The sequence below is a fragment of the Streptomyces sp. NPDC100445 genome (genome assembly GCF_044759735.1).
Lineage (GTDB): Bacteria > Actinomycetota > Actinomycetes > Streptomycetales > Streptomycetaceae > Streptomyces.
This window is the reverse complement of the sequence record NZ_JBIVZV010000004.1, coordinates 367717-423733: the sequence shown is the minus strand read 5'-3', so window position 1 is coordinate 423733 and position 56017 is coordinate 367717. Positions and strand designations below refer to the sequence as shown.

The 56017-nt window shown below is 74.8% G+C and carries 49 protein-coding genes and 3 pseudogenes (2 of these 52 running past the window's edge); 25 read left to right on the top strand and 27 right to left on the bottom strand.

Annotation, left to right across the window (positions count from 1 at the left end; translation table 11 throughout):
- Positions 1-485, bottom strand: partial view of a hypothetical protein gene (locus ACIQVT_RS13510; RefSeq protein WP_403751591.1) — the 5' portion only. Its footprint begins 94 nt before the window's first position; the window shows 485 of its 579 coding nt (coding positions 1-485); it begins with the start codon at positions 483-485; the stop codon falls past the left edge of the window.
- Between the two features lie 330 nt (positions 486-815).
- On the opposite strand from ACIQVT_RS13510, the gene ACIQVT_RS13505 reads away from it, so the two are divergent.
- Positions 816-2360: a hypothetical protein gene (locus ACIQVT_RS13505; RefSeq protein WP_403751803.1), complete on the top strand. Its 1545-nt coding sequence runs from the start codon at positions 816-818 to the stop codon at positions 2358-2360.
- Between the two features lie 39 nt (positions 2361-2399).
- Here the strand turns inward: ACIQVT_RS13505 and ACIQVT_RS13500 are convergent, their stop codons facing one another.
- The 3 genes from ACIQVT_RS13500 to ACIQVT_RS13490 form a co-directional block, all read right to left on the bottom strand.
- Positions 2400-3473 (bottom strand): class I mannose-6-phosphate isomerase, encoded by a 1074-nt coding sequence (locus ACIQVT_RS13500; RefSeq protein ID WP_403751589.1) that lies wholly within the window; start codon positions 3471-3473, stop codon positions 2400-2402.
- Between the two features lies 1 nt (position 3474).
- Positions 3475-3888, bottom strand: a complete 414-nt coding sequence (locus ACIQVT_RS13495; RefSeq protein ID WP_403751587.1) for an SRPBCC family protein — start codon at positions 3886-3888, stop codon at positions 3475-3477.
- A gap of 143 nt (positions 3889-4031) precedes the next feature.
- Positions 4032-4826, bottom strand: a complete 795-nt coding sequence (locus ACIQVT_RS13490; RefSeq protein ID WP_403751585.1) for a serine hydrolase — start codon at positions 4824-4826, stop codon at positions 4032-4034.
- A gap of 308 nt (positions 4827-5134) precedes the next feature.
- Between ACIQVT_RS13490 and ACIQVT_RS13485 the strand changes: the two genes are divergently transcribed.
- Positions 5135-5737 (top strand): hypothetical protein, encoded by a 603-nt coding sequence (locus tag ACIQVT_RS13485; protein ID WP_403751583.1) that lies wholly within the window; start codon positions 5135-5137, stop codon positions 5735-5737.
- Positions 5738-5788: 51 nt separating this feature from the next.
- Positions 5789-6859 carry a YihY/virulence factor BrkB family protein gene (locus ACIQVT_RS13480; protein ID WP_403751581.1) on the top strand — a complete coding sequence of 357 codons (1071 nt, stop codon included), beginning with the start codon at positions 5789-5791 and terminating at the stop codon, positions 6857-6859.
- Positions 6860-6904: 45 nt separating this feature from the next.
- Here ACIQVT_RS13480 and ACIQVT_RS13475 read toward each other — a convergent pair.
- Positions 6905-7793: pseudogene (locus ACIQVT_RS13475) on the bottom strand (alpha/beta hydrolase).
- A gap of 345 nt (positions 7794-8138) precedes the next feature.
- On the opposite strand from ACIQVT_RS13475, the gene ACIQVT_RS13470 reads away from it, so the two are divergent.
- Positions 8139-9035, top strand: coding sequence for an NAD(P)-dependent oxidoreductase (locus ACIQVT_RS13470; RefSeq protein ID WP_403751580.1), 897 nt, complete (start codon positions 8139-8141; stop codon positions 9033-9035).
- On the opposite strand, the gene ACIQVT_RS13465 is transcribed toward ACIQVT_RS13470, so the two are convergent.
- Positions 8993-9910, bottom strand: a complete 918-nt coding sequence (locus ACIQVT_RS13465) for a MerR family transcriptional regulator (protein ID WP_403751578.1) — start codon at positions 9908-9910, stop codon at positions 8993-8995. The genes ACIQVT_RS13470 and ACIQVT_RS13465 overlap by 43 nt on opposite strands.
- 199 nt (positions 9911-10109) lie before the next feature.
- Between ACIQVT_RS13465 and ACIQVT_RS13460 the strand changes: the two genes are divergently transcribed.
- Positions 10110-11063 (top strand): helix-turn-helix domain-containing protein, encoded by a 954-nt coding sequence (locus tag ACIQVT_RS13460; RefSeq protein ID WP_403751576.1) that lies wholly within the window; start codon positions 10110-10112, stop codon positions 11061-11063.
- A gap of 151 nt (positions 11064-11214) precedes the next feature.
- Positions 11215-12009, top strand: coding sequence for a carbohydrate-binding protein (locus ACIQVT_RS13455; protein ID WP_403751574.1), 795 nt, complete (start codon positions 11215-11217; stop codon positions 12007-12009).
- A 74-nt stretch (positions 12010-12083) separates the two neighbouring features.
- Here the strand turns inward: ACIQVT_RS13455 and ACIQVT_RS13450 are convergent, their stop codons facing one another.
- On the bottom strand, positions 12084-13346 hold the full coding sequence (locus ACIQVT_RS13450; RefSeq protein ID WP_403751572.1) for a helix-turn-helix domain-containing protein: 1263 nt from the start codon (positions 13344-13346) through the stop codon (positions 12084-12086).
- A 64-nt stretch (positions 13347-13410) separates the two neighbouring features.
- Complete coding sequence (locus ACIQVT_RS13445; RefSeq protein WP_403751570.1) at positions 13411-16440, bottom strand: LuxR C-terminal-related transcriptional regulator; 3030 nt, start codon at positions 16438-16440, stop codon at positions 13411-13413.
- A gap of 467 nt (positions 16441-16907) precedes the next feature.
- Here ACIQVT_RS13445 and ACIQVT_RS13440 point away from each other — a divergent pair, with 467 nt between their 5' ends.
- Positions 16908-17684 (top strand): polysaccharide lyase family 7 protein, encoded by a 777-nt coding sequence (locus ACIQVT_RS13440; RefSeq protein WP_403751568.1) that lies wholly within the window; start codon positions 16908-16910, stop codon positions 17682-17684.
- A 56-nt stretch (positions 17685-17740) separates the two neighbouring features.
- On the opposite strand, the gene ACIQVT_RS13435 is transcribed toward ACIQVT_RS13440, so the two are convergent.
- From ACIQVT_RS13435 to ACIQVT_RS13425, 3 genes are all read right to left on the bottom strand, one after another.
- Complete coding sequence (locus tag ACIQVT_RS13435; RefSeq protein ID WP_403751566.1) at positions 17741-18538, bottom strand: beta-glucanase; 798 nt, start codon at positions 18536-18538, stop codon at positions 17741-17743.
- Positions 18539-18705: 167 nt separating this feature from the next.
- Complete coding sequence (locus tag ACIQVT_RS13430; protein WP_403751564.1) at positions 18706-19500, bottom strand: SDR family NAD(P)-dependent oxidoreductase; 795 nt, start codon at positions 19498-19500, stop codon at positions 18706-18708.
- 215 nt (positions 19501-19715) lie between these two features.
- Positions 19716-20321, bottom strand: coding sequence for a DUF4232 domain-containing protein (locus ACIQVT_RS13425; RefSeq protein ID WP_403751562.1), 606 nt, complete (start codon positions 20319-20321; stop codon positions 19716-19718).
- 254 nt (positions 20322-20575) lie between these two features.
- Between ACIQVT_RS13425 and ACIQVT_RS13420 the strand changes: the two genes are divergently transcribed.
- The 3 genes from ACIQVT_RS13420 to ACIQVT_RS13410 all read left to right on the top strand — a co-directional run bounded on the left by ACIQVT_RS13420 (position 20576) and on the right by ACIQVT_RS13410 (position 22033).
- Positions 20576-21085: an SRPBCC family protein gene (locus ACIQVT_RS13420; protein WP_403751560.1), complete on the top strand. Its 510-nt coding sequence runs from the start codon at positions 20576-20578 to the stop codon at positions 21083-21085.
- Between the two features lie 113 nt (positions 21086-21198).
- A complete protein-coding gene (locus ACIQVT_RS13415) occupies positions 21199-21612 on the top strand; it encodes a hypothetical protein (protein ID WP_403751558.1) in 414 nt (137 codons plus the stop codon).
- A gap of 64 nt (positions 21613-21676) precedes the next feature.
- On the top strand, positions 21677-22033 hold the full coding sequence (locus ACIQVT_RS13410) for an ACT domain-containing protein (protein WP_403751556.1): 357 nt from the start codon (positions 21677-21679) through the stop codon (positions 22031-22033).
- A 105-nt stretch (positions 22034-22138) separates the two neighbouring features.
- On the opposite strand, the gene ACIQVT_RS13405 is transcribed toward ACIQVT_RS13410, so the two are convergent.
- Complete coding sequence (locus ACIQVT_RS13405) at positions 22139-22636, bottom strand: SRPBCC family protein (protein WP_403751554.1); 498 nt, start codon at positions 22634-22636, stop codon at positions 22139-22141.
- Between the two features lie 213 nt (positions 22637-22849).
- Here ACIQVT_RS13405 and htpG point away from each other — a divergent pair, with 213 nt between their 5' ends.
- Positions 22850-24760, top strand: coding sequence for a molecular chaperone HtpG (gene htpG, locus ACIQVT_RS13400; RefSeq protein ID WP_403751552.1), 1911 nt, complete (start codon positions 22850-22852; stop codon positions 24758-24760).
- A gap of 58 nt (positions 24761-24818) precedes the next feature.
- Here the strand turns inward: htpG and ACIQVT_RS13395 are convergent, their stop codons facing one another.
- Positions 24819-26336 (bottom strand): MFS transporter, encoded by a 1518-nt coding sequence (locus ACIQVT_RS13395; RefSeq protein ID WP_403751550.1) that lies wholly within the window; start codon positions 26334-26336, stop codon positions 24819-24821.
- Positions 26337-26494: 158 nt separating this feature from the next.
- Complete coding sequence (locus tag ACIQVT_RS13390; RefSeq protein WP_403751801.1) at positions 26495-27598, bottom strand: PP2C family protein-serine/threonine phosphatase; 1104 nt, start codon at positions 27596-27598, stop codon at positions 26495-26497.
- A gap of 308 nt (positions 27599-27906) precedes the next feature.
- On the opposite strand from ACIQVT_RS13390, the gene ACIQVT_RS13385 reads away from it, so the two are divergent.
- Positions 27907-30696, top strand: a complete 2790-nt coding sequence (locus ACIQVT_RS13385; RefSeq protein ID WP_403751548.1) for a SpoIIE family protein phosphatase — start codon at positions 27907-27909, stop codon at positions 30694-30696.
- 30 nt (positions 30697-30726) lie between these two features.
- Here ACIQVT_RS13385 and ACIQVT_RS13380 read toward each other — a convergent pair whose 3' ends face one another.
- Positions 30727-31296, bottom strand: coding sequence for a hypothetical protein (locus ACIQVT_RS13380; protein WP_403751546.1), 570 nt, complete (start codon positions 31294-31296; stop codon positions 30727-30729).
- Positions 31297-31513: 217 nt separating this feature from the next.
- Here ACIQVT_RS13380 and ACIQVT_RS13375 point away from each other — a divergent pair, with 217 nt between their 5' ends.
- Complete coding sequence (locus tag ACIQVT_RS13375) at positions 31514-32266, top strand: hypothetical protein (protein ID WP_403751544.1); 753 nt, start codon at positions 31514-31516, stop codon at positions 32264-32266.
- A gap of 10 nt (positions 32267-32276) precedes the next feature.
- Here ACIQVT_RS13375 and ACIQVT_RS13370 read toward each other — a convergent pair whose 3' ends face one another.
- Positions 32277-33140 carry a helix-turn-helix domain-containing protein gene (locus tag ACIQVT_RS13370; protein WP_403751542.1) on the bottom strand — a complete coding sequence of 288 codons (864 nt, stop codon included), beginning with the start codon at positions 33138-33140 and terminating at the stop codon, positions 32277-32279.
- Positions 33141-33245: 105 nt separating this feature from the next.
- Here ACIQVT_RS13370 and ACIQVT_RS13365 point away from each other — a divergent pair, with 105 nt between their 5' ends.
- A complete protein-coding gene (locus ACIQVT_RS13365) occupies positions 33246-33944 on the top strand; it encodes an SDR family NAD(P)-dependent oxidoreductase (protein ID WP_403751541.1) in 699 nt (232 codons plus the stop codon).
- 64 nt (positions 33945-34008) lie between these two features.
- Here ACIQVT_RS13365 and ACIQVT_RS13360 read toward each other — a convergent pair whose 3' ends face one another.
- The gene (locus tag ACIQVT_RS13360; protein WP_403751799.1) at positions 34009-34200 is read right to left on the bottom strand and encodes a hypothetical protein; all 192 of its coding nucleotides are present in this window, start codon (positions 34198-34200) and stop codon (positions 34009-34011) included.
- 173 nt (positions 34201-34373) lie between these two features.
- On the opposite strand from ACIQVT_RS13360, the gene ACIQVT_RS13355 reads away from it, so the two are divergent.
- The gene (locus tag ACIQVT_RS13355; protein ID WP_403751539.1) at positions 34374-34802 is read left to right on the top strand and encodes a hypothetical protein; all 429 of its coding nucleotides are present in this window, start codon (positions 34374-34376) and stop codon (positions 34800-34802) included.
- Positions 34803-35043: 241 nt separating this feature from the next.
- Here ACIQVT_RS13355 and snpA read toward each other — a convergent pair whose 3' ends face one another.
- The gene (gene snpA / locus ACIQVT_RS13350; protein ID WP_403751537.1) at positions 35044-35730 is read right to left on the bottom strand and encodes a snapalysin; all 687 of its coding nucleotides are present in this window, start codon (positions 35728-35730) and stop codon (positions 35044-35046) included.
- A gap of 181 nt (positions 35731-35911) precedes the next feature.
- On the opposite strand from snpA, the gene ACIQVT_RS13345 reads away from it, so the two are divergent.
- A complete protein-coding gene (locus ACIQVT_RS13345; protein ID WP_403751535.1) occupies positions 35912-36925 on the top strand; it encodes a LysR family transcriptional regulator in 1014 nt (337 codons plus the stop codon).
- A gap of 88 nt (positions 36926-37013) precedes the next feature.
- Here the strand turns inward: ACIQVT_RS13345 and ACIQVT_RS13340 are convergent, their stop codons facing one another.
- Positions 37014-37832 carry a class I SAM-dependent methyltransferase gene (locus ACIQVT_RS13340; RefSeq protein ID WP_403751533.1) on the bottom strand — a complete coding sequence of 273 codons (819 nt, stop codon included), beginning with the start codon at positions 37830-37832 and terminating at the stop codon, positions 37014-37016.
- A 633-nt stretch (positions 37833-38465) separates the two neighbouring features.
- On the opposite strand from ACIQVT_RS13340, the gene ACIQVT_RS13335 reads away from it, so the two are divergent.
- Together ACIQVT_RS13335 and ACIQVT_RS13330 are read left to right on the top strand one after the other, a co-directional pair.
- Positions 38466-39236: a DUF4097 family beta strand repeat-containing protein gene (locus tag ACIQVT_RS13335; RefSeq protein WP_403751531.1), complete on the top strand. Its 771-nt coding sequence runs from the start codon at positions 38466-38468 to the stop codon at positions 39234-39236.
- 139 nt (positions 39237-39375) lie between these two features.
- Complete coding sequence (locus ACIQVT_RS13330; protein WP_403751529.1) at positions 39376-39552, top strand: hypothetical protein; 177 nt, start codon at positions 39376-39378, stop codon at positions 39550-39552.
- Positions 39553-39590: 38 nt separating this feature from the next.
- Here ACIQVT_RS13330 and ACIQVT_RS13325 read toward each other — a convergent pair whose 3' ends face one another.
- The 4 genes from ACIQVT_RS13325 to ACIQVT_RS13310 form a co-directional block, all read right to left on the bottom strand.
- Positions 39591-40124, bottom strand: a complete 534-nt coding sequence (locus ACIQVT_RS13325) for a hypothetical protein (protein WP_403751527.1) — start codon at positions 40122-40124, stop codon at positions 39591-39593.
- Positions 40121-40399 (bottom strand): hypothetical protein, encoded by a 279-nt coding sequence (locus ACIQVT_RS13320; protein WP_403751525.1) that lies wholly within the window; start codon positions 40397-40399, stop codon positions 40121-40123. Before ACIQVT_RS13320 ends, ACIQVT_RS13325 begins: the two co-directional genes overlap by 4 nt.
- A gap of 165 nt (positions 40400-40564) precedes the next feature.
- The gene (locus ACIQVT_RS13315; RefSeq protein ID WP_403751523.1) at positions 40565-41758 is read right to left on the bottom strand and encodes an acyl-CoA dehydrogenase family protein; all 1194 of its coding nucleotides are present in this window, start codon (positions 41756-41758) and stop codon (positions 40565-40567) included.
- 64 nt (positions 41759-41822) lie between these two features.
- Complete coding sequence (locus ACIQVT_RS13310; RefSeq protein ID WP_403751521.1) at positions 41823-42074, bottom strand: hypothetical protein; 252 nt, start codon at positions 42072-42074, stop codon at positions 41823-41825.
- 1174 nt (positions 42075-43248) lie between these two features.
- Here ACIQVT_RS13310 and ACIQVT_RS13305 point away from each other — a divergent pair.
- A complete protein-coding gene (locus tag ACIQVT_RS13305; RefSeq protein WP_403751519.1) occupies positions 43249-43572 on the top strand; it encodes an STAS domain-containing protein in 324 nt (107 codons plus the stop codon).
- On the opposite strand, the gene ACIQVT_RS13300 is transcribed toward ACIQVT_RS13305, so the two are convergent.
- Together ACIQVT_RS13300 and ACIQVT_RS13295 are read right to left on the bottom strand one after the other, a co-directional pair.
- On the bottom strand, positions 43525-43893 hold the full coding sequence (locus tag ACIQVT_RS13300) for an STAS domain-containing protein (RefSeq protein ID WP_403751517.1): 369 nt from the start codon (positions 43891-43893) through the stop codon (positions 43525-43527). The genes ACIQVT_RS13305 and ACIQVT_RS13300 overlap by 48 nt on opposite strands.
- Positions 43893-48044: a SpoIIE family protein phosphatase gene (locus ACIQVT_RS13295; protein ID WP_403751515.1), complete on the bottom strand. Its 4152-nt coding sequence runs from the start codon at positions 48042-48044 to the stop codon at positions 43893-43895. Before ACIQVT_RS13295 ends, ACIQVT_RS13300 begins: the two co-directional genes overlap by 1 nt.
- Positions 48045-48389: 345 nt before the next feature.
- Here ACIQVT_RS13295 and ACIQVT_RS13290 point away from each other — a divergent pair.
- The 5 genes and pseudogenes from ACIQVT_RS13290 to ACIQVT_RS13270 form a co-directional block, all read left to right on the top strand.
- Positions 48390-48728 (top strand): annotated as a pseudogene (locus tag ACIQVT_RS13290) (PP2C family protein-serine/threonine phosphatase); the annotation flags it as partial.
- 154 nt (positions 48729-48882) lie between these two features.
- Positions 48883-48999 (top strand): SpoIIE family protein phosphatase, encoded by a 117-nt coding sequence (locus ACIQVT_RS13285; RefSeq protein ID WP_403751797.1) that lies wholly within the window; start codon positions 48883-48885, stop codon positions 48997-48999.
- A 102-nt stretch (positions 49000-49101) separates the two neighbouring features.
- Positions 49102-49268, top strand: a pseudogene (locus tag ACIQVT_RS13280) (hydrophobic protein).
- 757 nt (positions 49269-50025) lie between these two features.
- A complete protein-coding gene (locus tag ACIQVT_RS13275) occupies positions 50026-50253 on the top strand; it encodes a DUF5133 domain-containing protein (protein ID WP_403751513.1) in 228 nt (75 codons plus the stop codon).
- 22 nt (positions 50254-50275) lie between these two features.
- Entirely contained in the window at positions 50276-50737 is a 462-nt protein-coding gene (locus tag ACIQVT_RS13270) for a DUF6098 family protein (RefSeq protein ID WP_403751511.1), read from the top strand.
- Between the two features lie 81 nt (positions 50738-50818).
- Here ACIQVT_RS13270 and ACIQVT_RS13265 read toward each other — a convergent pair whose 3' ends face one another.
- Both ACIQVT_RS13265 and ACIQVT_RS13260 read right to left on the bottom strand, forming a co-directional pair.
- Positions 50819-52234, bottom strand: coding sequence for an FAD-binding oxidoreductase (locus tag ACIQVT_RS13265; RefSeq protein ID WP_403751509.1), 1416 nt, complete (start codon positions 52232-52234; stop codon positions 50819-50821).
- Positions 52235-52325: 91 nt separating this feature from the next.
- Positions 52326-55565 carry an AfsR/SARP family transcriptional regulator gene (locus ACIQVT_RS13260; protein ID WP_403751507.1) on the bottom strand — a complete coding sequence of 1080 codons (3240 nt, stop codon included), beginning with the start codon at positions 55563-55565 and terminating at the stop codon, positions 52326-52328.
- A 174-nt stretch (positions 55566-55739) separates the two neighbouring features.
- Between ACIQVT_RS13260 and ACIQVT_RS13255 the strand changes: the two genes are divergently transcribed.
- Positions 55740-56017: the beginning of an esterase/lipase family protein gene (locus ACIQVT_RS13255; protein WP_403751505.1), read on the top strand. 463 nt of this gene lie beyond the right edge of the window; 278 of the gene's 741 nt are visible here — the first part of the coding sequence; its start codon is at positions 55740-55742; its stop codon lies beyond the right edge, outside the window.

The following is a 56017-nucleotide window of genomic DNA, read 5'->3' as shown; positions in this document are numbered from 1 at the left end:
TCCTCCTCGATCACACAGGCCGCCTCCCGGCCGGCGCGCCGGGTCAGGCGGTCCAACGCGGTGACGGCCCGCAGGGCGGCGGCCGGCGCGTCCTCGGCCAGCGCGAACAGCCGGTCCTCGACGGCGTTCAGCAACTGGGCCAGCTCGTCCGGCAGCGGTACCGTCTGCCGCTCGACCGTGCGGATGTGCTCGCTCCAGTCCCGGCGTGCCTCCGAGACGTCCAGGTCCTCCAGATCGTCCCGGTCCAGCTCTCCCCACGGCACCGGCACGCTCGGACCGCGCCAGCCGCAGCTGCACGAGGCCCGCACCGCCGCCGCCCTCGGCCGGGGCACGCCGCCGTCGTACGCCCACCACTCGCGGGTCGTGTACGTCTCGCTGCCGTCGCCGATGTCGAAACGGGCGGGTTCCGGCTCGCTGCCGTCGGCCAGGACGGCACCCACGATGCCCTCGTGCGACTCCCCGAACTCCTCCGTCGTCCATCCCACGGCCGTCTCCCTCCCCTCGCCGGGCCACGTCCCGCCCATCATCGGCGACCCCGCACCCCGCCGGGCCGGGGACGGGAAAAAGGGGCCGAAAGGGGGTCGTCGAGCGGATGCCGGACCGGATGAACAGGACATGAGGCAAATAAGGGGGAGGTGGACGCGAGGGGGTTCCCGGGATGGCTGCCGGGCCCGCTCCCGCCCCCGTACACTGCCGATCCGTAGACATGCGGGCGCAGTTGACCGGGGGGAGCCGACATGTCCGAAGGTCCGTACGTTCCGGGTCAGGGGTTCGCGGGAGCACCGCGGCCGCCGATGCCACCGGGCCCGCCGCCCATGCCGCCGGGGCCGCCGCCGGTCCCGGCGCCGCCGTCCACCCCGGCCGGGCCGCCGGACGTCGCGCGGGCCGTCGCGGTGGCCTTGCTCAACCTGAGCGGCCTCGGACTCGGTTACGCACTGCTGCGGCGCCGCTTCGAGACGGCCGCCTGCTGGGTGGCGACCGGCCTGTTCCTGTCCTTCGCGCTCCCGGCGGACGCCGACGGGGTGCCCGGGGCGGCGCTCGCCGGCTACGCCGTCGTCCTGCTGGCGGCGGCCGCCCACGGCGCCTCCGTGGGACTGCGCGCCCCGCTGGTCCGGCCGGGCAGCGCGCCCCTCGCGCTGCTGCTCGGCGTCCTGCTCCTCGCCGTACCGGCCGGCGGAGCCCTCTGGTACCTGGACGCCCATGACGAGGCGGTGGAGCAGCAACTGCTCGGCCGTCTGGAGCGGGCGGACGACATGGTCGCCGCCGGCGGCCGGCAGCCGTTCCGCGCCGCCCGGGCGGACTACCTCACGGCCCTCGACGTCTACCGGGACCTCGCCGCGGACCACCCCGGATCCCGGGCCGCCCACAAGGTCCCCGACAGCCTGCGCACCTACTACACGACCGTCGGCGCCCCCTACGGCCACCGGCAGTACTGCGACGCCGTCGAACCGCTGAAGTACCTGCGCACCGTGCCCGCCACGATGCCGAAGGACCGGCTCGGCCCGCTGGCCCACTGGCCCGACGACCGGCTCGCGACCGCCCTGTACGAGTGCGGCGCACAGGGCCTCGCGGCCGGCGAGGCCGACTGGGTCACCCGGTTCGGCGACCTGCTGAACACCTTCCCGCGCTCGGGGCCGGCGGCCCGGGTGGTGCCCGCCGTCGACTCGGCGGTGCGGACGGCGGAGAAGGCCGTCGGCGGTGACGAACCCTGCGCGGCCGTCGAGCGGCTGCACACGCTGGACACCCGGATCGGCGACCTGTCGCAGTCGGCGGGCGACACGGACGGCGGGCTGGCGAAGGCCGCGGGCCGGGCCGGCCGCAGCGGCGACTCGGGCGGGTACGCCTGCGGCGTCGACCAGTACCGGGACGGCGACTTCGCCGCCGCCCAGAAGACCATGGAGCAGTTCGCCGCCGACCACCGGCACGACCGGAACCGGACGCGCGCGCAGAAGACCGCGATAGCCGCCGAGGTCGCCCAGACGCTCCCCGCGGCCGGCCGCAAGCTGCCCACCACCACCTCCGGCGGCGGCATCTCCGTCACGGTCAAGAACGACAGCCCCGACGACATCACCGTCCTGTACACCGGCCCGGTCACCGGCAGTTTCATCCTCAAGGGCTGCGGGAGCTGCCGGTCCTACACGTTCGCCGACCGGCTGGCCGCCCACTTCAAGCCGTGCAGCCACAGTGGCCGGGACTACCCGCAGCGCACCATCGGCCTTCCCGCCGGCACCACCTACTTCGTGCACAAGCCGCACGGCGGGACGGCGACCCCGGCCTCGGACACCGCCAAACTCAGGCCCGGCTACCTCTACACGGAGTGCGCCTACTCGACCCAGGGACTGGGGTCCTCCGTGAACTGACGGGTCGGCGCCCGGACCCCGCCGCGCCCGGCCCGGGCGTCACAGCCCCTCGCCGAGCGCGGCGATCGCGGCGGGCCCGTACCCGGCCGCCGCCAGCGGGGCGCGGATGTCGGCCTCCAGGTCGGGCAGGAAACCGAACAGCACGTCGGCGGGCCCGTCCACCCGCACCCGGCCGAGCGCGGCCGGCAGCAGCAGCGTCCGCGCCCGGCCGAGCCGGCCGGTCCATCCACCGCAGGTCACGGTCGTCGGGGCGCCGGCGTTGCTGAGCACCTGGGCCGTGGAGAAGGTCCGGCTGATCGGCGCGGTGGTGCCCGCGGTCCAGCGTTCCAGGGCGAAGTACGGCCCCGCGCACAGCACCGTGCGCACCACCGCGTCGTCGACCGTGACACTCAGCCCGGGCCGGAACTCCGGCCGTGGCCCGGGCCGCCACTCGTCGAGCAGCCGCGCGATGTTCGCCTCCCGCTCTCCCTCCTCCAGCGGTGAACCGTCCTCCATCCGCCAGGGCATGGCGTGCTGCTGGATGTCGGAGGTCTGCTCGATCTCGTGGACCAGGGTGTCCGGACCGAAACTGTGCGGGGTACCGCCCGGCACGTAGACGGTCTGCCCGGCGCGCACCGGCAGCCGGCGCATGACCGCGTCGAAGTCCTGGTCGAGGAGCGCCCGGCGCAGCCGCTCCCGGTCGACCCCGGGCCGGACCCCGACCAGGGCGGTGGCGCCGGGCGCGGCGTCCAGCACGTGCCACGCCTCCGTCTTGCCGTTGGGCTCCCCCTCCAGGCGGCGGGCCGTCTCGTCGTCGGCGTGCAGGTGCACCGGCAGCGGACGGGTGCCGTCGATGAACTTGGTGAGGAGCGGGAAGCGCGGGCCGCGCGGGCGGTCGCCCAGCAGGCCGCCGGGGTCCTCGGTCATCAGCTCGCGCAGGGTCCGCCCGGCGAGCGGTCCCTGGGTGACGGTGGCGCCCTCGCCGTCGACGTCGCTGACCTCCCAGGTCTCGGCGACGGGGCCGGGCGGCAGCCCGGTGCGGCCCAGCCGGTCGGCGATGGCCCGGCCGCCGAAGACGTGCTGCTTGACGGGTGTGGTCAGGGTCAGCGGACACCAGTCGGCCGGCCGCGCCACGTCAGCCGGCCGTGTTGTCGACCCGCATCCGGACCTGGTCCTCCAGCCGTCGCAGGCTGCCGTCCAGGGCCTCCTGCACGGCCCGCTCGCCCGGGTCGTGGTCCGCCTCGAAGAAGGACAGGTGGACGGTGACCTCGCTGGCGCCGCTGCCGATGCCCGCCACCTGGAGCCAGCCGGCGTAACTGCCCTGGCCGCGGGTGCCCCACTCCAGGCGCATCTGGTCCCGCTCGGACCGCAGCAGGGCGGGCAGGTCCCGGCCGCTGTCGTCCTCGTGCACGGTGACGGCGGGCGGGGTGTCGACGTCGACATGCAGGCGGTCGGGGAGCCAGGTGTCGAGCTGGGTGACGTCGGCGGCCTGGTCGAAGACGTGCTCGGGCAGCGCGGGCATCGTGCGGGAACGTTCGTACTCGGCCATCGTGTACCGCCCCTCCGGTCGGAATGCCCTACTCCGACCGCGTGCCCCGTTCGTGCCGGCCGAAAAGCCCGGACCGCACAGGCGTGTCACAGGGGACCCGGGAACGCCTCCCACGCCGGTCTCCGTCGGTGGGTGAGCACCGCTCAGGCCACGGCGGCCCGGGCGGTCCGCTCCACCAGGGACACCCCGTCGCCCATCGACGCGCTGCCGTCCGTCAGCACGGCCACCAGGCACCGGTGCCCCGCGACGGTGACCTCGCCGATGCTGTTGACGTCCCACCGGTTCGTGGTGTTGCGCTCCAGCCACCCGTTCTTCAGCACCCGACCGGCACCCGCGGCGCCGGCCGCGGAGACGCCCCAGGACTGCTCCGGCACGACCTGGCCCATCAGCGTGCGGATGTAGGCGCGGGATTCGGCGTCCAGGGCGGCCGGCGCCGGGCCGTCCGGCTCGAACACCTCCCGCAGCAGCCGCACCTGGTCGGTCGCGGTCGTGCGGGTCAGACCCCACTTGGTGCCGGGACCGCCCGTCGTGGCGGTCAGTCCCAGCCGGCTGTTGGCCGCCGCCAGCCCCGGGGCCCGGCCGATCAGCCGCCACAGGGCGTTGGCCGCCGCGTTGTCGCTGCGCCGGATCATCGGCTCGGCCAGCTTCCGCTCCTGCGCGGTGAGCTGCCGCCCCGCGTCCTGGGCCCGGAGCAGCAGGGCGGCGAGGATGTCGACCTTGACGATGCTGGCGGTGTCGTACGCCCTGTCCTCGCCGTGGACCACGGGCGTGCCGCCGGCGCCGTCCAGGTCGAGGACGGCGGCGGTGGCGTGGACGGGCACGGCCGGCGCGGCGGCGGCCGGCGCCGGGTGGATGAGGCCGGTGGACAGGAGGGCCGCCGCCGAGGCCAGGAGGGCGCCGGTGCGGACACGTGCGGTGGGGGAGAGGAGGGACGGCATGGGTCACGAACGTAGCCAGCGCGCGCGTCCGGCGACGTGGCGGCCGTCACCTCCGGCCCGTTTTCCGCCGGATTGTGAGAAGAGCCACCGACGGGCGGCGCGGGCCCCCGGCACGCCGCGAGAGCCCCGCGGGACCCGCGCGCGCCCCCTGGACCGCACGGACCCGTCCGGGCGCCGGAGGGGCCGGGCGGGAGGCCACCGGCGGTCCCGCCCGGCGCGGACGCGCCGCCGTCCCGGTTGGGGTGCACGATGGTGTCGTGAGGTTCGGCGGCCGGGTCCGCGAGACCGCGCGCCAGGAGGCGGTGACAATGACACGGACACCCTCCACGACGGTCACCCAGGTACGGCTGTGGCGGTGGCGGCGCAATCCGCTGCGGCGGCACAGCGATGTCGTCGAGGCCTGGATCGTCCTCGCCACGTGGGTGCTCGCGGTGGCGGCCGGTGTCCTCGGCGGGCTCGTGGCGGCCCAGACCTCGGAGTCGGTGTTCGCGGCGCGGCAGGCCCGGCTGCACACCGTGTCCGCGGTGTTCACCGACGACACCGCCAGGACCCCGGCGGCCGGCACCGGGTACGACGACGGACGCGTGTGGGCGTCGGTGCGCTGGACCGACCCCGACGGATCGGTCCACACCGACCGCACCAAGGTCCTCCCGGGACGCCCCGCCGGGACCCCCGTCACGGTGTGGACGAACCAGGCGGACCGGATCGTGCCCGCGCCCGTCACCGGCGCCGGGGCGGACCTCCAGGCGGCGCTCACCGGCGCCCTCGTCGCCCCGTCGGCCGGAGCGGCGGTCTGGGGCGTGGGCTGGGTCGTCCGGAGCCGTCTCATCCGCCGGCGTATGGCCGAATGGGACGAGGAGTGGAAGCAGATCGGCCCCCGGTGGGGGAACCTCAGCGGAGGCCGGGGCTGACCCTCGCGCGCCCCGGGGCTTGAGGCGCCGTCATGGGGTTACCCGGGGACCATGGCAAAGCTGCATGTCCCCTGGCGGCACGACCCGCGGCCCGGCGACGGCACCCCGGCGGCGCACATCCCGTCGCCCGAGGAGGCCGGCCCCGGCGAGGACGTCGAACGGCGGGCCCCGGACACTCCCGTGAAACTGCCCCGGAGCGCCTGGGCCGCGGTGCTCAAGGGGTCCCTGCGCGAGTTCCGGGACGACGAGCTGACCGACCGGGCCGCGGCGCTCACCTACTACGCCGTCCTCTCGCTGTTCCCGGCGCTCCTCGTGCTGGTCTCGCTGCTGGCCGTGGCCGGAAAGTCCGCCACCGACAAGGTGCTGGCGAACCTGCGCAACCTCGCGCCCGGCCCCGCCCGGGACATCATCACCCAGGCCGTGCGGCAGCTGGGCAACGGCTCCGGCGCCGGCTCGCTGGTGGCCCTGATCGGCATCGTGCTCGCCGTGTGGTCGGCGTCCGGCTACGTGGCCGCCTTCATCCGCGCGGCCAACGCCGTCTACGACATGCCCGAGGGCCGTCCGGCCTGGAAGATCCTCCCGGTCCGGGTCGGCGTCACCGTGGTGCTGATGGTCCTCGCCGTGGCCAGCGCCCTCATCGTGGTCTTCACCGGTGGCCTGGCCCGCCGCGCCGGACAGACGCTCGGCATCGGCGACACGGCGCTGACCGTCTGGACCATCGCCAAGTGGCCGGTGCTGGTCGTCCTCGTCACCGTGATGATCGCCATCCTGTACTGGGCGACCCCCAACGCCAAGGTCAAGGGCTTCAGGTGGCTCACCCCGGGCAGCGCCCTCGCCCTGCTGATCTGGATGGCCGCCTCCGCCGGTTTCGCGTTCTACGTCGCCAACTTCGCGTCGTACAACAAGACCTACGGCACCATGGCGGGCGTCATCGTCTTCCTGGTGTGGCTGTGGCTCACCAATCTGGCGATCCTGCTCGGCCTGGAGTTCGACGCCGAGACCGTGCGGCAGCGGGCCGTCGCGGGCGGCCATCCACCGCAGGCCGAGCCGTACACCCAGCCGCGCGACACCAGGAAGTGGGACGAGGAGGACGTACGCCGCCTCGACGAGTCGGGTTCCTGACCTGCGGACGGCGGCGCCCGGCGCCCGGACCGCCGCCCGCCGGGGTCAGTCCGTGTGCAGCGCGCCGCGCAGGGCCCGCACGGCCAGGTCGATCGCGGCCGCGGCGGCGTGGGTGCCGCGCAGGGCGTCGAGCATGACGAAGTCGTGGATGATGCCCTGGAAGCGCACGGCCGTGACCGGCACGCCGGCCTCGCGCAGCTTGTGGGCGTAACGCCTCGCCCTCGTCGCGGAGCACGTCCGCCTCGCCGGTGATGACCAGGGCCGGGGGCAGGCCGGTCAGCTGCTCGGTGGTGGCGCGCAGCGGGGAGGCGGTGATCAGGGCGCGTTCGGCGGGGTCGGTGGTGTACTGGTCCCGGAACCACTGCATGCCGTCGCGGCGCAGGAAGCAGCCGGTGGCGAACTGGTGGTAGGACGGGGTGTCGAAGGCGGCGTCGGTCACCGGGTGGAAGAGCACCTGCTGGAGCAGGGGGACACCGCCGCGCTCCTTGGCCATCAGCGTCAGCGCGGCGGTCATGTTGCCGCCGACCGAGTCGCCGGCGACCGCGATGCGGGCCGGGTCCAGGCCGTGGCCGGCGCCCTGTGCCACGATCCACCGGGCGACGGTGAAGTTCTGCTCGACGGCGACGGGGTAGCGGGCCTCGGGGGAGAGGTCGTACTCGGGGAAGACGACGGCGGCCCGGGCGCCGACGGCGAGTTCGCGCACCAGCCCCTCGTGGGTGTGGGCGTTGCCGAACACCCAGCCGGCACCGTGGATGTAGAGGACGACCGGGAGGGTGCCGGTGGCGCCGGCGGGCCTGACGACGCGGGTGCGGACGCTGCCCGTCGGGCCGCCGGGAACGGTGATCCACTCCTCGTCGACCGGGGGCTTGTCGACGGCGCCGGACTGGACCTCGTCGACCGCCTTGCGCCCCTCCGCCGGCGGCAGGTCGAACAGCTACGGCGGCTGGGCGGTGGCCGCCGCGAACTCGGCTGCGGCGGATGCCAGTACCGGCTTCACCGGTGCTACGGCATCGGACATCGACGTTCTCCTCGGTTCGGGACTGCCTCGCCACCGTAGGACGGCCGGGCGGGGGAGCTTGTCCGCCGGCGCACCGCCGGTACGCCCGCAGTGCACGGAACCAGCCACCGGCGCATGCGGTGGGTGACCGGGCGCGGGAGCGCGGGTGCGCGGGGCGCGCCGGGGGCACGTGTGCTGGTGAAGGGGGCGCCCGGCGGACCGGACGATCAGATTCCGCACCGCGCGGGCGACCCGCAGGCACACTCTCAGGAAGGCGACGACATGGCCGACGAACTCACCGTGGGCGTCCTGGGCACCGGCATCATGGGCGCCGCGATGGCCCGCAACCTCGTCCGGGCCGGACACACCGTCCGCGTCTGGAACCGCACCCGCGCCAAGGCCGAGCCCCTCGCCGCCGACGGCGCCCGCGTCACCGGGACGCCCGCCGAGGCCGTGGAGGGCGCCGATGTCGTCCTGACCATGCTCCACGACGGCCCGGCCGTCCTGGACGTCCTGCGCGAGGCCGCCCCGGCGCTGCGGCCCGGCACCCTCTGGGCGCAGTCCACCACCGCGGGCATCGACGCCATCGGCGAGCTGGCCGCCTTCGCGCACGAACACGGCCTCGTCCTCTTCGACGCGCCGGTGCTGGGCACCCGCCGGCCCGCCGAGACCGGCAACCTCCTCGTCCTCGCCGCGGGACCGGTCGCACACCGCGACGCCGTCGCCCCGGTCTTCGACGCGGTCGGTTCCCGCACCGTGTGGACCGGCGAGGACGGCGCGGCCGGCAGCGCGACGCGGCTGAAACTGGTCGCCAACAGCTGGGTCATCGCGGCCACCGCCGCGGCCGGCGAGACGATGGCCCTCGCGCGGGCGCTCGGCGTCGACCCGCAAAGCTTCTTCGACGCCATCGACGGCGGCCCGCTCGACATGCCCTACCTGCGCGCCAAGTCCGCGCTCATCCTCGACGACCGACTGACCCCGCCCGACTTCGCGGTGGACACGGCCGCGAAGGACGCCCGGCTCATCGTCGAGGCGGGCGAGCGCAACGGCGTACGCCTCGACGTGGCCGCCGCGAGCGCCGAACGCCTGGAGCGTGCCGGGGCGCAGGGGCACGGCGGGGCGGACATGGCCGCCGCCTACTTCGCCAGCTTCGGCCCCGACGGGCGGCCGTCCGCCTGACCGGACGGAACACCGTGGGCCGGCCCGCGACCGGCCCGGCCGTCGGCGGCCGGCGGGTTGTGGGCGCGTACGGCCGCCGCGAGCGCCGCGTCCTGGTCCCGGCCGCGGGCCTCCAGCCCCGCGACGACCCCCTCGGCGTTCGGTCGCGGCTGGTTCTGGCTCAGCTTGAACTTGGCCTCGATCCGGCTGATGACCAGCTCAACGCCGACGACCGCCCGCAGCCGTCCCTCGACGAACTTCGCCGGGGGGATGCTGGCCCAGCCCGCCGGCAGGTCGGTTCCGGGGCGGCCGGTGAGGGGGTGGACGTAGAGCACCGTCCGGCGGGGGCCGAGCGCGTCGAGCGCGACCTCGCGGCCCGCCGTGGTGGGCAGGGAGATCAGCGGGACGCGGGTGCCGGGCAGGTGGTCCGCGGCGCCGTCGTCCTCGGGGACGGGCAGCTCGGCGGGGAGCGACAGGTAGTCCTCCCCGTCCTTGCCGTTCTCCCCGCCCGTCCCGTCGGGCCCGGGGGGCGCGCCGGGGGCACCCCGGTGGGCGGCCGTGTTCAGCTGCGTGATCAGTGCCGCGCGGCGGGCGGTCAGCGCCTCGATGCGCCCGGTCAGCTCGTCGATGGCGTCGCGGTAGCCGGCCAGCGAGGCCGGGCAGTCGTCGGCGTGGTCCCGGCCGGCCGCCAGGCACTCCAGGAAGGGCCGGGTGCGCTCGACCGGGATGCCCAGCCGGGTCAGGGCCCTGATCTCCCGTACCAGACGCACGTCGTCCTCGCCGTGGTCCCGGTAGCCGTTGGCGAGCCGCCCGGGCACGATCAATCCCAGGGACTCGTAGTACCGCACCGCCTTGACCGTCGCGTCGGCCCGGCGCGCCGGCTCACCGATTCTCATGCCGTTCACCTCGCCCCACGCTGAACCCTGCTCCTCGGGGCAAGGTCAAGCGCGGTCCGGGACGCCGGTACGCGGACGTCCGGTTCTCCGGCCCCCAGCCCGTGGCATCGTCGCACCGACCGAATTGGTCTGTACCTGACCGGTGTAGATGGGGTACCGATGAGTGTCCCGACACCCGCCACGGAGGAGACCACCGCCCATGCGCAGCACCACCGTCCTGCCCGGCGCCCCCAGCCCGCCGCCCCCGGCCGGGGACTTACCCCTGCACCGGCTGGAACTGGCCGGGCCGGGCGCCCTGCCGTTCGCCGCGGGCTCCTTCGAGGCGGTCGGCCCGCTCTCCCGCTGGGACCGGCCGCACCGGCACACCTTCTACGAGATCGTCCACGTGAGCGCCGGTTCCGGCACCCACGTCGTCGATCTCGCCCGGTGGCCGGTACGGCCCCCGCACCTGGCCGTCGTCCTGCCCGGCCAGGTGCACCACTGGGAGGGCGGCCGGGGGCCGGAGGGGACGCTCGTGCTGTTCACCGACGACTTCCTGGTGGACCACCCCGGCGACCGCCGGACCCTGCGCGGACTCGGCCGGCGGTGCTGGTTCGCCCTGGACGCCGAGGAGGACCGCTCCGTCGCACGCCTGATGACCGAACTCGTCACCGAGCACCGCGAGCGGGCCCCGGGACACGAGAGCGTCCTGCGCTCCCTGCTCCACGTGCTCGTCGTACGCGCCGCCCGGCTGCCGGACCGTACCGGCGGCGGCCCCGGGACCGGCACACAGACGGGGGCCGGGGGCAGGCCGGCCGCCGTGGCCGAGGCGTTCACCCGGCTGCTCACCCGTCCCGAGACGGCGGGCCGGTCCGTACGGGAGTGCGCCGACCGGCTGGGCGTGACACCCGGCTATCTCACGCAGGCGGTGCGGACCGCCACCGGCCGCCCGCCCGGACGGCTGCTCATCGAGGCGCGCGCGTACCAGGCCCAACGGCTGCTCGCCCACACCCAGTTGTCGGTGCGGCAGGTCGCCGCCCGCACCGGGTTCGACGACCCCGCCTACTTCAGCCGCTTCTTCCGGCGGGAGACCGGCAGCAGTCCCGGCGACTTCCGGAGAAAACACCACAGCCGCCCTCATCAGTCCCTCGAAGCCCCGCTGACGCGCGCCTAGGTTCAGTGCCGGTCGGACCCCCACAGGAGGAGCAGCCATGCACGCGGAAGGCACGAACGGAACAGGCGCGGACGCGACGGCCGGGACGGGCGCGGACGCCGCAGGCGCGCGTCACCGGGGCCCGGGGGAGGGGGCGAGGTCCCCCCGGCTCGTGGGCCGCAAGACGGTGCTGCGGGCGGCGCTCGCGGCCACCGCGGCGATCCCCGTCGCCCTGATGGGCGGCCCCGCCCTCGCCCGCACCCTGGCCGGGGGAGGAACGGCGCCCGCACTCACCCCGTCGTGCGACGACGGCGACGACCCCACCCCGGAACAGATCGAGGGCCCCTACTTCAAGCCCCGTTCGCCGGAGCGCACCAGCCTCCTGGAACCGGGCATGCCGGGGACGCCGCTCACCGTGACGGGCTACGTGTTCGGCCGGGCCTGCCGCCCGCTGACCGGGGTCCTGCTGGACTTCTGGCAGGCCGACACCAACGGCGCGTACGACAACACCGGGTTCCGGCTGCGCGGGCACCAGTACACCGACTCTCGGGGCTCGTTCGCGCTCACCACGATCGTGCCGGGACTCTACCCGGGCCGCACCCGGCACCTCCACGTCAAGGTGCAGGCGCCCGGCCGGCCCGTGCTGACCACGCAGCTGTACTTCCCGGACGAGCCGCGCAACAGCACCGACACGATCTTCGACGCGCGGCTGCTGATGACCGTCCGGGACGCGGGCGGCGGCCGGCAGGCGGCGTTCGACTTCGTCCTCGACGTCCCGCAGGACCCCGGCCCCACCCCCACCCCCACGCCCACCCCGCCGCCGGGCGGCACCTGGGCGGCGGGCGTCACCTACCGGGCGGGGGACCAGGTCACCTACGCGGGCCGTGCCTACACCTGCCTCCAGCCGCACACGGCCCAGTCCGGCTGGGAGCCCCCGGCGGTACCGGCCCTGTGGCGGTCCGCCTGACCGCCGAGGCAGCCGACGGCGCGGCGGCCGGTGCCGGTCGCCGCGCCACCCCGACCGGACGGGGCCCGGCGGGGTCAGCGGGCCCGAGAGCGCGGCAGGAGCCGGCGCGCGGTGAGGGCCAGGGCGGTCTCGACCAGGTCGGCGGGGCGGGACAGGGACCGGCCGGTCACCTGCTCGTAGCGGCGCAGGCGGTTCAGGACGGTGTTGCGGTGGCAGTACAGCAGGCGGCTCGCCCGCTGCGCGGAACCGTCGCAGGCCAGCCAGGTGGCCACCGTGTCCAGCAGCACCTCCGCGTCGGCCGGCTCCAGCCGCGCGAGCGGCCCGAACGCCCGCTCGACCAGTAAGGACGCCAGATCCGGGCTGGACACCACGAGCGCCTCGGGCAGGTGGGCGGCCAGCCGCACCGTGCCGCCGGTGCCGGGGCACAGCAGCAGCGCGGTGTCCGCCAGCCGGCGGGCGTCGCCGACCGCGGCCAGCCCGTCCACCGCCGGACCGATCCCGACGCGCAGGTCGCACGGCGGTACGGCCGGTACGGCGGCGGGACCGTCCCCGCCCGCGACGATGCCGTAGTCCGTCTGCGGACCCGTGTGCCAGTGCACCCGCGTACGCGGGGGCAGCAGGGTGCGCAGGACGTCGGCGGACCGCGCGCCCGCGACCGCGACGACGGTGTACCGGCCCTGCCCGGGCAGGCCGAGGGCCCGCGCGGTCTCGGGCAGGTCGGCGATGCGGCCGGTGCCGTCGAGCAGGGCCGCGGCCAGCAACCGCACCCGGTCCTCGCGCCGCCGGGCGAGCTGCCGCTCGGTCTGCCGGTAGGCGTCCGCGACGAGCGTGCAGTGCTCGTCGACGAAGTTCCAGACGTCGCCCGCCACGTGCACCAGGAGCCGGACGTCCTCGGGCGCCGTGCGGGAGGTGACGTCGACGAGCTCCTGCCACACCAGGGCACCGCCCAGCCGGTAGGCGTGCAGCACCGCGTCCAGCGGGATCCCCTGCTCGGCGCGCCCGACGCCGATGCGCCAGGAGCAGCGGCGGGCGGTGTCGCGGGTGCCGCGCGGATCGAGCAGGGAGGAGACGCTGTGCCGCAGCGACCGGTGCACCTCCTGCCAGATGCCCGCGTGGTCGTCGTCCAGCGCGGCCCGGTAGGCGGGCTGCCGTTCCCCCAGGGCGGCGACCAGCCGGTCGGTGAGGCCGGGCAGGCCCTCCAGCAGGACGCGGGCGGCGCGGTGCAACACCCGCAGCGACTCGGCGTCCGCCGGCGACCGGGGGCGCGGCGCGCGCGACCGGGGTGCGGGCTGGGGCGCCGGCCGCGACGCGGGCCGTGGCCGTACGGCAGGGTGCATCACGGTTCTCCCGGGGACGGCTGACTCGTGGTGCTCGAAGAATGACATACCGCCCGGTCGGTCCCTAGGGGTGTGCAGCGGGCTTTTCCCCCCGCTCCACCATGCGCGCCAGTTCCATCCGGGACCGCACACCGAGGGCGGCGAAGACGTTGCGCAGGTGGTAGTCGACGGTGCGGGCGCTGACCGACAGGCTGAAGGCGACCTCACGGTTGGTCAGGCCCTCGGCGACACCCCTGGCGATGCGCAGCTGCTGCGGCGTCAGCCGGGCCAGCGCGTCCGGCCGGGCGCCGCCCCGGGGCAGCGCCCCGCCCGGCCCGGCCGCCTCGGCCACTCCGGCGACCCCGGCCACCCCGTTCGCCCGGAGCTCCGCCGCCGCCTGCTGGGCCCAGGGGCGGGCGCCGCACCGCTCGAAGCCGAGCTGGGCCGCCCGCAGCCGGGCACGTGCCTCGCGCAGGCGACGGCGTCTGCGCAGCCACTTGCCGTAGAGCAGTTCCGTGCGCGCCCGTTCGAAGTCACCGGCGGCCTCCTCGTGCCGGCGCAGCGCCTCCCGGTACAGCGGGTCGGCGCTCTCGGGCGGCGCCAGCAGGGCGCGGCAGCGCAGCAGTTGGGCGGGGGCCTGCGGGTCGGCGCCGCACGCCGCCCAGCGCGCGAAGTCCTCGACCGCCTCCCGGGCCGCGTCCGGCTGCCCGGCCGGCGCGCACGCCTCCACGTAGCACGGTACGGCGAGCATCCAGACGGCGAAGTGGCCACGCCCCGGGCCGGGCCGCACCAGCGGGCCGAGCCGTTCGGCCGCCTCGCGTGGCCGCCCGTGGCCCAGGTCGGCGCGGGCGGTCGCCCACTGGGCGAGCGCCGCGGCCTGGGCCAGTCCGTGCCGCCGGGCGATCTCCAGCGCGGCCGTCACCTGCTCGGCGACGGTGTGCGCCTCGCCCTCGATCGACGCCGCCAGGGCCAGCACGGCGTGGTGGTGGGCGGCCGTGTTGCGCTGCCCGGCGCGGTACGCGGTGCGCAGCCCCTCCTCGGCGTGCGTACGGGCCAGCGCGTGCCGTCCGGCGCGCAGTTCGGCGTAGGCCAGGTACTCCAGGGCCTGCGCCTCGTGTGCGGCGGACCGCTCGGTACGGGCCACCGCGAGCGCCCGCGCGCCCGCGCGCCGGGCCGCCGCGGTGTCCCCGAGCAGCAGCGCCGCCGCGGCCGCCCGCAGGAACCGCTCCAGGTCGTCCTCCGGGCGCGGGGCGGGCGCGGGTCCGCGTGCGGGGCGGGGCGGTCCGGGCGCGTCCGCCGCCCACGCGTGGTTCATGACGCGCCGCAGGGGCGCGGCGGCCTCGTCGAAACGGCCCAGCAGGACGGCTCGTAGGCCCGCGCGGTGGTCGCTCAGGACGGCCGCACGGGACGTTTCGGGTGCCGCGGTGGCGGCGGGGGAGGGGGCCGGCGGGAGAGGGTGCCCGGGACCGGGGTGGGGCGCATGGTCCCCGGCTGGGACGGCTGGGACGGCCTCCGGTCCCTCCGCCAGCGCTCGCAGGCAGGCGGGGAGGTCGCCCGCCGACCAGGCGGCGTCCGCCGCGGCCAGCGCGGCCTCGGCGGAGCGTCCGGGGTCGTGGGGCGCGAACAGGGCCGCCGCGAGCGACAGGGTCTCCCGGGCGTCGTCGACCGGGCCGTCCCAGCGCAGTACGGTCCCGCGCAGCAGCTCGGCACGTGCGCGCAGCTCCGGGGGCGCCGGGCGGCCGCGGACGGTGTCGAGCAGTCGCAGCGCGTGGGCGGACCGCCCGGCCAGCACCGCCTGTTCGGCGGCGGCGGTGTACCACCGGAGCTGCCGGGCCGCGTCCGGTGTCAGCTCGGCGGCGCGGGTGTGGGCGGCGCAGCGCAGCGCGGGCGGGGCCGGCTGTGCCGGGTCGGCCGCGGCGGCCGCGAGGTGGGCGGCGAGCGACGGGGCGGGGGCCGGCACGGCCCAGGAGCGGTGCAGCAGCGCCGGCAGACCCCCTCCGTCGGGCAGCTCGTGGGCCAGGGCGGCATGGGCGGCACGGCGCCGCTCGGCCGGCGCGCCGACGTACACGGTGCGGCACAGCAGGGCGCTGTGGAAGCCGAGCCGGCCGTCGGCGGCGACGAGCGGCTCGGGCATGGCGGTGCCGGTGTCCTGCCGCCGTACCGGGTCGGTGAGGGTCCGGTGGGGGCGAGAGGCGGGCGCGGGGCCGGCGAGCACCGGGGGGTACGGCCTCGGGGGCGGGCCGCCGGACCACGGGGTGTGCCGGGAGAGCCGCGCGGCCGCGCGTCGTGCGAGGTCGGCCCCGACCGTCGGCTCACCGGGCACCTGCGCGGCCGCCGCGGTCACCAGGAGCAGGTCGCCCTGGGCGGGGAGCAGTCCGGCGAGGTGGCCACCGGCCAGCGCGGTCAGTGTCCCGGCGTCGGCCAGCGGACGCGGCAGGGGCGCGAGGCCGCGCAGCTGAGCCGGGGTCAGGCGGTCCAGCAGGCGCAGCAGCAGCGCGGGGTTGCCGTCCGCCGCGGCCACGACATCGTCGCGCACCGCGCGGTCCAGCGCGCCCCGCGTGGCGTCGTCCAGCAGTGAGGCGGCGTCCGCCGGGGCGAGGGGGGCCAGGCGCAGCAGCGGCAGACCGGCGAACTCCGGGTCCACCGGCCGGTGTCCGGCGACGGCGAGCAGGACGGCGACCCGGCTGCCCGCGGGGCGGCGGGCGGCGAGCCGGCCGAGGGCGGCCCGGGAGGGCGCGTCCCACCGGTCGGCGTCGTCGACGCAGAGGAGCGTGGTCCCGGACCCGGCCGTCGCCTCCAGCGCACCGAGGACGTCCCGCTCCTGGCCGGCGTCGCCCACGGCGCCGCCCGGTACCCCGGCCGCGCGGCACAGCGCGCGGAGCCCGTCATCCGGCCGCCGGTACGGCGTGGCGTCCGCGGGTACGGCCAGGACCGGCCCGGCGGTGAACGCGCGGGCGGCCCAGGAGAGGAAGGCCGAGCGACCGCTGCCGGGTTCACCGGTCACGACGCAGGCCCCGGCGCCGCGCAACCGGTCCCACAGCGCGGCCGTCGCGTGCCGCTGCGGGCCCGGCCGGTAGCGCGGGCCGCACGGTTCCACAGGCGTCTGTCCGGTCATTCCCGCGACCTTACTGACGCGTAAGGAAGCGTGGAAGCCGCACCTCCGGGCCGCCCGACCAGGCTGGCACCGCTGCCACCTGCGCTTTTCCGGGTAACCGGCGCGGCCCGCCTTGTGACACCGCACAACGCCCGTGCCCCGGCGCGGTGCACCGGCACAACGCGCCTGCGGCCCACGGGTGCACCGGGACCACGGACGGGGACGCGCGGGCCGGGGAGTGCCGTCACCGGACGGTGGCATCACTGTGCATCCCCGCGCGGGCCGGCCGGACCGGCGATGTCACCGGTCCCGTACAAAGCGGACGCGGCGGTTTCCCCGCTCGGTCACGCTTTCTCACCCCGACCCCTTGACGCGCCTGGTCCGGACTTTTAGGTTCACGGATCCACGAGCCATCCAAGAACGCGCACAACGTTCAGCATGCTGAACGTTCGCCGTGATCCACCCACCCTCTTCGGGAGGCCCCCCACATGACCCGTTCCAGGCTCCTCGCGACGATGACCGTCGCGGGTCTCGTCGGCACCCTGGCGGCGTTCGGCGACGGCAGCGCGAACGCCGCCGATCCGCACGTCGCGCCCGGCGGCAACTTCGACCTGTCCGTATGGCAGCTCCAGGAACCGGTCGGCTCACCCGGATCGCCGACCACCATTCCCTCCTCCCGCCTCCAGGGGGCGAACGGCTACCAGGACGCGTACTTCTACACCGACACGCGCGACGGGGCGATGACCTTCTGGGCACCGGAGAAGGGGGTCACGACCCCCAACTCGCACTACGCCCGCTCCGAACTGCGGGAGACGAACCGCGACGGCAGCGCCGCCGACTGGTCCCTGAGCGGCTCCCACCGGCTGAGCGCGACGCTCCGCGTCGTGTCCGTGACGTCCAACGTCTGCGTCGGCCAGATCCACCTCGGCACCGGCGGCTCCTCCACCAAGCCGCTGGTCGAGCTGTACTACCACGCCGACGGCGACATCGTCCTCGGCACCGAGGACTCGCCCTCCGGCGGCCAGACCACGCACACCGTGGGACACGTCGCGACCGGCAAGACCTGGACCTACACCATCGCCGTCTCCGGCGGCAACACCATCGACCTGACCGTCAACGGCAGCACCACCCACTACGCCATCCCGTCCTCCTTCAAGCCGTACAAGCAGTACTTCAAGGCCGGCTCGTACAACCAGTCGTCCTCGGACAGCACCACCAAGGGAGCGCGGGTCGCCTTCTACGGGCTGACGGTCTCCCACGGCTGACCGCCGGACCCGGACGGGATTCCCGGGCGGCCCGGGGAACCCCGTCCGGGTCCGGGTCACGGCCCGGCCGGCCGCCGCTCGCCGTCCTCCGCCTCGGGTGCCGGCCCGGGGTGCCCGGCGGCGGCCGCCGTGCCGTGCCCGGCCCCGCCCGCGGCGGGGCGCCGCACGACGAGGTCGGCCACCTCGTACGTCATCCCGGTCGTCCCGGGTTCGGGCGGCGGGTGGTACCGCCCGCCGCACACCGACAGGTTGACGATCAGATAGGCGTACCAGTGGCGTCCCACACCCCGACTGTCCGAGAAGACCTGAGTGCCGTTCAGCCACCAGACCACGGAGCGGGCCCCGAACTCGGTGCGCAGCGCGATCCAGGCGCCGGGACGGACGGCGTCGTCCCGCACGTAGCGGTTGGCGCCGTGCACGTGGTTGGTGAGTTCCAGCAGGTCCGGGTTGTCCGGGTGGTACTCGAAGACGTCGATCTCCTGGTCACCGTCCCGCCACGTCCAGATGGCCGGCCAGGCGCCGATCTCCCGCGGCAGCCGTACCCGGACCTCCAGCACGTCCCCCGGCCGGACCGTGAACCCCTCCTCGCTGCCCTCGGTGGTGAGCAGCCCGGTGTTCCACCTCCCGTCCGGCCGGCGGTCGGCCCGGAACACCCCCGAGCGGCTGTAGCCGGGGTCGGGTACCAGGTAGTCCAGTTTGTCGTCGCCCGGATTGACCGGGCCCCCTCCCGGATAGGCCCACGAGCGGCCCGCGACCCACTGTGCCGCCGAGGTGAAGTCCGCCCGGAACACCACGTCGTACACGGCAGGGCGCCGCGGCCCCGGGAGCGGGCCCCCCTGTGCTGGTTCGGTCATGTCCGATGTCTCACCGTCCGGGGGCCGGTCATGCGCCAGGGCCCCGGGCCGGCCGCGAGATTGGCCCCTACGGGTGAACGCGGGGGCGTGCGCGGCCCGTCGGCGGGCGCGGCGCGCGAACCGGCGGCCCGGCGCGGCCTTCCCCACGCCCCCTCGGGCCCCCGGCCTCAGGGCAGGATCGAGTCGACGTACCCGCCGTCGACGCGCAGCGCCCCGCCGGTCGTGGCCGACGCCTGCTCCGAACTGAGGTACACCACCATGTGGGCGATCTCCTCCGGCTCGATCAGCCGCTGGATCAGCGACTGCGGGCGGTGTTCGCGCATGAACGTCCGCTGCGCCTCCTCCCAGGGCACGTCCCGGTCGACGAGTTCGTACACGAAGTCCTCGACGCCCCCGGTGTGCGTGGGTCCGGCGATGACGGAGTTCACCGTGACGCCCGTGCCCGCCGCCTTCTTGGCGAACCCGCGGCTCACCGCCAGCAGCGCGGTCTTCGACATCCCGTAGTGGATCATCTCCGCGGGGATGGCGACCGCCGAGTCGCTGGCGACGTACTGCACGCGTCCCCAGCCGCGCTCCGTCATGCCCGGCAGGTACTGCCGCGTCAGCCGCACGGCGGCCAGCACGTTGACCTCGAAGTAGCGCCGCCACTCCGCGTCGGTGATCTCCAGGGGGTCGGCCGTGCCGAAGACGCCGAGGTTGTTGACGAGAATGTCCACCCGCGGCAGTACCTCGGCCACCCGGGCCGCGCCTTCCTCGCCGGACACGTCGGCGGCCACCGGCACCAGTTCCGCGCCGGGCACCTGGCCGGCCAGCGACTCGACGGCGTCGGCCACCCGCCGTTCGTCGCGGCCGTTGACCCCCACGCGGGCGCCGGCCCGGGCGAGAGCGAGGGCGATGGCCGCGCCGATCCCCTGCGTGGAGCCGGTGACCAGGGCTGTGCGTCCTGTCAGGTCGATCCGCATGGGCGGGCGGGTTCCCTTCGTGCGCGCGTGCATGCCACGGTGCGTCGAGTGTGGCGGTCCCGCGCGCCGCGGGGCGGTCGGGACACGCACGTGCGGCCGGCCGGTGCGGGAGCGCACCGGCCGGCTCGATCCCGGCTCCGTCGGCCATGCCGCGAGGTCGGCTCGATATCGCCTCGGTCCCGGCCGTCGCGCGCGGGGGCGTGACCGTGGACGGGTCAGTCCGAGACGTCGATCCGGTACGCGAGAGCGGTGACCCGGAGGTCGCCCTGGTCCACCCACTGCGGGAACGCGAGCGTCTTGTGGTTGGTCGCGGCCGGCGGCGTCACCTGGAGGTAGGCGGCACGGACGGCGTCGGGGGTGCCGGTGTTGGCGTGGGTCCAGGACATGACCGCCTCGGCGCCCCCGCCCTTGCGGAGGGTCAGGGTGGACTTGGCGGGGCTCTTCGCGTACCAGGTGTCGCCCCAGTGGGTGGCCGAGTGCAGCGTGCGGTGCGCGCCGTTCTCCAGGCCGAGGCCGGGGAAGCCCCGCAGCAGGCAGGTGCGGGCACCGGTGTTCGTCAGGCGGAGGACCACCCCCTGATGGTTCATGCCACCGGCCAGCTGCTTGCCGAACGAGGCGCTCAGGGCGGACACGGCGCAGGTGGGCGTCGCGGCGGCCGCTCCCGTACCGGCGGCCCGCGCGGCACCCGCGCCGGCGATGCCCAGTCCGGCGGCGGTCGTCACGGCGAGTATCGCCCGGCCGAGGTGCCGGCGGCCGTGTCCGGACCGGGCGCCCGTCGCGGTGGCCCGGGTGGTGTGACTCCTGTGCTGCCGAGTCGTCATGAGTCGCGTGCTCCTTCGTCGCGGTTTTCGGATCTGCCTTCCCCCGGTGAGATGCGGTACGTGCCGGGAATGTTCGCGGCCGCCGGTCCGACCGAAAGAATCCGGCCGCGCGCGGTCCCGCGCCGCGGTGGCTCCCCAGGGGTGTCCGCGCCCTCGGCGACCGCTTCTCCGGCACCGCTCCGGGCTGTCCGCCCCCGGCGTGCCACGATTGCTACTCGCAAGTAGAGAACGTGTCCCCCTGGAAGGGCGTCGCCGTGACCCGCGTATTCACCGTGTCCCGCAGTATCGTCATCGAGGTCCCGCCCGAGACGGTCTACGAGGCGGTGTCCCGCCCCGGCGACATGGGCCGGTGGAGCCCCGAGAACCTCGGCACGGTGGACGGGGTGCCGGGCCCGCAGGCCACCGTGGGCACCACGTTCGAGGGCCGGAACAAGCGGGGGGCGTTCCGCTGGGTCACCCGGTGCACGGTGACCGCCGCCGATCCCGGCCACCGCTTCGCGTTCCGCGTCCACGCGATCGGGGTGAAGCGCCCGCGGCTGCGCGGCCCCATCGCCACCTGGGAGTACACCTTCGCGCCGGAGGGCACCGGCTGCCGGGTGACGGAGACCTGGACGGACGACCGGCGCGCCTGGCCCGACCCCGTGGCACGCCTCTTCGACCGGGTCGCCACCCGCGGCAGGACGTTCGCCGAGTTCCAGACGGGCAACATCGACAGGACCCTGCGCAACCTCAAACGAGACCTGGAGACGGCCTCCCGGACGTGATCCCGGCGCCCACGTCGACGAACCGGCTCGTCGTCCGGCCCGACGGGAGGCGATGATGATCAAGGTGGCAGGATGCGGTGCATCATGAACACGAAGACAGACGGGCGACGGGCATGACCGCTCAGTGGTACGTCCTCATCGAGGAGGACACGAGAGTGACGGAACGCGTCGACGGCACGTCGCTCAAACTGCACCGGTGGATGCTGACGGCCGCCCACCCCATCGACGGGGACGAGGCCCGGGCCGCCGAGGTGGCCGAGGACGCCGCGCTGCACCACCTGCCGGACACGCTGGCGCGCCACGCCCGGCCGGGAGACGAACCGGCGCGGCACGCCCTCCGCACCGGGGACGGCGCCTGGGTGGTGCTCCTGCGGCAGCGGCACCGGGAGTGTCACATACGGGTGACCACGGCCCGGCTCGTGCACACGGTGGAGGAGAGGGAGGCGCCGCCGAAGAGTCTGAAGGACACGTTCCGCAGCGCGCTGGCGGCCCCGCCGCCTCCCCGCAAGCAGTGGGAGCCGAGCTGAGGGCAGCTCGGGCCGGGAGCGGCGGCACGACTACGCTCACCGCATGACCCCTCCCCGGCGCAGATTGCTGACACTGCCCGCCCGCTTCCGGATCGAGCACGTCGCCGGTCACGCGCGGCCCGCCGACGACGACTGGTACGCGGTCGTGCGCGCTCCCGAGGGCCTGACCGTCCTGCGGGAGGCGTCCCCCGACGCCACCGGCGAGGAGGAGCTGTGGACCGGCCTGTACGGCGACGACCCCCACGGCCTGGATCTGCCGGGCATGCTGGCCGCCGTGGTCCAGCCGCTGGGCTCCGGCGGCATCCCGGTGTTCGTCACGTCCACCTTCCACTCCGACCTCGTACTCGTCCCCGCCGACCGGTACGACGACGCGGCCGGCGTCCTGCGTGCCGCGGGCCACGAGGTCGTCCCCGCGCCCTGACGTCCTCGTGAGCCGTGCCCCGTGCTCACGGAGCGGCAGACGCCGGCGGCGCCCCGTGTCCTCGGTGGGGCGGTGCCGGCGCCCGGTGTCTCGTGCGGGGTGCGGTCAGAGGAGGGGACCGGCGGAGTCGCCGGGGTCGGAGGAGTCGCCGGGCCGGATGCGACCGCGCCAGGCACCGGACTCCTCGCCGTGCTGCTCGATGTACTGCTTGAACCGCCGCATGTCGCCCTTGACGCGCCGGTCGACGGTGCCGACCATGTCCGCGACCTTCTCGGCGGCACCGCTGGGCTCCACCTCCATCACCAGCTCGACCTTGGTGTGGGAGTCGTCCAGGCGCTCGAAGCGGACCGTGCCCTTCTGCTGGGTGTCGCCGGTCGTCGTGCGCCAGGTGATGCGCTCGTCGGCCAACTGGTCGACGATCTCGGTGTCGAACTCGCGGCGTACCCCGGCGATCTTCGTGGTCCAGTGATTGTGCTGGGCGTCCAGCTGGGTGACCTCCTCGACGCCCTCCATGAAGTTCGGGAACTCCTCGAACTGCGTCCACTGGTTGTAGGCGGTGTGGACGGGGACGTCGACTTCCACCGCTTCCTTGACCGTGCTCATCTGTGCGCCTCCGTTGTCCTGGTGAGACTGCCGGACGGCCCGTCGGCCCCTATCGCGGAGCCGGGCCGGGACCGGCCGGGTACCCGGGGACACGGCGGCCATGACCACCAGGGATCCAGCCATCGCCGTCGGATTCCGGCCACCGCCGTGACGTGGTGTTTTACAGTGTCTGGCACCAGTTCCGGCGACAGGACCTGCGAGGTACACACGAACATGCCGACCGAGACTTTCGAGTTCCAGGTAGAGGCCCGTCAGCTGCTCCAGCTGATGATCCACTCGGTCTACTCGAACAAAGACGTCTTCCTGCGGGAACTCGTCTCCAACGCCTCCGACGCGCTGGACAAACTGCGTCTGGAGAAGCTCAGGGACGACACCCTCGACGCCGACGTGTCCGATCCGCACATCGAGATCGACGTCGACAAGGACGCCCGCACCCTGACCGTGCGGGACAACGGCATCGGGATGTCGTACGAGGACGTCGGCCGGCTCATCGGCACGATCGCCAACTCGGGCACCGCCGAGTTCCTCAGGGAGCTGCGGGAGGCCCAGGACGGGGGCGGCACCGAGGGGCTCATCGGCCAGTTCGGCGTCGGTTTCTACTCCGGCTTCATGGTGGCGGACGAGGTCACCCTGCTGACCCGGCGGGCCGGCGAGGCCCGGGGCACCCGCTGGACCTCCCGCGGCGAGGGCACGTACACGCTGGAGGCGGTCGACGACGCGCCCCAGGGCACCTCGGTGACGCTGCACCTCAAGCCGGCCGACCCGGAGAACCAGCTCCACGACTACACCTCGCCGTGGAAGATCAAGGAGATCATCCAGCGGTACTCGGACTTCATCACCTGGCCGATCCGGATGGTGCCCGAGGCCCCCGCCACGGGCGACGCGGACGCCGCGAGGCCCGAACCCGAGACGCTGAACAGCATGAAGGCGCTCTGGGCCCGGCCGCGCGACGAGGTGACCGACGACGAGTACCACGAGCTGTACAAGCACATCGCCCACGACTGGCGCGACCCGCTGGAGACGATCCGGCTCCAGGCGGAGGGCACCTTCGAGTACCAGGCGCTGCTCTTCCTCCCCGAGCACGCCCCCCACGACCTGTTCACCCGGGACGCCAAGCGCGGCGTGCAACTGTACGTCAAGCGGGTGTTCATCATGGACGACTGCGAGGCGCTGCTGCCGCCGTACCTGCGCTTCGTCAAGGGCGTCGTGGACGCGGCCGACCTGTCGCTGAACGTGTCCCGCGAGATCCTCCAGCAGGACCGGCACATCGAGATGATGCGGCGCCGGCTGACGAAGAAGGTCCTGTCCACGGTCAAGGACATGATGGCCAAGGACCAGGAGCGCTACGCCACGTTCTGGCGGGAGTTCGGCACCGCGCTCAAGGAGGGCCTGGTCACCGACGCGGAGAACCGTGACGCGCTCCTCGCCGTCGCGTCGTTCGCCAGCACCCACCACGACACCGAGCCGACCACCCTCAAGCAGTACGTGGAGCGGATGCGCGACGGCCAGGAGGACATCTACTACCTGACCGGCGAGTCCCGGCAGAGCATCGAGAACTCCCCGCACATGGAGGCGTTCCGGGAGCGTGGCATCGAGGTGCTGCTGCTCACCGACGCCGTCGACGAGGTGTGGGCCGACGCCGTCGGCGAGTACGAGGGCAAGAAGCTGCGCTCCGTCGCCAAGGGCCGCATCGACCTCGACGCCGAGGACGACGACACCGCCGACGGCGAGCGGGAGAAGCAGAGCGAGGAGTACGCCGGGCTGCTCGACTGGATGAAGGAGCAGCTGACCGAGGACATCAAGGAGGTCCGCCTCTCCTCCCGGCTCACCGTGTCGCCGGCCTGCGTCGTCTCCGACGCGCAGGACCTGACCCCGGCCCTGGAGAACATGTACCGCGCGATGGGGCAGGAGGTGCCCCGCGCCAAGCGGATCCTGGAGCTGAACCCGGACCACCAGCTGGTCAAGGGCCTCAACCAGGCGTTCAAGGAGCGCGAGGACCGCGCGGAGCTGGCCGAGACCGCCGAGCTCCTGCACGGCCTGGCCGTCCTCGCCGAAGGGGGCCAGCCGAAGGAGCCGGCCCGGTTCGTCAAGCTGATGGCGGACCGGCTGGAACGCGTGCTGTAACCGGCGCACGCCGGTGCCGGCGGTCCGCTCCCTCCCGGGGGCGGGCCGCCGTGCCGGGTCAGAGGTGCCGGACGTGCAGCGCGTCGTCGGCGTCCTCGTCCCGGCCCCCTCGCTTCGGCCGGTCGGCGCCCCGGTCGCGCCGCCAGTCGAACACCGCGAGCGCCAGGGCGGCCGCCATGCCGGCGAGCGCGCAGCACAGCGCGGTGACGACGGCGCCGCGGTAGTCCCCGCTGCCGCCGAGCACCAGGTAGAACAGGCCGGGCAGGGCGGCGGTCCCCAGCGCGGCGCCCAGCCGCTGCCCGGTCTGGAGGGCGCCGCCCGCCGCGCCCGCCATGCGCACGGGCACGTCCCGCAGCGTCATGGTGATGTTGGGGGAGACCACGAAGCCGCTCCCGATGCCGCCGAGGAACAGGACGGGCGCGGCGAGCCACGGCGCGCTGTGCAGGGGCGCCAGGCGCAGCAGCAGCGCGGTGCCGCCGAAGCCGGCGATCACACCGGCGAGGCCGCACACGGTGAGCACGCGGCCGAACCGCTCCACCAGCCGGCCGGCGACCACGGCGGCGCTGGCCGAGCCGATGGCGAAGGGCGTGACGGCGAGCCCGGACATCAGCGGGGAGAAGCCGAGGCCGCGCTGGTAGAACAGGGCGAAGACCAGCCAGACACCGCTGAAGCCGATGAAGTACAGCGTGCCGATCCCGGCGCCCACCGCGTAACCGCGCACGGTGGTGAACAGGCGTGGGTCCAGCAGTGGCTGGGTGTCCCGGGCGACCAGGCGGCGCTGCCACCGGGCGAAGACGACGAGGACCGCGGCGCCCACGGGGAACAGCCACCACAGCCGGCTGATGCCTCCGGAGTCCGCCTGGACCAGCGGGTACATCAGCGCGAGGACACCGAGACCGAGCAGCGCGATGCCCGGCACGTCCAGGTGTCCCCGCCCGGAGCGCCGGGTGCGGGGCAGCAGCCGGCGGCCGAGGAGGACGGCGAGGATGCCGATGGGGACGTTGACGTAGAAGATCCAGCGCCAGCCCTGCTCACCGGAGGCGAGGGCGAGGATGGTGCCGCCGGTGATCGGGCCGGCGGCGGACGAGATGCCGACGGTGGCCCCGAAGAACCCGAAGGCCCGGCCGCGTTCGGCGCCACGGAACATCTGCTGGATGAGCGCGGAGTTCTGCGGGGCCATGAAGCCGGCCGCCAGGCCCTGGGCGAGGCGGGCCACCACCAGCAGCGTGATGTCGGGGGCGGCTCCGCAGCCCGCGCTGAAGACGACGAAACCGCCGAGGGCCAGCAGGAAGATGCGGCGGCGGTCCAGCGCGTCGCCGAGACGGCCGGCGGTGACCAGGGCGAGCGCGAACGTCAGCGCGTACCCGGACACCACCCACTGCACCTGTGCGGGGGAGGCGTGCAGGTCACGCTGGACGGTGGGCAGGGCGACCGCCACGATCGTCACGTCGAGCAGGCTCATGAAACCGGCCACCAGCGTGACCCACAAGGCACGCCACCGCTGCGGGTCGGGCTCGTAGTCGCTCTCCCGAGCGCCCGGGCCGTGACCTCCCGCGGCCGACGTCGACGCTGTCACCGGACTCCTCCCACCGGTCGTCACCCCGGCGAACCAGGTTCCCGTCCACCCCGCGGCCTAACCGGTCCCCGGGCGCTGCCGGGGCAGTACCACGGCCTGCCACGGCGCGGCCACCGCGCGCGTCCCCACGCAACCGGCCCCGGCGGCGCGCGGCGCGCTCAGCCGGCCGACCGGGCCGCGGCCCCCTGGCGTGGTCCGTCGGCCGGGACCCGGACGACGACCGCCGCGATGTCGTCCTTGAGCCGGTCGCCGCTGTGCACCAGCAGATCGCGGTGGAGCCGCGTCAGCAGCTCCCGGGGCGGCAGGTCCGCCCAGGAACGCAGGCGCGGCAGCAGGGGGTAGAAAGCGCCGTCCGCGTCCCGGGTCTCCGTGATGCCGTCCGTGTACAGCAACAGCGTGTCGCCGGACCGCAGGGTGTACGCGTCGACGTGGTACGGCTCCCCGACCAGCACGCCGAGGTTCAGCGGCGGCGCCGAGCGCCCCCGGTCCAGTTCCCGCACCTCCCCGGCGCGCATGAGCACCGGCGGGGGATGCCCGCAGTTGACGACGCGGACCGCGGAGGCGTCGGCCGGGATCTCGGCGAAGACGGCGGTGACGAACCGTTCGCCCACCTCGCCGCCGCCCAGCTGCGCCGCCCGGCGGTCCATGCTGGTCTCCACCCGGTCGGCCAGGGCGGGCAGGGCGGGTTCGTCGTGGGCCGCCTCGCGGAACGCGCCCAGCAGGGCCGCCGCGGTCTCCACCGCGAGCAGGCCCTTGCCGCGCACGTCACCGATGAGCAGCCGGATCCCGTACCGGGTGCGGACCGCCTCGTACAGGTCGCCGCCGATGCGCGCCTCCGCGGCGGCGGACAGGTAGAGGCTCTCCAGCAGGAGGCCGTCGATGCGCTGCGGCACCGGGCGGAGCAGCACCCGCTGCGCGATCTCCGCCACGGACCGCACGTCGGCCAGCGTGCGCTCACGGCGGATGCGGTGGGCGGCCAGGATCGTGCCGAGGATGCCCACCAGGCCGGTGCAGACGTAGTCGGCCACGTAGTGCCGGTCCCAGAGGTAGCCGACCGGCCGCCCGGCACAGCACGGCGTACCGGCCAGCACCCCTTCCAGGGCGACGGCGAACACCGTGACGGCGGCGACGACGACGGGACCGTGGCCGAAGGCGGTCACCAGGGCCAGCCCGACCAGCAGGAAGCTCACCGGCCAGTCCACCGGGGTGACGGGCTCCAGCAGCAGGACGACCGCGACGTACATGACCGGGAGCCACCGCATCCAGGCCGGCGGCGCCGGCACCCCCGCACGTGTACCGGTGCCGGGCTCCGGCCGCCGGCCGATGCGTCCGCGCACCGGCATACGTGGTCCTCGCAACACGGGCTCCCGTCACAGCGACTCGCCGAAGGTCCCAGCCTGGTCCGGCGGACCACGGCACACCGGTGATTGCTCCACCCCACGGCATGTTCCACCGGCCCCCGCACCGGCACCGCCGGGGCGGTCCCCGGCCGCCCCGCGCACCCGTCTCCCCGGTCCCGCGGCCGGCGCAGCGGTCGCCGACCGCGGAGAGGGGATGTTAGAACAGGGAGATGAGCGGACGTTCCCGCTGGCCATGGGCGAGAGCGGCGCCGCCGCCCGGCAGCCGGTGGTCATCCGATCCGTCCCGCAGGAGAAGGCGGCCCTGGCCGCCGAGCGGACGCCGCCTGTCCTCCTCCCTGAGCGTCCGCACCCTCGCCGCGCAGGTCTTCCTGCTCCAGGCGCTGATCATGCTGATCCTGGTGGCGGTGGGCGCCGCCGCCCTGGTCGTGCAGGGCCGCTACGACGCCGAGCGCAGCGCCAGGGACCGCTCGCTGGCCGCCGCGGAGGCGTTCGCCCACGCGCCCGGTACGGCGCTCGCGCTCCGCGCACCGGACCCCACCGCGCATCTGGAGGAACCGGCGGAACAGGCACGCAAGGGCTCCGGCCTCGACTTCGTCACCGTCCTGGACGCACACGGCGTCCGGGTCACCGATCCCGACCCCAAGCTGATCGGCACCCAGGCCCAGGGCGTCGGCCGGGCCGCCGCGGGGGAGACGTTCACCGAGACGTTCCACGGCCGCCCCACCGACGCGGTGCGCGCCGTCGTCCCGGTGACCGACCCCAGCAGACGCGTGGTCGGCATGGTCACCGCCGGCATCGAGTACGCCAACGTCGGCGACGTCCTGAACGAGCAGCTGCCGCTGCTGCTGGGCGCCGCCGGGGCGGCGCTCGTGCTGGCCACCAGCGGCGCCGCCCTGATCAGCCGCCGCCTGCTGCGGCAGACCCACGGACTCGGCCCGGCCGAGATGACCCAGATGTACGAGCACCACGACGCCGTGCTGCACGCGGTGCGCGAGGGCGTCCTCATCGTCGGCGGCGACGGACGGATACTGCTGGCCAACGACGAGGCCAGCCGGCTGCTGGGCCTCCCCGAGGACGCCGACCGGCGGCACGTGCGGGAACTGGGCCTGGGACCGGCCCTGACCCGGCTGCTGGTCGCCGGCGAGGAGGTGTCCGACGAGATCATCCCGACCGGGGACCGGCTGCTGGCGGTGAACATCCGGCCCACCGCGCCCTACGGCGGCGCCCAGGGACTCGTCGCCACCTTCCGCGACACCACCGACCTGCGGGCCCTGACCGGGCAGGCCGAGCTGGCGCGGGGCCGGCTGTCGTTCCTGTACGAGGCGGGCATGCGGATCGGTACGACCCTCGACGTACGGCGCACGGCCGAGGAGCTCACCGAGGTCGCCGTCCCCCGCATGGCCGACATCGTCACCGTGGAACTCCTCGAGTCCGTCCTGCGCGGTGAGGAGCCCTCGAGCGCGGTGCACGAGATGCGGCGTACCGCGCTGCTCGCCTCACGGCCCGGGCACCCCCTCCAGCCGGTCGGCGACGTGATCCGGTTCGTGATGGCCGACACACCGATGGTTGCGGCGCTGGGCCGGGGCCGGGCCGTCCTCGTGCCGGACCTGGACAGCGCCCGGGACTGGCGGGCACAGGACCCCGAGGGGGCGCGGCGGGCGCTGGACCACGGCATCCACTCGCTGATCTCGGTGCCGCTGCGGGCCCGCGGAGTGGTCCTCGGCATGGTCAACTTCTGGCGCGGCACCGGCACCCCCCGGTTCGAGGAGGAGGACGTCGCCGTCACCGAGGAACTGGTCGCCCGGGCCGCCGTCGCCATCGACAACGCCCGCCGGTACTCTCGCGAACACGCGATGGCCATGACCCTCCAGCGCAACCTGCTGCCGCTGGGGCTCCCGGACCAGGACGCCCTGGAGATCGCCTCCCGCTACCTGCCGGCCCAGTCCGGCGTGGGCGGCGACTGGTTCGACGTCATCCCGCTGCCCGGCTTCCGGGTGGCGCTCGTCGTCGGCGACATCGTCGGACACGGACTTCAGGCCGCGGTCACCATGGGCCGGCTCCGCACGGCCGTGCTGAACTTCTCCTCCCTGGACCTGGCTCCCGACGAACTGCTCGGCCACCTGGACGAGATGGTGACCCGGCTGGACTCGCAGACCGCGACCGCCGACGACGACCGCGAACCCCTGACCGGGGCCACCTGCCTCTACGCCATCTACGACCCGGTCGGCGGGCGCTGCACCTTCTCCCGCGCCGGCCACCTCGCCCCCGCCGTGGCGGACCCCCAGGGCCGGGTGACCTTCCCCGACCTGCCCCTCTCGCCGCCGCTGGGCGTGGGCGGACACCCCTTCGAGGCGGGCGAACTGGACCTGCCCGAGGGCAGCCGCCTCGTCCTGTTCACCGACGGGCTGGTCGAGAGCCGCGGCCGGGACATCGACGAGGGCCTGGAGACGCTGTCCTCGACCATCGCCCGCGCGGACCCGGCCCCGGAGGAGACCTGCCGCGCCCTCGTGGAGACGATGCTGCCCGAGCACCCCAGCGACGACGTGGCGCTCCTGGTCGCCCGCACCCGGCTCCTCGACCCCTCCCGCGCCGCGACCTGGGAGGTCCCCTTCGACGCGATGGCCGTGTCCCGGGTACGCGGCGAGGTGAGCCGGCAGCTCGCGGAGTGGCACCTGGAGGAGTCCTCGTTCGCCACGGAACTCATCCTCAGCGAACTCCTCACCAACGCGATCCGCTACGGCGCCCCGCCCGTCTGCGTCCGGCTGCTGCTGGGCCGCACCCTGGTCTGCGAGGTGTCGGACGGCAGCAACACCTCACCCCGGCTGCGGCACGCGGCCACCACCGACGAAGGCGGCCGCGGCCTCTTCCTCGTCTCCCAGTTCGCGGACATGTGGGGCACCCGCTACGCGACGCGGGGAAAGGTCATCTGGGCCGAACAGAACCTGGACCGCGCCGCCGCACCGGACGCGTCGGTGCTGTTCGACGTCGCGGACCTGTGACACCGGCGGCAGCGCGCCCGGTCCCGCCCCTCAGGAGCCTCCGGCGGCGTCCGTGTCCAGCGCGCGGCGGGCCGCCGCCTCCGCCCGGCCGGCACGGGCGAGCAACCACGCCCGCCTGCGGGGCCACACCACCAGATCGGCCGCGCAGAGCGCGACCACCAGCCAGGAGGCGACCAGCTCCCCGGTCGTCCCGCGCAGGGTGTCGTACACGGCCAGCGCGAGCGCGAGCCCGGTGACGAGGACGACGACCCAGCGGCGCAGCCGGTCCTCCTCGGCGGCCCGGCGCAGGGCGCCGGCGTACCCGACGACCGACGACGCCGTCCCGGACCCCGCCACGGCCTCGCCCCGCCGGGTGGCGCGCACCGCGGCCGCGCGCTCGGCCCGGCCCAGGCGCGCACCCCCGGGCCAGAGCCTGCCCATCCGGCGCGCCACCCGGATGCCGTAGAACGGGCCGAGCACCACGAGGACCACCGCGGCCGCCGGCCAGGACCCCGCCTCGACGAGTACGAAAGCCGCGGAGAGGGCACCGACGCCGAGGCCGGCGCCCACCCCCCGGCCCACCGGCCCCGACCGCCACAACCAGCCCGGAACGAGAATCACCCGCACACGGTGGCCCCCGCCCCCCACCGGCGCAATGACCACCCCGGCACGTCGGTGCCGCCGCACGCGCACGGCGCACGGACACCGTGTCCCGGCCGGGCTCCGACGTGCGGCTGTCCCGGGTGCGGGGGATGGTGGGAGCCACCAGGTCACTGCCCTGACGCGTCCGGGACCGGGTTCGGTCTCCCGGGTGCCGTGGAACTCCCGGGAGGACGCAATGACGACGGCTACGGCACGCCGCCCCCGATTCGCCCTGCGATGGAAGACGTCACGCGACTGGCCCCTGGCCGCGGCCGCGGTCTTCGCCCTGCTCAGTTTCGCCATGCTGTTCCTGCCCTGGCTGACGACCAGCGCGGGCAGCGGCGAGAACGCCTTCGGGATCGACCTCCCCACCGCGGGACCGGCGCTGATCGTCGCCATGGTGTTCCTCACGCTCCTCCTGCTGGTCCTGGCCGCGGGAACGGGCGGCAGACGGTACCTGGAAGCGGCCCTCGTGCCCGCCTCCGTGCTGCTGGCGGCCTACATCCTGAAGGCGGCCGACGTCTCCGACCTGGCCGACCTGTACAGCCGGCTGGCGGCATCGTTCACCGGCGCCACCATCGGCACCGGCGTGGGCCTGTGGCTGGGCCTGGCCTTCGCCGTCCTGACCCTGCTCTTCGTCCTCGCGGGCGTACTGCTGCACTGGGGGACCGGGGACGCCCTCACCTACCCGGCGTTCGGCGCGGGGCGCCGGTCCCGCCCCGGCGCACCGCCGGCCGGTGACACCACCCGGCAGTCAGCACACGCGGAGGCCGCTCCCCAGTCGCCCCACCCGGACGCCGCCACCCAGCCACCCCACCCGGGCACCACTGCCCAGTCATCCCACCCGGACGCCGCTTCCGAGCCGTCACGGCCGGACACCGCGCCTCGGCCGCCGCACCCGGAGAACCCGCCCGGCGCCGCCCCGGAGCCACGCGACAGAGGCGAGTGACGCGGGCTGCTCAAAGGGCGGCCCCGGCGACGGCGGTGAGCCGGAGCCTGGTCTCGTCCTCGCTGCCGGGCGCGGCGGTCATGATGACGATCTTCAGTTCGGAGGCGCCGTCGGTCAGGACGTCGCAGTCCACCGTGACCGGGCCCACCGAGGGGTGGTGGACCGTCTTGTGGTCCTCGCGGTGCGCGGCCACCTCCCCGGTCGCCCACAGCTCGGCGAACCGCTCGTTGCCCGCGTTCAGTTCACGGATCAGCGTGGCCAGGCGGCCGTCCCGGGGGAAGCGGCCGGTGGCGCGGCGCAGGTCGGAGACGACGGCGGCGTCGGTGGCGCCGGGGTCCGCCTCGGCCACCGGCCACCGTGCGAGGCGGGCGGGCCCGGCGTCCACCGGGAACCTGTCGCGGGCGAAGTTGCGCAGCGGCGGCGGCGCGGCGGAGGGGTCCCCCAGCAGGGCGGCCCACCCACGGTTCCACCACACCAGTTGCCAGTCCGCCGCGAACACGGCGACCGCCACGTCCCCGAGGCGGGTGAGCACCCGCTGCACGCCGGGTGGGATGTGGCCGGGGACGGAGTCGGCCACCGGCGGTACGAGCCGCGCCAGCAGGTACAGGTGGTCGCGCTCGGCGGCCGTCAGCTGGAGGGCGCGTGCCAGGGACGCCACCACCGATGCCGAGGGGGTCGTGGCACGCCCCTGTTCCAGGCGCACGACGTAGTCCACCGACACCCCGGCCAGGTCGGCCAGTTCCTCGCGCCGCAGCCCGGCCGCCCGGCGACCGCGGGCCGCGGGCAGCCCGGCGGCCGACGGCGGCAGCCGGTCCCGCCACGTGCGGATCGTCGGGCCGAGTCCGGTTCCGGGTGCGGTCGTCATGATCTCCATGGTCCCGCATCCCCTGTGGTGGGGGCCGGCGCGAGGGTGGTACGGGTCTTCCTACCGTCGCCGCGTCCCTGGTCCGGCTCCGCGATCGGGGCCAGGATCGAAGACATGACGATCACCTTCATCACCGGAGCGAACAAGGGTCTCGGCCGTGAGACCGCCCGCCGTCTGATCGAGTGCGGCCACACCGTGCTCGTCGGCGCCCGTGACCGCGAGCGGGGGGAGGAGGCCGCCGCCGCGCTCGGCGCGCGCTACGTCCCCATCGACGTGACGGACGACGCGTCCGTGGCCGCCGCGGCCGCTGACGTCGCCGCGCACGAGGGCCGGCTCGACGTCCTGATCAACAATGCCGGGGTGCACGGTGCCGTCGGCGATCCCGGCGACCTCACCGCCGCCGACGCCCTCGCCGTCCTCGACGTCAACGTCATCGGCGTCATCCGCACCACCACCGCGTTCCTGCCGCTGCTGCGCCGCTCGGCGGACCCCGTCGTCGTCAACGTCAGCAGCGGCATGGGCTCCCTCGCGCTCACCCACGATCCCGCCCGGCCCGAATCGCACGTGGTCGCACCGCTCTACACCGCCTCGAAGGCCGCGCTGACCATGCTGACCACGCAGTACGCCAAGGGACTGAGGGGCATCCGCGTCAACGCCGCCGACCCCGGCTACACCGCGACCGACCTCAACGGCCACAGCGGACCCCAGACCGTCACCGAGGGCACGGACGCGATCGTCGCCCTCGCCACCGAGAAGCCCGGCGCCGGCACCGGGCGCTTCGTCTCCCGCGAGGGAGAGATCGCCTGGTCGTGAGGGGCCGGCGGCCGGCGGGGGAGACGCCGCGGGAGTCGAACGTCCCGCTGCCGCCGAGCGGTCCTCAGCGGCGCCGGGCGAGGGTCACCCCGTCGCACATCGGCAGCATCACCGACTCCACCCGCTCGTCCGTGGCGATCAGGTCGTTCAGGCGCCGCATCGCCACGTGGCGCGGCTCCTGGAACGCGGGGTCGAGGACGCGACCACCGAGGAAGACGTCGTCCGGGGTGTGGCCGCCGAGGCGCGCCCCGTGGATCCCGCGAGCGGGGAGGCGTACGGACTGCTGGTCGGCTTCTTCCGTGCCGACGTGCCCAGTCTGGGTCCGGACGACGGGGCCCGACCCCCCGGCGGGTCATCTCCCGCCGCCGGCGCGGCCCTTGGGTGGGCGCCGGGACGTTTGCCCGTGGCGCGGCGGGCAACGCGAAGCCCATGACTGAATCGAACAGCGGGACGACGCGAAAGTCCGGCCAGGACCAGGGGACCGCCTCGAAGGCCCGGCGGACGGCGGACAAGGCGACGGCGCCGGCGGGTCGCGCGGCGAAGAAGACCGCCGCGGCCTCCGACGACGCGACATCGGCCGTGAAGGCCGGCGCCGGACGGACGGCGGAGGTGACGGGCGGAGCGGTCCGCACGGCGGCCCGGGGCGTCGAGACCGGCCGTCAGGCGCTGGTCACGGCGTCGGGTCAGGTGGCGACGACCGCCAGGACGGCGTGGACGGTGGTCGCTCACCGCAAGCTGGTCGCCGCCGGTGTCAGCGCGGGCCTCACGGCGGTGACCGTGGCCTCGTACGCCATGGGCCGCCGGGCCGAGCGGAGTTCGCACGGGCCGCTCACCCGGCTCACGCAGGGCCGTATCTGACACATGGCCGGCGCACGCGGGCGGACGTCCCGCGCGAAGCCGTGCCGTGGACGTACGGGCGGGCCGGCGGGGCCTGCCGTGCCACGCCCCCTGCCCGCCGACGCGGGGCCCGGCCTTCACCGATGAAGGCCGGGCCCCGCGTCGTGCACGGCGGCGGCACGGGCCGCGGGTCGGCGCCGCGGTCCGTACCGCCGTGACGGGGCCGGCCCGTGGGGGAGGCCGGCCCGCTCGTGGGGCCGGGTCAGCGGACGCTGTCGACCTTGGCGAGGGCCTTGGCGAGGCCGTTGGCCCACAGCTGGTTGACCCGGGCACGCTCGGTGCTGTTCGGGTACCGGTTGGTGCAGGACGTGCCGGGACCGCCGCCCGACATCAGCTCGCTGCACGGGCCGCTGTAGTGGTCCGGCAGGCCCAGCACGTGGCCGGTCTCGTGGGCGGCGACCCGGATCGAGTCGTACTGCCGGTTCTGCGTGTAGTCCAGGAAGACGTACCCGCTGCCGTGGCCGTCCGTGGAGGCGTACGAACCGCGCGAGTCGTTGCCCTCGTAGTAGTTGAAGTCGGCGCCGCCCGACGTCGCCTGGAGCTTGACGTTGGACACGGAGCTGTTCCAGATGGAGGCGGCGCTCGATATCTGGGAGCGGAAGCTCGGCGCCTGGGCGGCGTTGTAGTAGACGGTCACCACCTTGAGGGAGGGCTGGGCGGCCTGTCGCTTGGCGACCGACTTCATCACGGCGTCGAAGAACGCCTTGTTGCCGGCGTTGTCGCTGGAGCCGACGTAGCCGGCGGCGGTGGAGCGGGCCGGTGCCGCGGCGGTGCTGTGGGCGGTCGCCGGGCCCGCGGTGCCGAGTGCGGCGGTGGCCAGGCCGACTCCGAGCGCGAGGGCCAGCAGTCGTCTGTTCATCGGGCCGGTGCTGGTGCGGAACGACGTCATGGGGGGCTCCTACTCGTCCTGTGGGGTTGAACGATCGGTTGCCAGTGAGTCTCCGGCAGGCCAACGGGACGGCGGATGATGGCATTCGGGGATTGCACGGGGCTATCGGCGGCCGACTCGTCCACTTTCGTTGGAACTTGAACATCTGGTGCGGTGCCGCACGCCCCCTTACGCTCCCCCCATGGAGCTCGAGGTGAGGCATCTGCGCGTTCTCTGCGCCATCGCCGACAGCGGCAGTCTGCACAAGGCGGCACGTGAACTCGGCCTGGCGCAGCCCTCGCTGAGCACTCAGCTGGGGCGTGTGGAGCGGGCACTCGGTGCGCAGCTCTTCGTGCGCTCCCGGACCGGCTGCCGGCCGACCCCGCTGGGGTTGGCCGTGCTGAGCCGAGCCAGGCCGCTGGTGGCGGAGTTCGCGGCGCTCGTCACGGAGACCAGGGCGGCCGCCGCCCGAGCCGCCGGGGGGTTCCAGCTGCGCATCGGCGCCACGGCGAGCCGGGCCATCCCGGGCTGGCTGCGGCTGCTGCGGGCACGGATCCCGCGGGTCGAACCGGCGCTGGAGATGAACGTCTCCGCCAACGCCCTGCTCGGCATGGTCGCCGCCGGCCGGCTCGACATGGCGTTCGTGCACGAGGTCGAGGGCAGTCCGCTGCGGGTGCCGCCCGGCCTGTGCCTGCGCGTACTCGTCGAGCGGGAACCGCAGTTCGTCACGCTCGCCGCGGACCATCCGGCGGCGGCGCGGGAAGAGGTGGGCCTGGCCGACCTGTCCGGGGACCGCTGGATGATCGACTCCACGGTCGACGGCGAGTGGGACGCCCTGTGCCGGGTGCTGCGGGCCGAGGCCCTCGACGCCGAGATCCTGCACGGCGACTATCTCACCGCCTATTCGCTGGCCGCGATCGGCGAGGTGGTCACGGTCAGCCAGCCGACCGCCTCCCCCCGCACCGACGTCGCCATCCGCCCCCTCAAGGGCGACCCGATAGGGGTACGACTGCTCCTCGCGGCCCGCACCGAGGACGAGCTGGACCACGTCTACCCGGAGTTGGAGACGGCTTACTGGGCAGTGGCCCATGAGGCACCGGCCTACCGGCGGTGGCTGGAGCGCGCGCACCCGCCCGGCTTGGCCGCCTGCCGTGGCCCGCTCGGGTCGCCGGGACCGGCGCGGTGGCCGGTCGCGGCCGACCTGCGCACGCCGTGAAGGCCTGACCCGGCGCCGCCCGCCTCGTCGCGCGGGGCCGCCGCACCCGGGCGGCCCGGGCCCGGTGACGGGCGGTCGGGGCACCGGGTCAGGGCCGCTGCCCCCAGGCCATGACCATTCCGGGGCCCAGCTCGGCGAGCCGGGGCGAGGCCAGATAGGCGAGGGCCTCGTCGACGACGGAGGCGTCCACCAGGCCGGTGTCCTCCAGGGCGGGCCGTGTCCGGCTCAGCGTCTCGGACCAGAACCGCGCAAGGGCGCCGCCGGCGACCAGCGGAGGGACGTGCATCTCCGCGCCGACGTGCCGCAGTCCCTCCTCCCGCAGGAAGTGCGGGTACGCCGGGACGGAGGAGGTGTCGGTGCCGATCGTCGACCGCAGCGCCTCCCACAGGGCGTCCATGGTGCGCCGGTAGGCGGAGGACGTGTCCAGGGCGTCGGGCACCTCCAGGGCGTCGCCCAGCAGCAGCCGGCCTCCCGGGGCGAGCCACCCGACGAGCCGTGTGATGAGCCGGCGGCGCTGGGGGAGGTGCATCAGGACGAACCGGGCGTGCACGAGGTCGAAGCTGCCGGGACACAGGCTCTCGTCGGTGAGGTCGCCGGTGACCACCCGCAGCCGGGGGTCCGCGGGGACGTCGAGCCGGCTCGTGTCCCGGTCCAGGGCCACCACCTCCTCGACGCCCGCCTCCTCCAGCAGCCAGCGCGCCACGGTCCCCGTGCCGGCGCCCACTTCGAGGCAGCGGCTGCCCGGTCCGGCGCCGAGGGCCCGCAGGCGGCGCGTGGTCACGGGGTCGTAGACCAGCGCGGCGGCGTCGAGCCGGGCGCCCTCTCCGGGGCGTTTTGGTTCGAACAGGTCCTCGCCGTAGTGGCCGTCCCCGCCGGAGGCCCCTTCCCGGGGCCGTGGCGTACTCATGCCGTGACCTCACGCCTCGTCGGCCGTGACGTGCCTCGCTGCTGGGAAGGGAGCATCGTCCCACCATGGACGCGTGCCTCCCGGTCACCGCCGGATCGCGGCCCCGCGCCCCCGAGTCCCATCCGAACGGCCGAGCCGCCGGCCCCCCGGCCCGCAGGCCCAGACCCTGGCTGGCTGGCTGGCTCACCGCGGCCGGGGCCCGGCTGGACGTACGCGGAGCCGGGGGCGGATGGCTGGACGATCCGGAGGCAGTCGGCTCGCGTACACGGGCCGGGGACGGGCGGCTGGACGTACGCGGATCCGGATGCGGTCGGCCCGCGTACACGGGCCCGGGGGCGGGCGGTTGAACGTAAGCGGATCCCGGGGCGGGTGGCCGGACGTTCTCACGGAGCCGGGGGCGGTCTGCCTGCGTACACGGGCCCGCGGGTGGGCGGCTGGACGTACGCGGAGCCGGGAGCGGGTGGCCCGCCACACGGGTGCAGGGGCGGCCGGCCGGACGCAACACGGAGCCGGGGCCGGACGGCCGGACGCAGACGGGCCGGGGGTGGGCAACCGGAGGTACACGGACCCGGGGCGGCCCGGAGCGGGCGTCGCGTCGTCATGGCGGTCCCGGGTCGGGGCACTTGTAGGCGCATGAAGGTGACCGCGACAAGACGACTGCCCCGCCTGGCCGTTGCCCTGGCACTGCTGTCCCTGGCCGTGTCGTGCGGCGGCGGGCACCACGGCGACGGCGGGGCGACGGCGGCGCCGGGACCGGCCCCCGGCGCGCTGGGCGACACCCTCGTCATCAGCAGCGACAACGGCCTGCGGCTGCGCCCGGCCGACGGCCACCGGGTGACCGTCGACGACCGTGTCGGCCACGGCGACCGCCACTGGTCGCACCGCGACGGCACCTGGGTCCTGGACCTGTCCTGCGACGACCACGACCGGGACGGCACCCCCTGTCCCCGCATGCCCGAGGTGGAGGTCCCCGACGGCGTCGGTGTCACGGTGACCGCCCGCAACGCCGGCATCGACGTCGTCGGGGTCGCGGCCGGCCTGGACCTCACGACGGTCGACGGCGATGTGACGGTGACCCGTTCGGGCCGGAGCGAGGCCGTGACCCGGCTGGCCACCCGCAACGGCTCGGTGCGCGCCGTCGCCCTCCACGCACGCCGGCTGACGGCGGCCACCACCAACGGGGACGTCACCCTCTCCTGCGCCTCCGCGCCCACGGCCGTCACGGCGACGACCACCAACGGCTCGGTCGGCGTGACCGTCCCGCACGACAGTCCCGCCTACCGGGTCACCGCGGCGACGGCCAACGGCCGCGCCACCGTGGACGTTCCGCGGCGGGACGCCGGCCAAGGACCCGCGATGAAGCTGGGCACGGTCAACGGCGACGTCGTCGCGCGCCGGGAGTGAACGGCGGAAGCCGGCCCCACCGGACCGGCTTCCACGGCTTCTCCCGGGCCTGGCCCTCCGTCAGGGTGTGGCCGCTCCGGTCAGGGGCATCCGCAGTGCACCGAACGCACCACCACCCGGCATCGAAGGGATCAGCATCATGTTGTCCATCGTCTCGGCGGTCCTGTTCTTCATCGCCTTCCTGGTCAACGCGGCCGACATCTCGACCAACGACACCTTCACCTCGACGAACATCATGCTCCTCGGACTGACCGTGCTCGCCCTGCACCTCGCGGGGGTGGGCAGCGGCTGGACGGCCCGGGGCCGCAGACACTGACCGGCGCACGCGAACGCCCGGCACCCCGACCGGATCCGCTACCGGGGTGCCGGAGCCGGTTCCCCGGCGCGCAGCGCGGCCTCCATGGTGCGCAGCCGCCGGTGCACGCGGTTGCTGTGGTAGGTGTTCCAGCCGACGAAACCGACCGTGAGCACCGCGAAACCGACCGCCTGCCGCACCGTGCCGGTGAGCGCCATCAGCAGCGTCACCCCGCCGAACAGCACCGCCAGTACGACCAGGGCCCCCACCCGGTGACGCATCCGGTGCAGACGCTGCGTCACCAGCTCGCGCATGGCCTCGCGTTCCTCCGGTGCCGACGGCACCTCACCTCGGCGCAGCCCGGCGTCCAGCTCCGCCACGGCCTCGGCCGAACCGCCGGCGGCCCGCTGCTCCCGGCGGCGCCGGCCGAGCACGACGGCGACCGCGCCGACCGAGGTGAGGGCCGTGCGGAGCACGACCGACACCACCGACTGTCCCGGGAAGAGCAGCAGGATCAGGCCCACGGCCACCGCGAGCGACAGGGCCATCTGTGCCCACAGGTGCCGGGCGAGGAACAGGCGGACGCCGTTCACCGCCGCTCCCCGGTGACCGAGCGCGCCCGGCGCCGGACGGCCGACAGGCGTACCGCGAGCGCCACCGCCAGCAGGACCCACGCCACCGCGGAGTACGTCCACCGTGCCGATCCGTGCAGGAAGCCGAGCGATTCCAGCACCGCCCACGCCGCCAGCAGTACGCACAGGCAGGTCCAGGCGATGTCCGAGAGGCGGGCACGAAGTTGCTCGCGCTGTCTCGTCCCGGGTTCGAGGGCCCCGACCGTGGGGGCCTGAGAGGCTTTCCGTGACGTCACGGGCCTCCTCCTTCCGTCGTCGTCCGGGCTGCTCGTACCCCGCGTCCGCCCCGGCACGCGGCCCAAATCCCCTACGTACGACGGAAGTTGACATTCCGGTGTCGGGGGTACGGCGCCGGCCGTCCAGGACGGCCGGCCGGAGGGCCGGCGCGGTACCCGCGCCGGTCAGACGAAGGCGCTCTCCCCGGTGATCGCCTTGCCGACGATCAGCGTGTTCATCTCCCGGGTGCCTTCGAAGGAGTAGATGGCCTCCGCGTCCGCGAAGAAGCGCGCGACGTCGTAGTCCAGGACGATGCCGTTGCCGCCGAAGATCTCCCGGGCCCAGGCCACGACCTCGCGCATACGGCCGGTCACGTGCGCCTTGGCCAGCGCCGAGTGCTCGTCCCGGAACACCCCGGCGTCCTGGAGACGGGCCAGCTGGAGCAGCATGCCCCAGCTCGACGTGATGTTGCCCAGACTCTTCACCAGCAGGTCCTGGACGAGCTGGAAGCCGGCGAGGGGCCGGCCGAACTGCTGCCGCTCCGTCGCGTAGCGCAGGGCCAGTTCATAGGCCCCGACCATGACCCCGAGGGCCTGCCAGGCGACACCGCTGCGCGTGGCCCGAAGGATCTCGGCGACGTCCCGGAAGGAGGACACGTTGTGCAGCCGGTCGGACTCCGCCACACGGACGTCGGTGAGGGTGATGTCCGCGTTCTCGACGATCCGCAACGACGTCTTGTGGGCGATCTTCTCCGCCGTGAACCCCTCCGCGCCCCTGCCGACGACGAACCCCTTGACCTGGTCGTCGGCGACGTCCCGGGCCCAGACGACGACGTGGTCGGCGAAGGTCGCGTTGCCGATCCAGCGCTTGGCGCCGTTCAGCACCCAGCTGTCGCCGTCGCGCCGGGCGGTGGTGCGCATGCCGGCCGCGATGTCGGAACCGTCGAGCGGCTCGGTGAGCGCGAACGCCCCGACGGTGTCCATCCTCGCCATGCCCGGCAGCCAGCGGTCACGCTGGGCCTGGTCGCCACCCAGCTGTATCGCGTACATCGCCAGCCCGTTGTGGACGCCGAAGAAGGTGGCGACCGACGCGTCGACGCGGCTCATCTCCATCGCCATCATCCCGGTCAGCAGATGACTGGCGGCGGGACCCTCGCCGCCGTACCCCTCGTACGCAAGCCCGACCAGCCCGCTCTCACGGAACCGGCTGATCAGCTCCTCCGGGAAGGTGCCCTCGGCCCAGTGCTCGGCCACCAGCGGCCGGACCTCGTCCCGCATGAACGCCCGCGTGCGGAGGAGGACCTCGCGTTCCTCCTTGGTCAGCGCGGACTCGAAGTCGTAGAAGTCGGCGGCGTTCGGCTGTTCCGTGAGTGAAGTCATGGGGCCCTTCTTCCACGGTTGCGGCCGGCGATGCCCGGGCCACCCCGGGCGCCGCCGCACGCCGTCAGGCCTGGTCGGCGCCCGGGGTCACCATCGCCTTCGGCCGGCTGCCCGAGTGCTGCGGACCCGCCTCCCACAGGCGCCACGTCGACCAGAGCAACGCGACGAGGAACACGGCGAGCAGCGCCAGCAGCACCACCGTCTGCCGCGCCGACCCGTCGTCCCGGAACATCTCCCACAGCAGACAGAAGGACCACGCCGCCACACCGCCCGCGTACACGGCCCTCAACTGCCGCAGCTGACTTACCGAACCCATCGTCACCCCTCCGGGGAGTCGCGTCGCCTCGTCCTGCCGGTACCCAGCGGGCGCGACTTCAGCACACGCGAAACCGGCCGTTGCGGTCCGGACCTCCCCGGGCCGTCCGACGGGAGGGGGTCCGCGCCGGCGCCGCGGGCCCGGCGGACCGTCGACGGGCCGGCCGCGACGCCGCTCCCGAAAGGATGAACGGCCCGGTGGCGCGGCGTGTCACAAGCACCCGCCGTTCATCCTGGGGTTCGAGGACCCGGGGGGCGTCAGGACTTCCCCCGGACCGACAGTGACCCCATGGCTCACGAGGAAACGGGCGGTCGGCTCGAAACGGGGGAGGGAGCGCGGGGGGCGAGGTGGCCGACGTGGTACGGCGTCGCCGCCCGGCACGGCCACGCCTGCCGGGCGGCGGGCAGATCACAGTTCACCGGGGTGCCCGGCGTCCAGGCCGCTTCGCGGACCGGCGGCCGCCGACGCCGGGCACGGGCGCGCGCCGGTGAGGTGGCCGGCGTCTCACCGCACCGCCCACTGGGCGCGCCCACATGGGTACAGGCCGTCCACCCCGCGAGTGAGGCGGACGCCGAGCCCGGGCCGGGCGTGCCGCTGGGCAGAGCGCGGATGAGGTGACCGATGAGGCACGGCACCGCCGGTGCCCGGTGATCCACACCCACATCGGGCGGCGCACAGTGCCGGTCTCCGCCCCGCGGTCGCCCCGACGCCGCCACCCGGAGTTCCTGTCCCTGCCGGGCGGCGCGCAGGGGCCGGTCACCGGGGTGTCCGGCGTACGAGACCGGTGGCCGACGCCGGAACGTGCGTGCTGCTGGGCAGGAGGTGGGACGGCGACGGCTGACGCGCCACCGCGCCGCCCGCTGCGCGCGCCCACCTGGCTACCCGGGGTCCGCCGCGCCGCTGAGAACGGGACGGGCGGGGGAGTGGGGCGGTGAGGGCTGCCCGGCACCGGCGTTCGGCCGCTGCGGGCGCCCGCAGACGTGCCCGGTGTTCGTGCCGGCCGCCGACACGCCGCCGTCGGGCGGACAGCGGCCCCCCGTCATCGGGCAGGCAGCGGCCCCCGTCGTCTGCCGACCGTGGGGACGGCCCCCGGGAGGGCGGAAGTCGGCCGGATGTGCGCCGGGTAGCCTGGGTACCCGACAGCGGGCACCGCACGGGACGGGGAGGTGGGACGTTGCTGCACATCACTGAGACTCAGGGCGACCGGGCCAGGGCGGAACTGCCCGAGGACGTGGATCTCTACACCACGTCGTCGCTGCGGACGACGGTCGAGGGCCTGATCGAGGCCGGGTGCCGTCACCTCGTCCTGGACGCCTCGCACACGCAGCACATGGACTCCACCGGTGTCAGCGCCCTGGTGGGCTGGTACCAGCGGCTGGACACCCTGGGCGGCTCCCTCAGCGTCACCGGACTCGACGACGGCCTGCTCCGCATGTTCACGATCCTCGGGCTAGACACCGTCATGACGCTCACGCCCGGCAAGACCCCGTCGCTCTGACGGCTGCCCCCCTGGAGTGCCCGGCGTTGAGGCCCGCACCGGGTGCACCGGGACCAGCTCGGTGAGGCCCGAGATGCTGAGCAACGGGGCCAGCAGTTGCGGTACGACCAGTTCCAGTCGGGTGCTGTGGGCGAACAGCACGTTCAGGCCCGCGCTGTCGAGGTACTCCACCCCGGCCAGATCCACGACGACCCGCCCGGGTATCCCCTCCAGGGTCGTGGCCAGCGTGTCGGCGTTGCTCTGATCGATCTCGCCGACCACCGTCAGCACGGAGGTGCCGTCGGCACGCCGGCCCCGGGTCAGCGTGAGCGGGATGGTCATCAGGTGATCCTCGTCTGCATCTCGACGACGGTGCCGTCGGGGCCGGGTGTGACGGTGACCTGCTGCATCAGCGCGCGCATCAGCTTCAGCCCGCGGCCCCGGTGCCGGTTCAGCTCGGGCTGGGGGACCTTCCAACGGCCGGTGTCGGTGACGGTGACCAGCAGGTCGTGCGTGTGGGCGAGCCCGCTCAGCCGGATGGTTCCCCCGGGGCCGTCACGGTGGCCGTGTTCGATCGCGTTGGCGCACGCCTCGCCAGCCGCGACCATGATGTTCTGGACGGTGTGCCGTGGCAGTCCGCACTGGTCGAGCCAGTCGCGCAGCGCCTGCCGCACCGAGGTGAGCCGCGCGGGCTCGGCGGGGAACGTCACCTCGAGCGGAGCGGGATGGCGGTAGAGCAGCAGGGCCACGTCGTCCTCGTACCCGCCGTCCGGTTCGAGGCGCCGCATGATCTGCGTGGCGAGTTCCTCCACCGCCGTGTCCCTGCCTTCGAGCACGGCTCGGCCTGCGTGGTCTATGCCGGCGGCCAGGGAGCGGCGGCGCCGCTCGACGAGCCCGTCGGTGTACAGGAGCAGGGTGGAGCGGGCCGGCATCGTACGGACGCCTTCCGGACGCGTCCGGCCGGGACGGACCGCCAGGGGCAGGGCGCGGCCCTCCTCCAGCAGCTGGACGGTGCCGTCGGGGGAGGCGAGGACTCCCGGCGGGTGCCCCGCGCTGGAGTAGACCAGCCGGCCGGTCGCCGGGTCCAGGACGCCGCAGAACACGGTCGTGCACAGGGCGCCCGGCACCCCGGCGGCGAACTGGTCCAGCGCCATCAGGGTGCGGGCGGGGCTCGGCTCCTGGAGCAGCAGGGCGCGGCAGGCGCTGCGCAGCTGCCCCATGACGCTGGCCGCCGTCAGACCGTGGCCGACGCAGTCGCCGACGACGATGCCGATGCGGCCGTCGGGCAGGGGCACCGTGTCGTACCAGTCACCGCCGACCTCGAGCGGTCTGGTCGCGGGTTCGTAGCGCACGGCGAAGCCGTCCGGGAGCAGCGCGGGCCCGAGGATGGCGCGCTGGAGGGCGATGGCCGTCTCGCGCTGCTGGTCGATCTGGTGGACCCGCACCAGGCCCTGCGCCAGGTGCCCGGCCAGCAGGGTCAGCAGCAGTTGGTCCTCGCCGGTGAACGGCCGGCGTTCGCCCAGGTCCACCAGGAGCGTCAGCGGGCCGTGCGGGTGTTCCAGCAGGATCCCGGCCCCGCCGGGGGCGGCGACCGTGGTGAGTGTGGGCTGGTCCCGAAGCCGCTCCAGGAAGTCCCTGCGCCGGGGGGCCATGGCCGGCCAGGACAGGGACGGGTCGGTGGCGGTCACGGCCGGTTCGCCGTGCCGGCCGAAGATGGCGGCCAGCACGGTCCGGGCCCGCCACAGTCGCCTCAGCTCGTGCAGCGCGCCCGAGAGCGCGTCGGACAGGCTGGTGGCCTGCGAGAGCCGGGTGCTCAGGGCCGCCAGGGCGGTCTCCCGCTGGATGGCGTAGTGCTCGGCGGTCACGTCCCGGAACGTGCCCACGGTCATCCGGCGCCCGGTGTCGGGGTCCTCGGCCTGGTTGAACGTCGCGCTCACCCACAGCTGGTGGCCGTCGCGGTGGCGTACGGGCAGGGCGTTCGTCTTGCGCGCCCCGCCCGCCGTCAACGGCCCGAACGCGGTCTCGGCGAGCCGGTGACCGTCGGGGTCGGTGTCGGGGTCGGGCCACCACGGGTGCACGGGCCGGTAGGGCAGGCCCTCGGGCGGGTAGCCGAGCATGTCGGTGAACGCGGCGTTGGTCTCGATGACGGTGCCCTCCTCGTCACAGACGAAGAAGGCTTCCTGGAGGGAGTCGATGAGGGCGTTGCGCCACCGCAGGTGATGCGTGCGCAGCCGGGCCAGTTCCACGTTGGCGCGGACGCGGGCGAGCAGTTCGGCGGCGGCGAACGGCTTGACGAGGTAGTCGTCGGCCCCCGCTTGCAGGCCCTCGATGGAGGCTTCCTGCCCGGCGCGCGCCGACAGCAGCAGCACCGGCACCGAGGCGGTGCGCGGGTCGGAGCGCAGCGCGGCGACCAGCGCCAGCCCGTCGAGGCCGGGCATCATCACGTCGCTGACCACGAGGTCGGGCGGGTCGGCGCGCACGGCGTCCAGCGCGCTCATCCCGTCGGTGACGGCCGTGATCCGGTACCCGGCGCCCGACAGCAGGCGCTGGAGGTACTCGCGCATGTCGGCGTTGTCGTCGGCGACCACGACACGTCCCGCCGCGCGGTGCCCCGGGGTGGTCTCCGACGCCGCCTCCAGCGCCCGGGCCGCCTCGAAGGAGGCGCTGTCCGGGAGCCAGCGCAGGGCCTCCTGCACGTAGGGGTCCGCGGCGGCGGACACCGTGGCGCCGCCGTCCGCCGGGGCCACGCTGTCGGCGGGCAGGTGCGCCGTGCCGAACGGCAGCCGCACGGTGAACGTGGTGCCGCGCTCCTCGACGCTGTCCGCGGTGATGGTGCCGCCGTGCAGGCCGACCAGCTCCCGCACCAGCGCCAGGCCGATCCCGCTGCCCTCGTGGGACCGGGAGCGCGCGTTCTCGATCCGGTGGAACCGTTCGAACAGCCGGGGCATCTCCTCGGCGGGCACCCCTATACCGGTGTCGGAGACGGTGACCCGCGCCCCGTCGCCCTCGGCGCGTACGGCGACCCGGACGGTGCCGTCGAAGGTGAACTTCAGCGCGTTGCTCAGCAGGTTCAGTATCACCTTCTCCCACATGCCGCGGTCGAGGTACACCGGCCGGCCCAGGGGCGGGCAGTCCACGTCGAACTCCAGCCCCGCCTTGTCGATGGCGGAACGGAAGACGCTGGCCAGCTCCGCGGTGGCGGCGGCCAGGTCCACCGGCTCGTACGTCGCCTGCATCCGGCCGGCCTCGATGCGGGAGAAGTCCAGCAGCGCGTTGACGAGCTTGCCCAGGCGCAGCCCGTTGCGGCGGACGACCTCCAGCCTCTCGCGCAGCCCCGGGTCGTCGTCCCCCCGGGTGAGCAGCTCGTCCACCGGTCCCATGATCAGGGTGAGCGGGGTACGGAACTCGTGGCTGATGTTGGAGAAGAACGCCGTCTTCGCCCGGTCCAGCTCGGCCAGCTCCTCGGCCCGGCGCTGCTGCGCCTCGTAACCGCGCGCGCTGCCGATGCCGGTCGCCACGTGGCCGGCGACCAGCTCGACGAAGCCCTGGTAGGTGTCGTCCAGCGGCCGGAACGGGTTGAGCCCGGCCACCAGGAAGCCGTACGGCGGATCGCCCTGGCGCAGCAGCGGCACCACCAGTGCCTGTACGGGCGGCCGGGGCCAGGCGCCGGGTGGCAGACGGTCGTACGGCGGACCGCTCAGCGGCACCCGCGCGGGCTCCCCGTCGGCCAGCCGCCCCGCCGGCCAGACGGCCCCGGGACCGTCGCCCGGCAGGACCACGGGCGCGGCGGGGTGGCCCGCTTCGATCCCGGTGACGGCCGCCAGCCGCGCCGAGCCGTCGTCCTGGAACAGGTAGGTGCAGGTGAACGGCAGGTCCCGCGGGTTGCGGGTGAGCTGGCGGGCGACGAAGTCCAGCATCTCCTGCTCGGTGCGCACCACGCTCGGGTCCGAGCCCAGGTCACGCAGGGTCGCCATCCGCCGCTCACCGACGACCCGGGTGGTCTCCTCGCTGACCACGCACAGCATGCCCACCACGGCACCGCCGTCGTCCCGCAGCGGGCTGTAGGAGAAGGTGTGGTACGTCTCCTCCCGGTACCCCGACCGCTCCAGGAACAGCATCAGCGCCTCGTCCCAGGTGGCCTCGCCCGTGGTCATCACCGAGCGGACCCGCGGGTCGAGGTCGTCCCAGACCTCCGCCCACACCTCGGGGGCCGGCCGGCCGAGCGCCCACGGGTACTTGTCGCCGAGCGTGGCGCGGCGGTAGGCGTCGTTGCAGAAGAACGTCAGCTCCGGTCCCCACGCCATCCACATGGAGAAGCGGGACGACAGCAGGATGCTCACGGCCGTCCGCAGGCTCTGGGGCCATTCCTCCGGGGGGCCGAGCGGGGTGGCGGCCCAGTCCACGGCGGCGAGGTCCGTGCCGATGAACTCGTCGGCGGAGAAGACGCCGGCACGGGCCCCGGGCCCGCGCTCCGCATCGTCCCGTCCAGCCATCCGCCGCTCCCTCGCTCCCGGTGCCGTCGCCCTGCGGTGGGTCGTCCGCGCGCCGGGCACGATCGATCCGCCATCCCCCTCGTGCCCCGAAGGTCACCCCGCTCACCTGCCCGGACGCTCGCGTTCGGCGCGCACTCCAAGACTCTCCCACGTTTCGCGGTGCCACCGGCCCCGACGGCGGGAGCGGCGGTCGCGGTGGCCTCCGGCACAGGTCACCGTGGTGGCGTGTGCTTTCCTCGTCACGTACGGTGAGGCCATGGCCTAAGCTTCCCGATCGCCGGAACCGGCCCGTGGCGGTAGGGGCCGGGCCCACGCGCTGCCCTCGTCCGCGACCTCCAGTCCGGCCTGCTCCTGCCCGACCTGCCGGACATCCCCGGCGCCCAGCTCGCCGCCTTCTACCACCCGGCCGGCGAGGGGCTGGACATCGGCGGCGACTTCTACGACGTCGTCCCCCGCGGGACCGGCAGCTGGGCGTTCGTCCTGGGCGACGTCTGCGGGCGCGGTGCCCTCGCCGCCGCCACCGCCGCCCTGGTACGTCACACCGCCCGCGCCGTCGCCGGGCTGCTGGAGGACCCCGTCGACGTGGTCAAGGCCGTCGACACCGCCCTCAACGACCGCTTCGCCCACCAGAACAACGGCTTCGTGACCCTCGTCCACTGGCATCTGACGCCGGGCCCCGACGGGCTCGCCGTGCGGCTCGTCCGGGCCGGGCACACGCCTCCGCTGCTGCTCGAGCCGACCACGCGGTGGACGCCGTCGAGGTGCCGGGCGGGCTGCTCGGCATCCCGCCCCGGCTCACGGCCCGCCGCCCCGGCACCTCCGCCCCGGCGAGAGCCTCCTGCTGTACACCGACGGCATCACCGAGCGCCGGGCCACCGGTGCCGAGCAGTACGGCGAGACACGGCTGGCCAAGGCCCTGGCCGCCGCCCCGCGCCGGCCGGCCCCGGCCGGTTGAGAACGACCCCGTCGCCTGCCCCGTACCGGCGAAAAGTAACGCGTCCTTTGTGGGCTTGTAGAGATGAAGTAAGGGCACTAGGTGGCCAGGAGGTTGATGACAATGGTTCCCCTGCTTCTCGTCTGCTGGCCCTGATCCTCTTCGGCGCGGGTTTCGCGCTGAAGGCGCTGTGGTGGATCGCGGTGATCGTCCTGATCGTCTGGCTGCTGGGCTTCGTGGTCCGGTCCGCCGACGGCGGTGGCCGCAAGGGCCGCTGGTACCGCTGGTGAGCACCGGCCGTCCGGCGCGCGGACGTACCGCGTGAGGTGTGCGGAGCGAGTGGGGCCCGGCCGGGAACGGCCGGGCCCCACCGGTGTCCGGCGGCGACGCGGAGGAGACCGGGGGAGAGAACGGGCTTATCGGACGCATCCGGGGGTATCCGAGCAGAGCGCCGGCCTTCGCAGCATCCGCAGTGGAACCTGCACCTCCTAATACTGCGGGGGCCGGCGCACCCTCATGCCGGCGCGATGACGCGGTACTTCGCCCGCCGGTGCAGCGCGGGGTCCGGTCCCTGACCGCGGGTGCGCGTCATCGCCGTAGGCTCCCGGCCGCCGCTCGACCGGACCGCGGCCCGGTCCGCCCGGCCCCACCTCGTGACGGCGGCACCGCCCGCCACGCGGGCGTCGTCACGGCGCCCACCACCGTCGACCGGCCCGGCACCTGGGCGGGGACCGCAGCGCCCAACGTCCCAACCGCCCCTGGTGGCAGACGGGCGCCGCCCGACGTTCCCTCTCGCACGAACCCCGCGGCCGGCGCGCCGACTTGGCGTGCCGGCCTTGTTCGGCCCGCCCGTCGGCCCGGTGGACCGGACAAGGGCCCCTCCGGCCCCCGGCGACGCGGTCGTGGCCGGCCGGGTCCGCTCCTCATGAGCCGCCCGTGCCGCGACCGCGGGGCGGCGTCCCGGAATTCGGGGGAGTGGAGGCGGCGACCGTGGGAACACGATGCATGTACACACCATGTGAATCACGGCGCTCAGGAGACCTCCCGATGCTCATGGCACACCCCGCGGTACTGACCAACCTGCTCGAACAGTACGAGACGCTGCGGATCCTGCACGCCGAGGACGGCAGCCCCGAGGTGCGCCGGCGGATGGACGACGTCGCCTACACGCTGTGCGTGTCCACGGGCACCCGTGACATCGAGACCGCCCTCGTCGCCGCCCGCCATCAGCTGCCCGGCGCCCGCACCGAGGACGACTCCCTCCTCATCGCCTGACCCTCGCCCGATCGCCAGTGCCATGAGTACCACCGCCGAACTCCCCCTCCTCACCGGCCTCGACGAGCTGACCCGGCTCGTCACCGGCCGCCGCGGCCTCTACGTCCGCTGGTCCCGCGGCCCACGACGCGACCTGCCGCGCACGAGCAGCAGGGACGACCTGACCGGCATCCGACTGCCGGGCCTGTCCGCCAGCTGCCTCGACATCGAGGACTGGTGGGGCGACCGGCCCCCGGTCGTCTGGGTCGCCCGCCGGCTGTACGACTACTGCCACCTGCCCCGCGTCAAGGACCCCCGCACCCGGCCCTGGGTCCTGCACGGCCGGGAGGCGGCCCGTGGCCCGGACAACGAGCCCCTGGTGACCGATGTCGAACCGCTCGGCTGGATCGCCGATCCCGTCATCACCGAGGCCTGCCGCATCATCACCGAACAGCCCGGCCGCTGGGGCACCCTGGACCGCGACGGGGCGGACGGCAGGGTCTGAACTCAACCGCCCCCCTCCCCGGTCGCATGCGGACACCCCGGGACGGCGCGCGGCCGCTCCGGGGCGCCCGTCCGGGCCGGTTCAGCCGGCCGCCGCCGAGGGCCTGATGTTCTGGTTCAGCCGGAACAGGTTCGTCGGATCGTAGGCGTCCTTGACGCGCACGAGCCGTTCGTGGACCTCGCCGGGGTAGGAGGCGCGCACCTTGTCCGCGTCCGCGTCGCCCGTGAAGTTGACGTACACGCCGCCACCGCCGTGCGCGGCGATCTCCTCCCGGGCGCCCCGGGCCCACGCGACGTGGTCGTCGAAGCCCGCCGCCACGGGGGAGCGCGCGATGACGTTGCACAGCACACTCGCCTCCCGCCGGCTGAACGCCGTGGCCCCGGCCGGAACCCGGGCGAAGGCACCGCCGAGCTGGTGCATGTGCAGCTCGCAGAACGGGGTCGGGGTCATCAGGTGCTGCCGCAGCAGCGCGTCGACGACCGCGTCGGAGGGCTCGATGAACGTCGACGTGAAGTAGTTGTGCGCGCCGGCCGTCCACAGCGGGTCCAGCAGCGACTGCATGTCCGTGTACGGCATGGGGCCGAGCACGTCGGCGATCGGCGTCCCCAGGGTGCGCAGCGGGGCGACGGCCGCCTCACCGGCGGCGGGGGAGCCCGCGTACATGGCGGCCAGCACGACGACCCGGGTGCCGTGCACCTCGACGGGCAGGAACGGCACCGGAGGGGCCGTGGTCAGGTTGATCAGGGTGGTCAGCTCGTCCGGCATGTCCGCGATCAGCTCGCGCCACCGGGTGACGACCTGCCCGGCCTGGTCGACCGGGTAGACGATCAGACCGGCCAGGACCTGCGGGCCGACGGGGTGCAGGTCGTACTCGAGCGAGGTGACGACCCCGAAGTTGCCGCCGCCGCCCCGCAGCGCCCAGAACAGGTCGGGGTGCTCCCGCTCGTCGGCCCGCACCACCCGACCGTCGGCGGTGACCACCTCGGCCGCCGTCAGGTTGTCGGAGGCCAGCCCGTGGCGCCGGAGCAGCCAGCCCACCCCGCCGCCGAGGGTGAATCCGGCGATCCCGGTGGAGGAGATCAGGCCGCCGGTCACGGCCAGACCGAAGGCCTGCGTCTCGTGGTCGAGGTCGCCCCAGGTCAGGCCGGCCTGGGCGACGGCCCGGCGCCGCACCGGATCGACGACCGCGCCCCGCATCCCCGACAGGTCGATGACGATGCCGCCGTCGCAGGTCGAGAACCCGGCGATGCTGTGCGCTCCGCCGCGTACCGCGACGAGCAGGTCCTGGCTGCGCGCGAACTCCACCGCGCGCAGCACGTCGGCGGTCCCGGCGCAGCGCACGACGAGAGCCGGACGCCTGTCGTGGGCCGCGTTCCAGATCGCGCGGGCCTCGTCGTAGGAGGCGTCGCCGGGACGGACCACCGAGCCGCGCAGCCCCGCCTCCAGCTCACCCAGGGTGGCGTCACCCAGGACGCCCTTCGTCGTGTCGACCGACATGATGGCCTCCGTACGTCTGTGCCTGGCAGGACACTCAAGGACCCTAGGCACCCCCGCTCAACAGCCGCTCAGCAGCCGTTCAGCGGCCGTGTCACGCCCAGGGCGCGGTGCGTTCCAGCACGGCCGCGCCCCGCGGGTCGCCCAGGCGGGCGAACAGCTCCCGCGCCCGGGCGGCGGCGGCCCGGGCCGTGTCACGGTCACCGGCCCGCCACGCCAGCCGGGCCAGCATCAGGGCGACCCAGCCCGCGGCGCACGCGGAGCCGGCCGTGTGCTCCAGCCGCAGGGCGCGGGTGAGCAGGGCCCGCGCCCGGGCCGTCTCCCCGGCGGCCCGCGCCACCAGGGCGAGGTGCAGCAGGCTGTTGGTGGTCCCCGGGATGTCGTCGGTCTCCTCGAAGTGCGCGAGCGCGCCGGCGATGGACACGCGCGCGCCCTCGGTGTCGCCGCGGGCCAGGCGCAGCAGACCGAGGCAGCCCAGGGTGATGTCCTCCTCGCGGCGGTCGCCGAGCGTGCGCCTGATCGCCAGGGCCGCGTCCAGGTGTTCCCGAGCGGCCGCGTAGACGCCCCGGCTCCGGCAGATGTTGCCCAGGAGGTTGAGGGCCAGGGACCGTCCGTACGGGTCGGCGAGCGCGTGGAAGCAGGCCGCGCTGTCCTCGGCCGCGGCGACGGCGGCACCGGCGTCGCCCTCCAGCCGGGCCGCCCAGGCCAGGTCGGCCAGCAGGTACCCGCGGGCCCGGGCCGCGCCGACCGCCCGGCCCGTGAGGACCGTCTCCTCGAAGAACAGCGACACCTGCCCCGCCCGGTCCTCCTCGCTGACGTAACCCGGCGTCATGACCACCAGGAACGGCCCGGTGTCCGCGGGTACCTCCGCCAGCAGCCGCAGACCGCGCTCGCACGCCGCGCGGGCCTCCGCCCCGTCGCCCCGGCACACCGCCCACACCCCTTCGGCGTGCGCGGCGGCGGCGAGCACCGAGGGTGCGTCCGCGTCACGGGCCAGAGCGCACGCCGTGTCCAGCGCCTCGCGGGCGGGCTGCCACGCCCCGCTCATCCACAGCAGCACGGCCTGCTGGTAGCGGGCGTACGCCGGCGCCGCCGGGTCCCGCCGCCGCTCCTGGACGCGGACGATGCGCGCGCCGATGTCCGCCAGGGGAGAGCCGTCGCCGAGACGGACGGCGAGCACCCCCTGTCCCATCAGCGCCCTCGCGCGCTGCGGGCTCGGCCCGGGCGCGGCGGCCAGCGCGGCGTCCAGCCAGCGCCGCCCCTCGGCGAGCCGTCCCCGCTCGGACCAGAACAGCCACAGCGCGACCGCCATGCGCAGCGCGGTCGGCGGATCGCTGCGCAGCAGCGACGACAGCGCGGCGCGCAGATTGCCGTAGTCGGCCTCCAGCTCCAGTGACGTCGCCCCCGACAGTCCGGTGGCCGGCTCGCGGTCCCGCCGCTCGGCGAGCTCCAGGTAGAAACGCCGGTGCCGGGCCTCGGTGGCCGCCAGTTCACCGGCCGCGCGCAGCCGCCCGGCCGCGTACTGCCGGACCGTCTCCAGCAGCCGGTAGCGCACCTCGTCCGGCCGTGGCTCCACCGACACCAGCGACTTGTCGACGAGCCGGCCCAGCAGGTCGAGCACCCGCCCGGGGCCGGCGTCCCCGGCACCCACCTCCTGCGCCGCGGCCAGCGGGAATCCTCCCGTGAAGACGGCGAGCCGGCGCAGCAGACACCGCTCGTCCGCGTCGAGCAGCCGGTGACTCCACTCCAGGGCCGCCAGCAGGGTCTCCTGCCGGGTCACCGGGCGGCGGCTGCCCCGGCCAAGCAGCGCCACCGCGTCGTCCAGCCGTTCGACGATCTGGTGGGGGGCCAGCACCCGCACCCGGGCCGCGGCCAACTCCAGGGCCAGCGGGATGCCGTCGAGCCGGAAGCAGATCTGGGCGACGGCCGCCGCGTTGTCCGCCGTCAGCCCGAACCCCGGGCAGGCCTCACCGGCCCGCTCCACGAACAGCCGTACGGAGGCGTAACCGCCCAGCTCCGCCAGGGACGGCAGCCGGTCCGGGTCCGGCAGACTCAGCGAGGGCACCCGGAAGGTCCGCTCCCCGTAGCTGCGCAGCAGCTCCCTGCTGGTCGCGAGCACGGTGATCCCCGGACACCGGGCCACGACCTCGGACACCACCGCGGCACACGCGTCGACCAGGTGTTCGCAGTTGTCCAGCACCAGCAGCAGCTCCCGGCCGCACAGCTGGGAGACCAGGGACTCCCGGGCCGACCCCGACGCGGGGAGCTGGAGTCCGAGGACGGCGGCGACCGCGTCCGGCACCAGGTGCGGTTCGGTCAGCGCGGCGAGGTCCACGAACCACACCCCGTCCCGGTACGCGCCGGTCAGCCGCTCGGCCACCGCCAGCGCCAGCCGGGTCTTGCCGCAGCCGCCGCTCCCCGTGAGGGTCAGCAGCCTGGACCGGCCGAGCAGCGCCTCGACCTCGGCCGTCTCCCGCCGCCGTCCGATCAGCGGGCCCGGCTGCGCCGGCAGATTGTGCCGCGGCGCGACCCGCTCGCCCTCCCGCGGCGCGGCCCGCCGCTCCTCCTGCCGCTCCTCCCGCGGCTGGACGGAGCCGGCCAGCAGCGTGCGGTAGAGGCGGCGCGTGCGCGGGTCGGGGTCGGCGCCGCCGTCGCCGAGGAGCGCGTCCCGCAGACCCTCGTACACGGCGAGCGCCTCCCGGCGCCGGCCGGCCGCCGCGAGCGCCTCCATCAGCGCGCGGGAGGCCGGTTCGTGCAGCGGGTCCGCGGCCAGCAGTGTCCGCAGCACCTCGATCGCCTCGGCCGTGCGGTCCTCCCGCCGGAGCGCCTCGGCCAGTCTCCACCGCACCGCCGCGCACCGCACCGCCAGGGCGTCGGCCGCCTCCCGTGCCCACGGCTCGTATCGGTCCTCCGGCAGCAGACCGGGCCCGGCCAGGGCCAGCGCCGCCCCGAGCTGTGCCGCGCCGCCGTCGTGGCAGGCCCGCCGGGCCGCCTCCTCGAACTCCTCGACGTCGATCCGCACACCGCCGTCGGGACCGAGCAGCACCAGGTCGTCACGGAGCACCAGGACCTCACCGGCCGCCCCCGTACCGGTCAGCGCGCGCCGGGCGGCGTACAGCACCTGGTGCAGGTTGTGCGCCGCGGCCCGGCGCTCGAGATCCGGCCACAGCAGGTCGTAGAGGCGCTCGCGGTGCACCTGGTGCCCAGGCGCCAGGCTCAGCACCTTCAGCAGGCTCCGCGCCTTGCGCAGCCGCCACGCCCCGGCGGTGACCGGACGGTCCCCGACCGCCACGCCGAAACCGCCGAGCAGTCGGATGCGCACGTCACCGGCCATGGCTGCCTCACCCAGCAGACTACGCCCGGCCCGGCACCGGCGGCCCGGCCGTACGTCCGCGGACGCGCGGCGGCAGGCGATGACTGGTGATTTCGCCGATGGCTCCCGGGCCCGCCCTCACGACGCTGGTCGGGTCAGGCACCCGCACCCCCACATCCTCGCCAGGAGGACCCCATGCCCCGCCGCTCCCCGCGTCCGCTCGTCGGCGTCCTCGCGACCCTCACGGCCGCGTTCGCCCTGCTCACCCCGGCGTCCACGGCCACCGCCGCCGTGACCGCGTCCCCGGCCGCCGCGCGGCCGGCCGGCACGGCCGCGCACCCGCTGTCGACCACCACGCCCGTCGTCTTCGTCCACGGCTACACCGGGAACGCCTCCAACTGGGTCACCGCCATGAGCGTCTTCCGCCTCAACGGCTGGTCCAGCTCGAACCTCTTCGCCTACGAGTACGACTC

Excerpts from the sequence above, each read along its gene's own strand:
- ACIQVT_RS13505 (WP_403751803.1), top strand. The coding sequence starts at position 816 with ATGCCGCCGGGGCCGCCGCCGGTCCCGGCGCCGCCGTCCACCCCGGCC.
- ACIQVT_RS13495 (WP_403751587.1), bottom strand. The coding sequence starts at position 3,888 with ATGGCCGAGTACGAACGTTCCCGCACGATGCCCGCGCTGCCCGAGCAC.
- ACIQVT_RS13490 (WP_403751585.1), bottom strand. The coding sequence starts at position 4,826 with ATGCCGTCCCTCCTCTCCCCCACCGCACGTGTCCGCACCGGCGCCCTC.
- ACIQVT_RS13485 (WP_403751583.1), top strand. The coding sequence starts at position 5,135 with ATGACACGGACACCCTCCACGACGGTCACCCAGGTACGGCTGTGGCGG.
- ACIQVT_RS13480 (WP_403751581.1), top strand. The coding sequence starts at position 5,789 with ATGGCAAAGCTGCATGTCCCCTGGCGGCACGACCCGCGGCCCGGCGAC.
- ACIQVT_RS13470 (WP_403751580.1), top strand. The coding sequence starts at position 8,139 with ATGGCCGACGAACTCACCGTGGGCGTCCTGGGCACCGGCATCATGGGC.
- ACIQVT_RS13465 (WP_403751578.1), bottom strand. The coding sequence starts at position 9,910 with ATGAGAATCGGTGAGCCGGCGCGCCGGGCCGACGCGACGGTCAAGGCG.
- ACIQVT_RS13460 (WP_403751576.1), top strand. The coding sequence starts at position 10,110 with ATGCGCAGCACCACCGTCCTGCCCGGCGCCCCCAGCCCGCCGCCCCCG.
- ACIQVT_RS13450 (WP_403751572.1), bottom strand. The coding sequence starts at position 13,346 with ATGCACCCTGCCGTACGGCCACGGCCCGCGTCGCGGCCGGCGCCCCAG.
- ACIQVT_RS13445 (WP_403751570.1), bottom strand. The coding sequence starts at position 16,440 with ATGACCGGACAGACGCCTGTGGAACCGTGCGGCCCGCGCTACCGGCCG.
- ACIQVT_RS13440 (WP_403751568.1), top strand. The coding sequence starts at position 16,908 with ATGACCCGTTCCAGGCTCCTCGCGACGATGACCGTCGCGGGTCTCGTC.
- ACIQVT_RS13435 (WP_403751566.1), bottom strand. The coding sequence starts at position 18,538 with ATGACCGAACCAGCACAGGGGGGCCCGCTCCCGGGGCCGCGGCGCCCT.
- ACIQVT_RS13430 (WP_403751564.1), bottom strand. The coding sequence starts at position 19,500 with ATGCGGATCGACCTGACAGGACGCACAGCCCTGGTCACCGGCTCCACG.
- ACIQVT_RS13425 (WP_403751562.1), bottom strand. The coding sequence starts at position 20,321 with ATGACGACTCGGCAGCACAGGAGTCACACCACCCGGGCCACCGCGACG.
- ACIQVT_RS13415 (WP_403751558.1), top strand. The coding sequence starts at position 21,199 with ATGACCGCTCAGTGGTACGTCCTCATCGAGGAGGACACGAGAGTGACG.
- ACIQVT_RS13405 (WP_403751554.1), bottom strand. The coding sequence starts at position 22,636 with ATGAGCACGGTCAAGGAAGCGGTGGAAGTCGACGTCCCCGTCCACACC.
- htpG (WP_403751552.1), top strand. The coding sequence starts at position 22,850 with ATGCCGACCGAGACTTTCGAGTTCCAGGTAGAGGCCCGTCAGCTGCTC.
- ACIQVT_RS13390 (WP_403751801.1), bottom strand. The coding sequence starts at position 27,598 with ATGCGGTGGCTCCCGGTCATGTACGTCGCGGTCGTCCTGCTGCTGGAG.
- ACIQVT_RS13385 (WP_403751548.1), top strand. The coding sequence starts at position 27,907 with ATGAGCGGACGTTCCCGCTGGCCATGGGCGAGAGCGGCGCCGCCGCCC.
- ACIQVT_RS13375 (WP_403751544.1), top strand. The coding sequence starts at position 31,514 with ATGACGACGGCTACGGCACGCCGCCCCCGATTCGCCCTGCGATGGAAG.
- ACIQVT_RS13370 (WP_403751542.1), bottom strand. The coding sequence starts at position 33,140 with ATGGAGATCATGACGACCGCACCCGGAACCGGACTCGGCCCGACGATC.
- ACIQVT_RS13365 (WP_403751541.1), top strand. The coding sequence starts at position 33,246 with ATGACGATCACCTTCATCACCGGAGCGAACAAGGGTCTCGGCCGTGAG.
- ACIQVT_RS13355 (WP_403751539.1), top strand. The coding sequence starts at position 34,374 with ATGACTGAATCGAACAGCGGGACGACGCGAAAGTCCGGCCAGGACCAG.
- snpA (WP_403751537.1), bottom strand. The coding sequence starts at position 35,730 with ATGACGTCGTTCCGCACCAGCACCGGCCCGATGAACAGACGACTGCTG.
- ACIQVT_RS13345 (WP_403751535.1), top strand. The coding sequence starts at position 35,912 with ATGGAGCTCGAGGTGAGGCATCTGCGCGTTCTCTGCGCCATCGCCGAC.
- ACIQVT_RS13340 (WP_403751533.1), bottom strand. The coding sequence starts at position 37,832 with ATGAGTACGCCACGGCCCCGGGAAGGGGCCTCCGGCGGGGACGGCCAC.
- ACIQVT_RS13335 (WP_403751531.1), top strand. The coding sequence starts at position 38,466 with ATGAAGGTGACCGCGACAAGACGACTGCCCCGCCTGGCCGTTGCCCTG.
- ACIQVT_RS13330 (WP_403751529.1), top strand. The coding sequence starts at position 39,376 with ATGTTGTCCATCGTCTCGGCGGTCCTGTTCTTCATCGCCTTCCTGGTC.
- ACIQVT_RS13315 (WP_403751523.1), bottom strand. The coding sequence starts at position 41,758 with ATGACTTCACTCACGGAACAGCCGAACGCCGCCGACTTCTACGACTTC.
- ACIQVT_RS13310 (WP_403751521.1), bottom strand. The coding sequence starts at position 42,074 with ATGGGTTCGGTAAGTCAGCTGCGGCAGTTGAGGGCCGTGTACGCGGGC.
- ACIQVT_RS13300 (WP_403751517.1), bottom strand. The coding sequence starts at position 43,893 with ATGACCATCCCGCTCACGCTGACCCGGGGCCGGCGTGCCGACGGCACC.
- ACIQVT_RS13295 (WP_403751515.1), bottom strand. The coding sequence starts at position 48,044 with ATGGCTGGACGGGACGATGCGGAGCGCGGGCCCGGGGCCCGTGCCGGC.
- ACIQVT_RS13275 (WP_403751513.1), top strand. The coding sequence starts at position 50,026 with ATGCTCATGGCACACCCCGCGGTACTGACCAACCTGCTCGAACAGTAC.
- ACIQVT_RS13270 (WP_403751511.1), top strand. The coding sequence starts at position 50,276 with ATGAGTACCACCGCCGAACTCCCCCTCCTCACCGGCCTCGACGAGCTG.
- ACIQVT_RS13265 (WP_403751509.1), bottom strand. The coding sequence starts at position 52,234 with ATGTCGGTCGACACGACGAAGGGCGTCCTGGGTGACGCCACCCTGGGT.
- ACIQVT_RS13260 (WP_403751507.1), bottom strand. The coding sequence starts at position 55,565 with ATGGCCGGTGACGTGCGCATCCGACTGCTCGGCGGTTTCGGCGTGGCG.